The sequence below is a fragment of the Nocardia sp. CC227C genome, from assembly GCF_030767025.1.
Taxonomy (GTDB): domain Bacteria; phylum Actinomycetota; class Actinomycetes; order Mycobacteriales; family Mycobacteriaceae; genus Nocardia.
On record NZ_JASITE010000018.1, the window covers coordinates 57,672 to 114,823 of the forward strand.

Consider the following 57,152-nt stretch of genomic DNA (forward strand, 5'->3'; position numbering starts at 1 on the left):
CACCGACAGTGCGTCGGGCGCGTCGGCGGTGAGCTTCTGGAAGGTCTCCCACACCTGCTCGGTGCGCTCACCCGGGAACAGCACCCGGCCGCCGTACACGGCAGGCACCGGGAACAGCTCGAATTCGATCCCCGTCACCACCGCGAAATCGCCGCCGCCCCCGCGCAGCGCCCAGAACAGTTCCGAATCGCTGTCCGCGGTGATCCGCGCCGGGCGACCGTCGGCCGCCACGATCTCGAAGGCGCGCACCGCGTCCGAGGCCCAGCCGTACCTGCGGGCGAACCAGCCCGCGCCGCCGCCCAGGGTGTAACCGGTCACGCCCACCACCGGATTGCTGCCCGCCAGCCCCGTGAGCCCGTGCGCGGCAGCGGCTTTCTGGATCGCACCCCACCGTGCCCCGGAGCCGACCCGGGCGACCCGCGCCTCGGCGTCGATCTCGATGCCGTCGAATCGGCCGGTGCGCACCAGGATGGCCCCGTCGACATCGCCGGTCGCGCCGTGCCCGGTCGGCTGCGTCACCACCGGCACCCCCGCGGCCCGGGCCGCGGCCAGCACCGCGGCGATGTCGTCGGCGTCCGCGACGGTGACCACCGCGCCCACCCGCTGGGTGACGGCGACATTCCACGGCTGCGCCGCCGAGTCGAAGCCGGCGTCCCCGGGAAGCAGCACATCGCCCCGGACGGACCGCCGCAGCTGCTCGAAAGTCCGCAGGTTCTCGAAGGTCATTGCAACTACCTACTTTCCACCGCAAGGTGACTACCGCCGCGTTGTCGCGTTCACAGAGATGACGGAACCGGCGCGCGGAGTGTGACCGCGAGTGGCGTCGATCACGATCAGGGCCGTGTCCCGATGCGGACACGGCCCGTCGATATCGATCCGTTGGCTACTTCCGCCCGAACGGATAGGTGACCTTGGTGAGCTGTTCGGACAGCTCCCAGAGGCGACGGGCGGTCATCTCGTCGCGGGAGGCGGAGGAGGATCCGGAGCGCACCGGGTGTCCGCGCATGCCGCGCAGGCCGCCGGGGCCGTAGAACGCGCCCGGCTCCACCTGCGCGGTGGCGGCGTACAGCGTCGGCAGCGCACCCATTTCGGCGCTCTGCGCGAACAGCCGGTTGCCGATGGACATCATGAAGTCCTGGAAGGATTCGGTGTGCGACTGGAGTTCGGTCGCGGCGTAACCGGGATGGGCGGCCAGCGACAGCTTCGGGGATCCGGCGGCGGCCAGCCGGCGTTGCAGTTCGTAGGCGAACATGAGATTGGCCAGCTTGGACTGCCCATAGGCGGCCCAGCGCTGATAGCGGCGGCGCTCCCAGTTCGGATCCGCCAGGTCGATGCGCCCGATGGCGTGCGCGCCGCTGGACACGGTGACCACCCGCTCGCGAATCTTGTCCAGCAGCAGCCCGGTGAGCGCGAAATGGCCGAGATGATTGGTGCCGAGCTGCATTTCGAAGCCGTCGGCGGTGCGTCGCATCGGCACCGCCATGATCCCGGCATTGTTGATCAGCACATCGGCGGATTCGATGCCGTCGGCGAAATCGCGAATCGAGGCCAGGTCGGCGAGATCGAGACGGCGCACCTGCGCGCGCTCCCCCATCTCGGCGGCCACGGCATGCGCCTTGACCTCATTGCGGCAGGCCATGATCACCCGTGCGCCCGCACCCGTCAGCGCCCGCGTGGTCGCGGCGCCCAGGCCGCTGTTCGCGCCGGTGACGATGTAGGTACGCCCGGTCAGATCGGGGATGTCGCCGATGTCCCAACCACTCACCCGCACGAGTCTAGGTGCGGGGGCGTGTCGGCGCGGGGTGTCGGCGAACGCGCTCGGATGCCAGCCGTTCGCCGGACCACGCCGGCGACGGGACCGAGCGGCGTGTCAGAGCCGCGGTTGACCGGCCACCACCAGGTCACGCAGTAGCGTCCGCCACATGGACACGATCATTTGGGCCGGTTTGCTGGTCGTATTGGTCATGATCTATCAACAGCGATCCCGCCGCCTGGTGCTGGCGGCCTGGTGGATCGCGTTCCTGGCGACCGGTCTGCTGCTGAAGCACCACATCACCAGCGGACTCGGCTTGGGGCTGACATGGTGACGCCCACGACGCTCGGCAGCCGCACCGTCGACAGCGGGCGGCTCGGTCTGGTGCAGTACTGGCTCGCCGTCATCTTCGTGGTCGGCTGGACCGGTGTGGTCTGCGGCGGACTGGCCGTGCAGTTCGGCACCTGGGACTATCCGTGCCCGCTGTGCATGGTGCAGCGCGATTTCATGACCCTCGCCGCACTGGGCGGGGCCTACATCGTGGCGAAGGGGCTGCGCGGCACCATCACCCGGCGCGACTACATGACCGGCTGGGGGCTGGCGGTGGTCGGCTGCTTCGGCGGCGGCTTCGCCGCGTGGCGGCAGACCATGCTGCACATCCTGCCGGGCGACCCGGGATACGGCGGCACGGTGCTCGGACTGCACCTCTACGTGTGGGCGCTGATCCTGTTCGTCGCCGCCATCGCCACCATCGGCGTGGTGCTGACCTTCGCCCACGCGACCGCGGGCACGTCCGTGCCGACCGGCGGTGCGGCCGCGCGCATCGGCAGGCTCGCGCTGTGGTTCTGCGGGCTGGTGATCGTGGTCAACCTGGTGGCGGTCTTCCTGTTGGAGGGCCTGCACTGGTACCTGCCCGACAATCCGTCGTGCTACCGGTTCTTCCACGACATCGGGGTCATAGACGGAGCCTGCCCGGTCATCGAGTAGTCCGCCTCGGTTCACGAATGCCGCTGGCCCGCACCGATTTCGGTGCGGGCCAGCGTTCGTTCCAGGAACTCAGCGCTGCGCCAGCACCTCCTCCTCGGACATGGCGGCGACCTCCAGGTACATCGCCGCCACCGCGGCCAGTCGGCCGGGTGCGCCGGTGCGCTGCTCGCGGTCCAGCAGCCGCTGCGCCAGTCCGGCGACGGTGCGGGCGGCGAAGAAGTCGGCGACCACGGTGTCGGGGGAATCCAGCCACTCCCGCACCCGTGCGACCACCGCGGTGGCCAGCACCGAATCACCGCCGAGGGCGAAGAAGTCGTCGGTCGCGCCGACCCGCTCGCGGCCGAGCACGGCGGCGACGATATCCGCCAGCGCGCGCTCCAGATCCGTTCGCGGGGCGACGAATTCGCTCGCCTGCTCACCGGCCGCCAGCAGTGCGGCGATGGCCTTGCGATCCGGTTTGCCGTTGGCGGTGAACGGCAGCTCCGCCAGCAGTTCGACGCGCGTGGGAATCATGTAGGCGGGCAGCAGGTCCGCCGCCTCCGCCAGCAGCGTCTCCACCCGCAGCCGCGCGCCCTCGACCCCGACCACCACGGCGGCCAGTTTGGGTGCGGCCGAACCGATCACCGCGGCGATGGCGTGGCGCACACCGGGCAGGGCGCGCAGCGCGCTCTCCACCTCGCCCAATTCCACCCGGTAGCCCCGGATCTTGACCTGATGGTCGGCGCGGCCCAGGAATTCCAGGGTGCCGTCGGGCAGGTAGCGCGCCAGATCGCCGGTGCGGTACCAGCGCAGACCCTCGTGGGTGACGAAGCGGTCGGCGGTGCGCTCGGGGTCATTGCGGTATCCGGCCGCCACGCCGTCGCCGCCGATCCACAGTTCCCCGGTCACCCAGTCCGGGCAGTCGTGCCCGGCCGGGCCGACCACGCGGCACCGCACGTTCCGCAGCGGCGTGCCGTACGGCACCGCCGACCACTCCGCGGGGACGCGGGCGTCGACCACCTCGCAGACGGTGGAGTGGATGGCGGTCTCGGTCGCGCCGCCCAGACCGGCGAAGCGGCAGCCCGGCGCGATCTGCTTCAGGCGGCCCGGCAGGGCCACATCCACCCAGTCACCGCCCAGGATGACCATGCGCAGGCTGTCCAGCCGCCGCCCGGACGCCGCGGACAGCAGCATGTCGAGCAGGCTGGGCACGCAGTTGAGCACCGAAACCCGGTGCCGCTCGATGAGTTCCAGCCAGCGGGCCGGTTCGGCGCGCTGGGTCTCGTCCACGGCCAGCACCGCGCCGCCGACGGCGAACAGACCGAAGATGTCGTACACCGACAGGTCGAACTCCAAGGCGGACAAGGCCAGTGCGCGATCGGCGGGGCCGATCTCGAAGCGGTCGTCGAGATCGTCGATGGTGTTCATGGCGGCGCGGTGCGGCACCTCGACACCCTTGGGCGTGCCGGTGGAGCCGGAGGTGAACAGCACGTAGGCGATGGCCTCCGGATCCGGGAACACCGGCTCGGCAAGGGGTTCGGCGAAGACCCGGGCACCGGCCAGCGCCAGCGTGCGCACCTCCGGCACCTCGGCCCCGGCGGTCAGCGCGGCCACCACGTCACCGGTGCGGATGATCTCCGCGCGGCGCGCGGCGGGCTGATCGAAGCCGATCGGCACGTACACGCCCCCGGCCGCCAGCACGCCGACCGTGGCGACGATCTGATCCGGGCCCTTCGGTAGCTGCACGGCCACCGCGTCCCCCGGCCGCACCCCGGCCGCCCGCAGCGCACCCGCCACCGCGAGCGCCTGCGCGGCCAGCTCGCCGTAGGAGAGGGTGTGCGCCCGCGATATGCGCTCGCCATCGGCGCGATCATCACCCGGTACCGCGTCGCTCTCCCAGATCACCGCGGGCGCGTCGGGTTTCGCTGCCGCGTGCTCGAACAGTCCGGCATGCAGCGTCCGACCGGTCACCGGCCCCGAGGTGGCGTTCACCCGCGAGCGGACGACGGCCTGCTCCAGCGGGATTCGGACCGTGGCCTCGGCATCCCACCCGGTCTCGGAGTTGTCCACCGGCCGCGTCGCCGAGAGGGCGGCGGCCACGGCTTCCTCCATGGCGCCGACCTGGGCCGCGAGATTCGCGACACCGGCCACCTCATCGGCGGCGGTCTCGGGAGCGGCATGCTCGGTGACCCCGGTGGCCGAGTTGGCGGCTGCCCGGTCCGCCGCCTCGGCGGCCGCCGCGCCCGCGCCGCCGATGGTTTCGCTGGTCTCGGTGCTGTCGGTGCTGCCCGCCAGGCGCAGGATGGCGTCGATGTAGCGGGCGAACATGGCCTCGACCATGCCCGCGGGGAAGGCGGAGGCGCGCACGTCCCAGTTCAGCAGGAGGCCGCCGCGAACCTCGGTGACCTGGGCGTCCAGCAGCACCTGCGGGCCCTGGGAGATGATCCAGGCCGGGTCGCCGAAGGTGTCGGTGACGTGGTCGGCGAAGAGTTCGCCGAGGTTGATGGCGCTGGTGTAGACGATCGGGGCCAGCACCGGCTCGCCGCGCCGGCGGCCGAGATCACGCAGCACCTCCAGCCCCGAGTAGCCCGAATGCGCACCGGCGGCATGCAATTCGCGCTGCAATGCCTTGGCGCGCTCGGTGACGGTGGCCGGTTCGGTCACGTCGACCGCCAGCAGCACCGAGGAGGTGAAGTCGCCCACCACGCCATCGACCTGCGGATGCACCGGTTCCCGGTGGAACAGCGGCAGATTCAGCAGAAACCGCCGCTGCGCCGACCAGCCGCCGATGGTCTCGGCGAACACCGACGCCAACGCCATGGCGGGGGTGATGCCCCGGGCGTGCGCGGCGGCGAACATGCGCGCCTTCGCCGCCGGGGACAGCCAGCGGTGGAAGCGCACGGTCCGCATCTCGGCCGCGTGACTCCCCACGGCTGGCACGGGCTGGGGTGCCGCGGCGCTGGCGGATGCCGCGGCGCTCACAGGTGCCGGGCTTACTGGTGCCGGGCTCGCGGATGCCGCAGTGCTCTCGGGTGCCGTCGCATGCGCCAGTTCCGAGGCGCGCGGGAGTTCCGGTGCGCCGGGCAGTTCCGGCAGGCGGCGCTGCCACCAGTCGCGGTCGCGCGCGTGGTCCGGTCCCGGCGCGGCCTGGCCCGCCAGGTATTCGCGGAAGGTGTAGGTCTGCGGCGGCAGCTGCTCGCCGTGGTAGAGCCGCGCCAGATCGCTGATGAGGATGCGGTAGCTCATGGCGTCGGCGGCGAGCATGTCCACATCCAGGTGCAGGCGGGTGCGGCCGCCCGGCAGCAGGGTCAGGGCGATATCGATGACCTGCCCGTCCTCCACCGCCATGAGCTGATGGGTCTTGCCGTCCCGCAGCGACTCCAGCACCCGCTCGACCTCGGCGGCGTCCCGATCCCGCAGATCGGTCACACTCCACACCGGCCGCCCCGGACGCTCCAGGGTCTGCTGGGTGCCGTCGGGCAGGAACCGCGTGCGCAGCATGGGATGTCGTGCCACCAGCTGCTCGGCCGCCCGCTCCAGACGTTCGGGGTCGACGTCCCCGCCGTCGAACTCGACGTACAGATGCGCCGCGACCGCACCCAACCGCTGCCCCTCGGACCGCCCGATCCAGTAGGCGTGCTGCATCGGCGCGAGCGGGAACGGGGAACCGTCGTCGGCCGTCTCCGTCGCGGGCGAGGAACCCGCGGCCGCGGGCACCGCACGCGCCGCGTCGGCATCGCCGACCGCCAGCGCCCCCGAAGACTCGCCGTCCGCGACGTCCGCCGCACCGACCGTGCCGTCCGCACCACCGGCAATGACGCCCGCGCCGCCGATCACGACGTCCGCTGACCCGTGTCGGCGCGGAGCATCATGTGACGGGTCGTCGGCACCACCCACGCCACCGACCGGGGCGTCCGCCACAGCGCGCCCGTTCACGGCATCACCTGGCCGGGCGTCGGCATCGCCCGCGCCACCATCGACACCATGGGCGGCGGCAACGCGTCCACCCGCTGCGGCATTGCCATGGTTCGACGCGGGTGCGGCACCATTGGCCGTCGCGGGGACGATTTCGGTGGCGGCGCGGTGCTCACCCGCGCCGCCATCCGGTTCCGACGCGGTCGTATCTCCACCGAGCAGGCGGTGCCAGTCGGCGACGGTCGGTGCGGCGGCGAGCTGGGCGAAGTTCACGGCGATGCCGCGTTTGCGCCAGCCGCCCGCGAGCTTCATGGTGCGGATGGAGTCGAGGCCGTGTTGGATGAGGTCGTCGCCGTCGGCGATATCGGCGGGGTCGAGGCCGAGGTGGGTGGCTATGGCGGAGCGGATCTCGTCCTTGCCGATCGCCGCGCCGGTCGCGTCGCTGCCGCTCTGCGCTGACTCCATGCCGTTGTCACTCCTCGTGCCGTGCCGCCGGGGTTCGCCCGTACTCCTACCCGAGCAGACTAACCCATTGAGATAGGGTTGCCTAACCTATGTAGCGACATTCGATAGCGTGACCAAGACATCCCATAGCGTGAGTAAGAGGCACGACGTGACAATCCCAGCCCCAGCCGCCCAGGACCACCGCGACGGCTTCGTTCCCTTCCCCGCCGACCTGGCCGACGAATACCGCCGCGCGGGCTACTGGACCGGCCGCCCGCTCGACCGGCTGCTGCGCGAGACGGCTCGCACCCGGCCCGACCGCCCGGCCCTGCTGTCGGACGACGCCACCCTGACCTACGCCGAACTCGACGCCGCCGCCGACCGCACCGCCCACGGCTTCCTGAAGCTCGGCCTGCGCCCCGGCGACCGCGTGGTGGTGCAGCTGCCCAACGTCCCCGACTTCCCGCGCATCCTGTTCGGTCTGCTGCGCGCCGGGATCATTCCGGTGCTCACCCTGCCCGCGCACCGCCGCGCCGAGATCGAGCACCTCACCCGGCTCTCCGGCGCGGTCGCCTACCTGATCGCCGACCGGCTGGGCGATTTCGACTACCGCGTCCTCGCCACCGAGGTCGCCGCCGCCGTGCCGACGCTGCGCCACGTGCTGGTGCTCGGCGACCCGGGCACCTTCACCGACCTGAATTCCATTTCCGGCGAGGGTGATTCGTTGCCCGAGATCGATGCCGCCGACATCGCCCTGATGCTGGTCTCCGGCGGCACCACCGGGCTGCCCAAGCTCATCGCGCGCACCCACGACGACTACGCCTACAACGCCACGGCCAGCGCGGCGGTGTGCGCGCTCGGACCGGAGGACGTGTATCTCGCGACGCTGCCCGCCGCGCACAACTTCCCGCTGGCCTGCCCCGGCATCCTGGGCACCGTGGCGACCGGCGGCGCGCTCGCCTTCGTCACCGACCCCAGCCCGGAGAGCGCCTTCGCCGCCATCGAACGGCATCGGGTCACCGTGACCGCCGTGGTGCCGCCGCTGGCGCAGCTGTGGTGCGCCGCCACCGAGTGGGAGGAGGCCGACCTGTCCTCGCTGCGTCTGCTCCAGGTCGGCGGCGCACGCCTGGCGGAGGTCAATGCCCGCGAGGTCGCCCCCGCGCTCGGCGCGAAACTCCAGCAGGTGTTCGGCATGGCCGAGGGCCTGCTCAACTACACCCGCCTGGACGACTCCGAGGAGATCGTCTGCACCACCCAGGGCCGCCCGCTGTCGCCGCACGACGAACTGCGCATCGTGGACGGGGAGGGCAACGAGGTGCCCGACGGCGAGGAGGGCGAGCTGCTCACCCGCGGCCCCTACACGCTGCGCGGCTATTATCGTGCGCCGGAACACAATGCGCGCTCGTTCACCCCGGACGGCTTCTACCGCAGCGGTGATCTGGTGCGCCGCCTGCCCAGCGGGCACCTGATCGTCTCCGGCCGCAGCAAGGACGTGATCAACCGCGGCGGGGAGAACGTCTCCTGCGACGAACTCGAGGAGCATCTGCTCGCGCATCCCGCCGTGCGGCACGCCGCGGCCGTCGGCCTGCCCGACGCCGCCCTCGGCGAGAAGGTGTGCGCCGTCCTGGTGGTCGAGGGCGAGATGCCCAGCCTCGCCGAGATCAAGCGCTTCCTCACCGACCGCGGCCTGGCCACCTACAAGCTGCCGGACGTGCTGCGCCAGGCCGACACCCTGCCCGTCACCGCCGTCGGCAAGATCGACAAGAAGGCGCTGCGCGCGGCGGATTGAGCCCACCGTGCGGCGGGCCGCCGGAGTGGCAGGCTCGCACGCTTTCCCGTTCGTGTACGACTCCGCCCTCGAATTCGTCGGCGCTCGTAGCGAAACGGTACGGGCGCGCGCACGAGAGCATCCTGGCATCCCGCCTGAAATGCGTGTGGCCCCCTGCTGATGCAGGGGGCCACACGTTCCACCGGGGCCGGAGACCGACTGCCCGCGAGGGGAAGACGCGAAGCGGTCTCCGCACGGCGGTCCGGGGGCCGCGCTGTGGTGGCCGGGATTCGGGCTCGGGTTTCGGGGCCGAGGCGTCGGGCGAGGCCGCAGTGTTGCCGGGGTTTCGGGCGAGGCCGCAGTGTTGTCGAGGCTCCGGGAGAGCCGCAGTGTTGTCGAGGCTCCGGGAGGGCCGCAGTGTTGTCGAGACTTCGGCCGGGACCTCAGTGCTGTTGCGCCCGAACCACGTACGGTGCGACGCTGCCCAATTTCTCGCAGGTCTCCTCGAATTCGCGCTCCGGCCGCGACTGGCCCACCACGCCCGCTCCGGCGCGCAGCCACGCGCCCTCGCCGGTCTGGTAGACCGCGCGCAGCACCAGGGTGGCCTCCAACGCGCCGTCCGGCGACACCGTCACCACCGCACCCGAATACAGGCCGCGCTCATCGTGATCCAGGCGGAAAACCGCGTCCACGCCGTCCGCCTTCGGAATGCCGGAGGCGGTCACCGACGGGAACAGCACCTCGAGCGCGTCCCACGGGCTGCGGTCGGCGGCCAGGGTGCCGCGCACGGTGGAGGCCAGGTGCTGCACGCTGCCGCGCTCGCGCACCGCCATGTAGTCAGAGACGACGGTGGTGCCGGGCTCGGCCACGGTCGCGATCTCGGCGAAGGAGGTCTGCACCGACAGCGCGTGCTCGACGATCTCCTTGGGATCGCTGAGCAGATCGGCGCGCGCGGCGGTATCCACGTCCGTGCCGCGGCCGAAAGCGCGTGTCCCGGCGAGCGGTTCGGTGGTGACCACGCGACGGCCGTCCACCGCGGCGACCAGTTCCGGGCTGAACCCGGCGGCCTCCAGCGCGCCCAGCCGCAGCAGGAAGGACCGGGCCGGGGTGTTGTTGGCCCGACCCAGCCGGTAGGTGGACGGAATATCCACGGCGAAGGGCAGCTCCACCTTCCGCGACAGGATGACCTTCTGGTAGCGGCCCGCGTTGATCTCCTCGACGGCCTTGGCCACTCGCTCCCGGTACCCGGTCGGATCGCCGGTCACGTCTACCGGATGCCCGACCGGCAGCGCCGTTCCCTGCGCCGCGCCGATGAGCGCCAGGATGTCGGCGGCCTCGTCGGTGGTCGCGCCCGATACCTGGATACCGGCGGCGCTGAGCCGCACCTCGATCCGCGGGATCATCAGGTGGGCGAGGGTGGCGCGGGGGTGGACGTAATCGGTCGAGCCGAGCGCCCAGGCGCAGAACTCGAACCCGATCCAGCCGTAGGCGTTGCGCCCGGCGAGCGGCAGGCCCGCCAGCGCGCGGTCGACGACCCGTGCCGGGCTGCCGGTCCACGGTGTGGCGGTGGTGTCGCCCGCCCAGGTGACCCGCAACTCGTCGGCGTCGAGTTCGATGCCGCCGAGCGGGTCGGCGGCGAACACCCATTCGCCGGGCTTCTCGTAGACGACGTATTCGCCGAATCGGTCGGCGGCGGCCAGGCCGGTCAGCGCGGCGACCGGATCGATTCCGCCCTTCGGGTTCGCTGGCGCCGGACTGTGCGAAAAGTCCAGTCGTACTCGTTCGTCCGTCGCCGACACCCGTCCTCCAAGGTAATGCTGACCTAACTCAGGAAAGTAAGGTTAGCATTACCTGCTTCAGAGTGACGTGTTGCGCCAGCCACTCCCCGCCCGCCCGCGAATCGCCACGCCATCGCCGATGTTTCCCACGACCGGCCATCCACCGACCCCGATATCGGCTTGAATGGAAGACGTCAGCACGCGCGGAGGGATCACAGATGATCGACCACGACAGCCGGATACCCACGGCCACCACCGCCCCGCGCTCGGTGGTGGCGCTGGTCGACTCCACCACCCGCGTCGAACGTGAACTCGTCGGCAGCTGGCTCGCCGAGGGCGGCATCAACCAGGAATTCGGCACCGAGGCGCCCGTCACCCAGATCGACCTCGACCCCACCGCCATCGCCACCCGCCTGGTCGACCGCAACGACGACCCGCTCGTGGTGCCCGTGCGGGTGCTGTGGCTGCCGCCGGAACGAGATGGCGTGCGGCGCACCACCTTCACCGATCTGATCACCTTCAGCAATCCGCGCAAACCCAACCGCCTCATGCAGCGGCGACTCATCGGCAAAGCGCCCGACCGGCACCTGGTGCTTACCGGGCAGCCCGCGCGGCTGAGCGAGCTGCGCGCCAACAATCCCGGAGCCGTCGGTGCGGCCGCCGCGTTCGCCCGCGCCATCGTGCGCGCGGGCATCGTCGCACTGGAACGCGCGGAGCGCGCCGTCATCGGCGACCGCTACAAGGTGCCGCGCCTGGTAGCCGAGGAGATCCTCGACTCCCCCGAATTCCTGCGCCGCCTCGACGATATCGCCGCGCGGACCGGCACCTCACCGCGTGAGATGCACCACCGCGCGGAGAAGGCGCTGCGCGAACTCGTGGCCGCGCAGAGCCGCCTCGTCTCCGATCTGTTCACCCAGGCCATGCGACCCGTGCACGCCTCCACCTGGAAGGTCGACGACGACCCCGTCGGCTTCGAACGGCTGCGCAGCCTCAACCGGCGCTACCCGCTGGTCTTCCTGCCCTCGCACCGCTCCTACGTGGACGCCTTCGTGCTCGGGGATGTGCTCGCCCGCAACGACTTCCCGCCCAATCACGTGATCGGCGGAGCCAATCTCGGCTTCTGGCCCATGGGGCCGATCGCGCGCCGCACCGGCACCGTGTTCATCCGCCGCAGCTTCGGTGACGACGAGGTGTACAAGGCCGTCGTCGAGGAGTACTTCGCGTACCTGCTCGCCAAACGATTCAACCTGGAGTGGTACTTCGAGGGCGGGCGCACCCGCACCGGGAAGCTGCGACCGCCGCGATACGGACTGCTCAACTATCTGGCGGCGGCGCTGCGCTCCGGCCGGGTGGACGACGTGATGCTGGTGCCGGTGTCCATCACCTACGAGCGGCTCAACGAGATCGGGGCCATCGCCGACGAACAGACCGGCGGCAAGAAGCAGCCCGAGGGGCTGGCCTGGCTGGCGCGGTACGTGCGCAATCAGCAGCATTCGGCGGGGCACGTGTACGTGCGCTTCGGGGAACCACTCTCGGCGCGGGAACGGCTGATCGCACACGGCGACCCGCTCGTCGAACCCACCGATCCGGGCGCGGCGGCGGGACCGGCGATCTCGAATCCGGGACCGGCGGTGTCGGACCCGACATCGAATCCGCGTACGACGACCGCGGGCGAGGCTCAGACAGCATCGGCCCCCGCTTGGGCGGACTCCTATCCGAGCACATCGGCTGCGGCTGCGACGGCGGCGAACACCGCTCCGGCAACGTCGAATCCGCGTGCGTCGAATCCGGCAGTGTCGAACCCGGCGACGTCGACGGCGAACCCGGCAGCGGGCGGTGACGGCGTCGTCCCGGAAGCGGAAAGCGTTGTGGAGGAACAGGAGCGGCGGGCCGTGCAGCGACTCGCCTTCGATGTCGCGGTGGGCATCAATGCCGTCACCCCGATCACCGTCAACGCGCTCACCACGCTCGTGCTGCTGGGCGTGCACGAACGCGCCCTCACCCGGGACGAACTGCGCGCCGCCATCGCGCCCGTGCTCGGCTACCTCGAGCACCGCGATCTGCCCCGCGGCGAACTCGACACGCTCCGTGACGATCACGGCCTGGCGGTGGTGCTCGAACAGCTCGCCATCGCCAAGGTGGTGACCGTGTACCGGGGCGGACTGGAGCCGGTCTACTCCATCGGCGCGGGCGCGCATCTGGAGGCGGCGTTCTACCGCAACAGCGCGGTGCACTGGTTCGTCAACCGCGCCATTCTGGAGCTGGCCGTGCTCACCGCCGTGGAAGCGCCGGAGGGGGATCAGCTGCGGGTCGGCTGGGAGGCCGCCTACCGGCTGCGTGATCTGCTCAAATTCGAGTTCTTCTTCCCCGAGCGGGCCGAGTTCACCTCACAGCTCACCGCGGAGATGCTGCACGTGGACCCGCAGTGGCACCGCCGCACCGCCGCCGGGACCGTCGGCACCGAAATCCTGGCCCAGCTCGCCGGATCCGGCTTCATGATGGCGCACCGGGTACTGCGGTCCTTCTTCGACGCGCAGCTGGTGGTCGCCGAACGGCTGGCCGCCCACGACCCCGCCGCCGACGTCGATCGCAAGGCGATCATCGACGAATGCCTCAATGTCGGGCGGCAGATGCTGTTGCAGCAGCGGTTGCAAAGCCCCGAATCGGTGTCCTCCGAACTGTTCAGCAGCGCACTCAAACTCGCCGACAACCACGGACTGCTCACCCCCGGCCCGTCCGACCCCGCCGACTCGGCCGCGCGCCGGACCAGATTCGCCGGGGAGCTGCGCGCCATCGGCGGACGCATCACCCGCGCCGCCACCCTGGACCCGTCGAACCGGCGGGAAACGCTATGAGCGCCCGCAGGATTCCCGGCGGTACGGCCCTGACACGCTCCCGGACCACGCGAAAGGCCGACTCCGCCCGGACCGGCGGGCCCGTGTATCTGCGGCGACGACGGCCCGGCGCGGGCATTACCGAGCAGCCAGCGCGGGCCATCACCCTCGACGAGGCGGTCGCGGACATCCGTTGCGGGCCGCGAGGTCCGGAGGTCGCCGCCATCTTCGATTTCGGTGGGACGGTCGTACACGGATTCGACCCGCCCTCGCTCACCCGGCGACTGCTGCGCCGCGACCGCGACCCCGTCGCGGCCGGACTGCTCGGCAGTATCCGCGGCGCCCGCAGCGAGGGCGAATACGAGCGATTCCTCCAGCACACCATGCACGCCTGGGCCGGGCTGCCGGAGCAGCGGCTCGAGGAACTGGGCGCGACGCTGTTCCAGCGCACCGTCTACGGACACCTGTACCCGGAAGCCTGGCGGCTGATCCGCGAGCACGAGGCCGCCGGGCACACCCTGGTGCTGGTGAGCTCGCTGACCCGCTTCCAGGTGCGGCCGGCCGCCGATGAACTCGGTATCCCCACCGTGCTGTGCACCGCCATGGCCACCCAGGACGGCGTCCTCACCGGCCACGTGGACGGAAAGCCGCTGTGGCGCAACGGCAAAGCCGACGCGGCGCGGCGCTTCGCCCTCGCCGAGGGCATCGACCTGGAGCGCAGCTGGGTGTACGCCGACAGCGCCGCCGATCTGCCGCTGCTCGGGGTGGCGGGGCGGCCGGTGGCCGTCAACCCCGATCCCCGCACGGTACTGGAGGCCACCGAGAAGGATTGGCCCATCCTGCATTTCCGGCCCCGCACCACCCCCCGCCCCACCGACTACGCCCGCACCGCCGCCGGATTCGCGGCGCTGCTCGGGGGCGCGCTGTTCGGGGTGGCGGCCAAGGCGCACACCAAACAGCGCCGGGAGATGGCGGATTCGCTGCTGAACCACGCCGCCGATTCCACGCTGCGCGGCACCGGGGTGCGGGTGCGTGTGACGGGGCGGGAGCACACCCGCGCACCGCGGCCCGCGGTGTTCATCTTCAACCACCAGAGCCAGTTCGACATGGTGGTGGTGGCCGAGGTGCTCGGCGGCGGCATCACCGGCATCGCCAAGAAGGAGATCACCCGCAATCCGATCTTCGGACCGCTCATGCGCTTCGTCGAGGTGACCTTCATCGACCGCGCCGATCCGACGGCGGCCAAGGCCGCGCTGGCTCCGGTGGTGCGGACGCTGCGGGGCGGGCTGTCCATCGTCATCTCGCCCGAGGGCACGCGCTCGCGCACGCCGCGGGTGGGTGCCTTCAAGAAGGGCGCGTTCCACATCGCCATCCAGTCCGGGGTGCCGATCATTCCCGTGGTCATCCGGAACGCGGGCGAGATCGCCTGGCGCGATTCGGCGGTGGTCCGCAAGGGTGTGGTGGACGTGGCCGTGCTGCCGCCCATCGACGTGAGCGGGTGGAATCCGGCCGATATGGACGCCGACATCGAACGGGTGCGCCAGCTGTTCGTGGACACCCTGCTGGAGTGGCCGACGGGCGACTGAACTCGCTACCTCAGAGCCGGCGGCCGAGCAGCAGCTTCCAGGGCATGGCGGCGGATTCCAGCTGCACCTTGAGGCTCATCTTGGACGCGCCCTTGGTGCGCTCCTCGAAGCGGATCGGCACCTCGGCGATCCGGATGCCCTTCTTGACCGTGCGGTAGTTCATCTCCACCTGGAACGAGTAGCCGTTCGACTTGATCGACGACACGTCGATGGCGCGCAGCGTATCGGCCTTCCACGCCTTGAACCCAGCGGTCGCGTCCTTGACGCCCAAGCGCAGAATCAGATTCACGTAGAAGTTGGCCCAGGCCGAGAGCGCCTTGCGGTACCACTTCCACTCCTCGGCGGTGGAACCGCCGGGCACGTACCGGGATCCGAGCACCACGCCCGCGTCGGTGGTCTCCAGCTTCTCCAGCATGGCCGGGATCACCTCGGCCGGGTGTGAGAGGTCGGCGTCCATCTGGATCACCACATCCGCGCCCTCGGCGAGCGCCCGGGTGATGCCCGCGATGTAGGCGCGGCCCAGACCGTCCTTCTCCGTGCGGTGCAGCACGCCCACGACGCTGGGCAGTTCCGCGGCGAGCTTGTCGGCGACCTCGCCGGTACCGTCGGGTGAGTTGTCGTCCACGACCAGCACGTGCAGGTCGGACACGGGTAGCGCGGTCAGCCGCTCCACCGCCACCGGCAGGTTCTCCCGCTCGTTGTAGGTCGGCACCACCACGGTTACCTTCAAGGCTCGCCCTCCCGCTCGATTCCGGCCCGTACGCGCGCGCGGCACGGGCGGGCATTCGTCGTTTCTGCTCCCGAAACGGTACTTGATTCACCTGAGGGATGAGTGAGCGCACCGGCAACCGTGGGAAATGGGCTCAATCCTCGGCTTCGTCGGCCGCTTTGTTCCGCGCCCTGGCGATCTCCAAAGCCCGCTCCGCCGTTGCCTTATCGGGGTAGGGACCCATCCGTTCGCCCACCCAGTGCTGCTTGCCCTGTTCCGCCCGGTGGTGTTTCAGGCAGTAGTACCACTGATCATCGGAGTTGTCGGCCATGCCTCCAGCATCCCACCGCGATCACGGCGGCGGATGTGAAACACGCGGCAGTACGGCGCGCCCGTCAATTCGAAATCTCGAAATGAAAAACTCGCCGTGACAGCTACGGCCTGGATAACCCGGAAACGAACAATGGGTGTTGCACACCGTGTGTGCAACACCCATCCGAACTGTGGCCAAGGCCGGGATCGAACCGGCGACCTTCCGCTTTTCAGGCGGACGCTCGTACCAACTGAGCTACCTGGCCGGAGGCACCCGTACCGAATGCCAAGCTGTAGTCTTGCGACCCTGACGGGACTCGAACCCGCGACCTCCGCCGTGACAGGGCGGCGCGCTAACCAACTGCGCCACAGGGCCTTGCTTGCTCCTCCAGCGGTGTTTCCACCACTGGTACCCCCTACGGGATTCGAACCCGCGCTACCGCCTTGAAAGGGCGGCGTCCTAGGCCGCTAGACGAAGGGGGCCCGCCGGATGTCTCCGGACCGTTTGCTCAACGGCTTCCGTTGGGAGCGGAGATAGCTTATGACAGCTCGCCGCTTATTCCCAAATCTGCTGGTCAGGGTGTCAAATTAAGATCCTCCAGCCGGGCGTTGACCCGCCAGCCCACGCGACGGAACTCCTCGGACCACTCCGGGGTGGCCGTCGCCTCGATGATCACCTCGAGCGCCTCACGGAACCGGGAACGCAGATCCCCCGGGCCGCCGAGCACATCCGCGATGTAGCGCTGGCCCGCCAGGGCGGCGGCCAGCGTGCGGGTGAAGCGGTCCGGATCGGCGTCCGGCCGCAGCTGCTTGTGCTCGATCGCCCGCACCGCGAGCAGCCGGATGGCGCGGCCGAGAATGCGACCGCCGCCCGCCTGGATGTCCCGGTAGAACTCCGGTTCGATGATGAGCCGGAACTCAGCCTGGATGATGATGTCGTTCTCCAGGCGCAACGCGATCTCGTCGACCATCCCGTGCAGGATGTCGAGCGGACCGAGATCGCCTCGGGTGAGCCATCTTTCGGTGGACGCGCGGTAGCGGTCCACAGCCGCTTCCAAGACCGCGCGCGCGAGATCCTCCTTGGAGTCGAAGTGGAAGTACATGGCGCCCTTGGTGGCGCGGGAACCTTCCAATATGCGGTTGAGCGATGCAGCGGCATAGCCGCTCTTCCCGAACTCAACGGCGGCGGACCTGATGATCGCCGCACGTGTCCGGCGGGCCCGCTCTTGCTGCCGTGCCATGCTCGAAACGCCTCCGAAGCTAGCTAACCGCCGTTGCGCCATTCTCCACGGTGAGAACAGCCATCCGGCGCAAAGTTACGTGTCTTTCAAATACTTCAGAACGGGCTTGCGCCCGAATTACCAAACTTGTGGTACGAAAAAGCGCGAAAAACTTGAAACACACCAACTGGTATAGTTTTTCCCGCCCGGGTGCGCCGCAGGGGGTGCGCACCCGGGCGTTCACGTCGTCTGGTCGCCTCCCGCTGCCTCTCTTCTGGAGCCGCGATCGGCCAGACCGGTCGCGACACGTTCGGGCACATCAACGATAAGCCGAATCCCGTGCCGCCGGGGCAATCCCGGTTCTTCGGGAATTCACCAGTCGGTCACCGTACCCGGAAAGCGCACTCCGCGTGGTGTGTACCGGAAAGTCAGTTAGCCAGAACGTCCCCTATCTCGTTCCGCAATTCCGCAGCAACCGGTTGGGCGATTGGTCCGGAAGGACGAATTCACCCTTATCTCACGGAGGTTCGACCCGCCCGCCGACCCCGCCGCGACCGCCCGCGCACGGACCCTGTCGCCGCCACCGCGCCGCCGCCCGCCCGGCGCCGCCCCCGCCCGGTTACCACACCCCCCACCAATTACATTGCCACACATCACGATTGGATGATATTCGGAGGACTGCCAGCTGAATCAATCTGGGTGTCAATACGATTGCCAGTCCCTCCGACCGGCCCCCACCCAACCACCGCGCGCCCCGGCGCAACCCGCCACGACAGCACGGCGCCCACCCGCGGCGATCATCCGGAACGGGGATCGAGCCGGATAGCCGCGACACAGCCCCGTCCACACTGGTTCACCGCCGAGGGTATCCCCGATCGCTCCCCCATTCACCCCGAAGCACCCACCCTGCCCCACGCACCTCTTCCCCCCTGCCCCACGCCAGCCGGAACCCCCGACCGCGCGAACCGGCCGATCAGACCCCCGACGGGGCCACCCGGGTACGCCGGACTCCGACGCCCACTGCCCCACGCCGCCGGCTCCGCCCCACGCAACCCACCGCCCCGCACCCCCGCAGACCACCCGCTCAACTGCCATGACCTGCACAAACATCCGGAGCTAACCACCAACCGGATACTCGGTTAACACTTCCCTGGCGCGCACATTAAACTGGCCTCCCGCGCCCCTATAGCTCAGTTGGTAGAGCTACGGACTTTTAATCCGCGAGTATCAACGCTCCCACCTGCGAAAACGCTAGAATAATGGGGCAGTCATGGGGCAGAGACGACGAAGGGGCACCCGTAGGTGCCCCTTGACAAGCGTGGTGCCCCCTGTAGGACTCGAACCTACGACCTAGTGATTAAAAGTCACCAGCTCTACCAACTGAGCTAAAGGGGCTTAGCGGGGACAAGACTACAACATGCCCCACGCATGCCCCACATCGTTATCGATGGAGGCACGACCGAGATGGCATGGGCCGAGAAGCTTCCCAACGGCCGGTACAGAGGCGTCTACCGCGGCGCCAGGGGCGAGAAGCGGCGCGTGCCGGGCACATACGCCAGGAAGGCGGATGCGGCTCGAGATGCGTCCGCAGAGGAGCGCAAGCAGCGGCGGTCACCCTCCCCCGCCGACGCCGGGAAGCTCACGTGGGGCGAGTGGGAACCGCAGTGGCAAGCCAGCAGGATTGTGGCGAAGAGCACAGATCGTTCCGACCAAGGGCGGCTGCGCGACCACGTCCGCCCGCAGTGGGAGTCGGTTGCGATGCGCAACATAACGACCGACACGATCCAACGATGGGTGACTGATCTCACACGGGACGGCATGGCGCCGTCGACGGTCGCCAAGTGCTACTACCTGCTCAGCTCATCGATGAAGGCAGCGCACAAGGCGAAGGTGATCGACGCGAATCCGTGCAAAGGGGTCGTTCTGCCCAAACCAGGCCCGATGCCCGAGCGCTACCTGGATGACAGCGAAATTTCAGCAATCAAGGCGTCACTGACCGAGTTCGATCAGTTGATCGTCGACGTCCTACTCGGCACCGGGATGCGGCTCGGGGAAGCGATGGGCTTGCACTGGGAAAACGTGGACCTCAAGCGGAAAACGATCTCTGTCGAATGGGCGTTCGATCCCGTAGAGCAGGAGATGAAGGCGCCCAAGGATCATGAGCGACGGGTGATCCCTATCGGCGCGAGCCTGAGCCAGCAGTTGCACAGGCACCTTTCGCATGCCGGCGTAGGCAAACCTGCGCCTCGACCGGTGAGATACCCGCGCAGTGCTCGCGTCCGCTCCGGCCTCGTCCTCGCTCACGTCCAAGGGCGGCCGTTCGACCCGTCGAACCTCCGGAACCGATTCGACGCGTCGGTCCGGATCGCACACGTAGGCAAGGGCAAGCACAGACACTCGATCGGCCATGTTCGGCTCCACGACCTTCGCCACACCTACGCCAGCCGACTGCTTGAGAGCGGCATCCAGATCGAAGAAGTATCCCGGCTACTCGGCCACGCGAGCATCACCACGACCATGCGGTACGCCCATCGCTCAAGATCCCAGTGGGACGACGTACGCACAGCGTTGGGCTGAGGTGACCGAATCTGCCAACCTTATGACCGTCGCTGCCAACCGATCTGGACCTGGTCTCTGGCCGTATTGGGTCTGCTGTGGGTCGTGGTATGGATTGCGGGCGCCCACGAAGAAGATCGGAAAGGGGGGCGCGGTTGATTCCCGCGTTCGACCAAACGACCGGCCAAATCCCACCGGGCCGGTATACCTGCACGCTCGGGGAGGTTGAGGAGCGATTGGTCGCGGCGGAAGAGTTCGAGACATCGACCACGCGGCGGGACTTGTTCGTGGGGCTGCTCAAGTACCTCGCAGACTGGGAGGAAGCGGCCGAGAGGCTCCGATTCTCGTCGTCGTTGCTACGTTCGTTCTGGATCGCGGGCAGCTTCGCATCCCGCAAGCTCGACCCCCGCGATATCGATATCACACCCGTGGTCGACGGCGTTCTCGCAGATGAGGCATGCGGCAAACCAGGATCGAAAAGAATTCGAGATCTCACCCAACACCGGGACGGAATCAAGAGGTTGTACGGTCTGGAGGTGTTTCCTCTCCGCTGGTTCCCCGTGGTGCAGCCGCATCGTGCGGATGCTGTGCTCAGCGGTGACCAGCAGGCATACCTTCACGACCGCGGCCGTCTTGACGATTGGTGGGAACGCTGCCGGATTGACGGATCTGACATACCCTCGGTAGAAAGCTGTAGCAGCCGCCGAGGCTATCTGGAGGTTCGGCTGTGAGCGTCCGTGAACAGTATGCGCATCTCTTACAAGGCCGTGAACCTGCTCGCAATCTGGACGAGGTGGACGACGAGCCTGCCTCGTCATACCTGCGCGCAGCAATGTTCGCAGGTCTACGCCAGTTCGAGCCTGCCGCGTCCCTTCCCGGGTTTGCCAGCATTCGCTTGCTCGGCGAGCGCTTCCACGACGGGTTGTTCGACTCGTATGCAGCGGAGATCTTCACTCAGCTCGATCGCGAGGTTCGGGCAGCTGCTCCAGCCGACGTCGCCAACCAGCTCACGTTCGGGTTCCGTCAGGTGGAGCAAGGCAGCGTGGTACTTCCGCTCGCCTCATTTGCTGCTGACTCTCCATCAGAGGGCGAGCTGGATGTCGCCGTGCCCTCACCACTTGAGCTCGCGCTGGTTCGTGTTCTGAATTTGCATGATCTACTGGAACACCCCACTATCCCTGACGCGTGGGCCGCTCCCGTACTCAGTGGCGTTCCGACAGACCTCGCTCATCGGCTGAGGCTGCTGGTTGAGTCGCTCGACAAGGCAGATGCTGGGATCGAGATCGATTTGTCTCAACACGACGGTCGACGGCGGCAATCGAGACTCACCACCCGCGGACGCAGCCGCGCAAACCGCCTATTCGAACCCCGGAGTACCAGCGACGAGGTCGAAGTAAAAGCTGGGTCCCTCGCAGGCGTTACGCTCGGCGACGAGTTCGCGCAGGTGCAACTGCGCCAGAACAAGCGAAAGACCGAGATCGTTCGGGTACCCACCAACGAAGCAAAGATGCTTCCCTGGGATGTGTACTTGCGGATCGAAGTACGGACTGTCAAGAGTTCTGACAGCTTCGGTGAACGGAAGCGGACCGAGCATCAGTTCATACGCGTGCTGTCTCATGGAGATCCGTTACCCGATACGGGCGGTGCATAGCCCTTTCGGGGGTCGCCGCGACAACTGCGATCGCAGCAGTTGAAGTTAGTTACGGTACCGAGTGACGTCAACCGGCTCGAATGCCTCGGTCATCCTGTGTGGGACGGTCGGCCTGTGCGCCTCGACCAGAACGATATCGGTCAGGGCCGGACACACCGCACGGCGGCCCCGGTGACGCCCGAAATCAGGCACACGAGTAGATCCCAGCTAGACCGAGACATGAACGACCGCGTCCGCATCGAACTCACCCGGATTGTATGAGCTCGAAATCCCCTACGAGGCGCGGCATTACGTAGAATCGGCTCCGTCGGCGGTAACCGCTTCCCCGCGGCTGTCGCGGCTCCTGTGCTGATTTCGGCGGTCCTCTCCACAGGGGAGGGGACTTCGACCGAGGTCGCCACGGGAGGTGCGAATACCAATGGGCGGCAAGCATCGTCGGCCCGCGGGAAGACGTGAAAGATGCCTTGAACGGCTGAAGGTCGCTGCTATCGCAGCGACCTTCACCGGAAACCTGCTGGTCACAGGTCATCGTGTTCTTCTTCTTGCCCACGAGAGTGGATGGCTCTAGCCATCCACTGGCCCCGAACTCCGCGCACCGGAGGGAGGGGCCTTCTCGCGTTCAACGGGCAGTTTCACTACCCGGTAGTGATTCTACAGAATTCTGTACTTTTGACAGCCTGACAGTCTGTACTGCCGAACCCTGTAATCCCTGCCCTACCAGCCATCTCACCTGCAAGATGGCCCGCCTAGCGAGATCGCCGCCGGTCGCGATCCGAGTCGCGGGGCTTCTGCGGTCCGGTGACGGGGGGATGCTTCAGGACGTAGCGTTGCAGTTCCAGCACGTGGGCGGCCTCCCAGCTTGCCCGGTTCAGCCGGTCACGTCGCTCGGGCGTCACTTCGGCGCGGCTCAGCCGGTAGTCGAGGGTTTTGATCTCGTGTCGGATCATGCAAATCTCCGCGCGCGGAGTATGGGCGCCGACTCGCTTCGCCCGGGCTAGGAGGGCCGCGTACTGCTCTTCGAAGCTGCGCATATCGCTGATGTCTCCGTGCTCAGCCGGTAGGCGTCCGGCGGCGCCGCCGCACGCTGCTCGACCTGGTTCCTTCCACCAGAGTGACATAGCGGTCGGACATTGCGACCGAAATGGGCGGATCTGCATCGGTCGGCTAGTACGTTCGAATCTGTCTGTCTACCAGGACATTTGACGGTTCTGCGTTGCTAGTTCTTCGCCGCGAATTCGCGGCGAATCGGCGGCATTCCTCGCGACAGTCAGGCTGGATACGGCCAGTACCGTCCGGGATTCGTTGTGCGGTAGACCCGCCAACGGCCACTTGACAGCCCGTGTCCCTCTGGGCGGCCTGGCCCGCCGCCGAGGCGACGCTTTTCCGCGCCCCTCCGGGGCGCGATGCACTTCGGTCGGACCGCGAGAGCCTGGCTTGTGCTGTGTCCCTCCGGTATGGCCTGGGGCGTCTCCGATCACAGCCGCGGTTCTGGCCCGCGCCCTCCGGACCGACCGCGAGATACCGATGCCAAGCGCGCGGGACAGGTTCCGGCTGTGATAGCCCCGGAAAGGCCATACCGGAGGGACACAGCACCCCGCGCGCCGACCGCGCGGCCGTCAGGTCGCCGACCCTGGCACGGGACCGGTCCGAGTCACGACACTGAGCACCATGCATAGCCACGTGCCTAGACCGCAGCAGAGGCAGACGACTTCACCACACCTCCGTACTCCTCCGTACGCCAAGGCAACTCGCTCGCAAACGTTCCGATACCCGCCTTACGCAACCCGATTCGTTGTTCTTCTCTTCACCACCACACCAACCCTCACCTACTTGATTCTTTTGATTTCTGATTGCTCCCCACCCCCACCCAGTTCGACATCTCATCGTCCGTTCACGAAGTGGGCGATGAGATGTCGAACTGGGTGGGGGTGGGGAGTGAGCAGGAATCATGCCTTTCGCCCCAGCTCAGCGAGTGTTGGTGTGGTGGTGAAGAGACGCGAAAACCCCGCACCCTCTTGTATGCCTATTTCGCGCGACTTTTGCGCGTTTTTCGCGCCCTCGGCAGCCATCGTGATCGACTGCCGAGAGCCGATGCCGTGACACGGGACGGCCCTTCCTCGGCGGGACAGTGTGTGCCCGGCCCTCGGGTCGTTCAAGGGCGCTCCTGCGTCGCGTCGCCTGACGGCGATGGCCTGGCGGCCACCCTTGAGCAACCCGCTGTCCGGGCACGACAAGCCTTCGGAGGAAGGGGCCGGGGAACAGTCGGGGGATCAACCCGGATGCCGCGGACACGAGCAGCCGGAAGCCGCGGACACGACAGAGCCTCCGCCGAGTGCGGGGCGGAGGCTCTGTCGTTCGTGGTTATGCGGCGGGGGGTTGGTTGTCTGTGGGGTGTTCGGCGAGCAGGTTCGCGATGATGTGATCGGCAACTGCGCGGCTGGCCGGTTCGGTATCGACTCCCCATTTCCGGCGTAAGGATTGGTGATCGCACGAGCGAAACCACCAGCGCCGAAAGTGAATTCGTTGTCAAGCATCGTGATCCCCCGCGCGGCCTATGATGGCCTCGTGAAAATGAGAAAGATCGTCGCCACAGCTGCGCTCACCATCGGCGCCATGGCTATCACGGGGGGCACATCGTATGCGGCGCCGGAATCGAACGCACAGGATGTGCAGGCTGTTTCGCAGCTGTCCGGAGACCAGGGCGGCATCCACTACGACGTGGTTCGCTCCGATACGGACCAGACCGTCACCACCACCCTGACCGGGGGCACGTTCCAGCTCACCGACGCCGCGGTGAACATCCTCGACGGAAACGGCATCGTCACTTCCACGATGCCGCTCTCGGTGACCATCGACGGCACCGATCAGGTGCTCTCGTTGAACCCCAGCATCGCTGACGACGGCGCCGCACTGGTCGCACACCCGACCGCCACCGCCGTCGCGGAGGGCACCGCCCAAACCGGCAGCGCCAACGCGGCGGCCGGCGCGCTCATCGGGGGCATCCTCGGTCTCGTGGTCACCGTCATCAGCCTCGGTTTCGGGTTCATGGCGATACCCGCCGGGATCCTGGGCGGTGCGGTGATCGGCGGCCTCAGCGGCTCCGGCGCGCCGAACAGCACCCGGCCGTGCTACGTCCCCCCGAACACCAACCTGGCGTACTGCTACTGACCGCTGAGAGCCGTAAACCGCACCTCACCATCGCTTTCGAGCCGGTGCCAGCTTCCGCTGGCACCGGCTCGAGACGCTTTTCATACCCTGATCTGTGACGATCTGAGAGACCGCCGGTCGTATCCCGTTGCCGTGAGCCGAAATTCACGTCCCGGAAGCCTAAGAGGGCGGTGCGATGTAGGCACCGAGGTTGTAGACGCGGCCGTAGCCGCTCTCGGCCGGGCCGACGTAGAGCAGGCCCTCGATCCGGCCGCCGATGGCCAGGCCGCCCGCGCGTGCCCGACGCACACCCGCGCTGATGGCGCGGGCGATGTCACGGTCCAGGGTGATCGTGCGCAGCCCGTCGTCCTGGTCGTCGTCGCGGGAGTCGGTCTCGACGATGAGCTGCGAGTCGATCACCGGGTCACCAGCCGCGGCGGGTGTCGGTTTGCGGTTGACCCAGTACAGGGGCTGTCCCTGGCTGTTGTGGCGGTGGCGGCGCACGACCGAGACGATCTCGCCGCTCACGCCGTGGCCGGGCTGCACGTCCTTGCCGAACGGGTTGCGGGCACCGGTGCCCATCAGCTCGGCGTTGATCAGGTCCAGGTCGGTCAGAGCGTTGGTCATGATGGTGTCCTCCAAGAGGTTTCGGAGATGGAAAGGGAATCGAGCGGGGCAGGCTGCCTGCCTGTCCCGGCAGAGCGGCGACGCTGTGCGCCCCGGGCGCGGGAGGGACCGCCGCGAACCCTCCCGCACCCTCGGGGTGATCGGTCAGCGAACCAGGCTCAGCACCTCCCCACCGTCTTGTGGGTCGTCGTCGGCGGCGGCGATGATCTGCCCGACGCGGGAGCTGGACAGCCCGACCGCGGCGGCGATGGCGCGCATCGATTCCCCGGCCGCGTACCGTCGCCGGATCTCCGCGTCCCGCTCGGCGACCGGATCGGTGTCCACCGTCTCGGCCGTGACCGGCTGGCCGCTGTCCAGCGCTGGACGCTCGCTGTCCAGGCCCGTCCAGTCGCTGTCCAGCCCTGTCCAGTCGGTGTCCAGTCCGGTCGGGTCGCTGTCCAGTCGGGTGGCCTCGGCGTGCACCGGGCTCGGGTCCGTTTCCGGCTCCGGCTGCGGGGCGCGGGGGACCTCGATCAGTGCGGTCAGGCCGTGGGTGGCGGCCAACCCGAACAACGGGGCGGCACCGGCGACGAACGCCGCGATCGTCGCAGGCAGCACGCGCTGACCGGATTCCGCAGCGTGGAGGCCATTTCCGACCACGCTGATCAGCTCGGCGGCGAACAACTCACCCCAAAAGAACCACAGGGTTGTTTTCGGGATCGTGACGCCCTGGCGGGCGCGGCGCTGCAACGACACCAGCGCCACAGCGGACTGGACAATGGCGCCGTCGACGAAAATCGGTCCGGCCCACGCCAACCGCGGACTGATCCCTGCCATGACCGCCAGCTCGGTCAAGGCCGCGAACGACCACGCGAACGCTCCGGCACCGATGACGATCGTCATTGCCAGCGCGGTCAGCTCCGCGAGATCGAACCGGCCACTGGACAGCCGCTGGACAGACTGGACACCCGTGGTGGACGCGGTCATCGGTCGTACCCTCCTCGGTCGGCGGACGCGGTCCACGGGCTCCACGCCGGAGGGCGGATCAGCCGCTCCTGCTCGGCGTGCAGGGCGTGCCCGGCCAACTGATCCAGCGCGTCGTCCAGGTCGCTGGCCAACTCCCGGTTACGGTCTGCCAGGTCCGCAGCCCGATGCTCGGCCGCGTCCAGCGCGGCGGTCACCTGCGCCAGCTGTTCCTCCAGCTCCGCGGCCCGCTGATTCGCTGCGGTCAACCGCGCCTGAAGATCACCACCACCGCCCGGCGTCTCGGGCGCCATCCGGGCCGCCGCCACGGGCGTAGCCGTGGCCGTGGACGTGGTGCAGACCGGGGTCCGTGGTGCGGTCCGGGTGAGCGTCTGGCCGGGCTCGGCGACCGCCTGGGCGGGCATGGTCGCCGCGATGGGCGGGGCGCTCACCGGTCGATCCCGTCTCGCTCGCTGGCCTCCGTGTGCGCGGAGAGCGCGTTACCGGGCCGGTAGTCGGCCAGCGCCGACGGCGTACCCGCCGCCGATGCTTCACGCTCCCGCACCCGGGTCACATAGTGAGAGGTCAGCAGCCTTGCCTCGTCGCGTTCGATGCCGTGCTCGGCGATGTAGCGGGCCTGCTCCTCGCTGCGCTGCTCGATTCGAGACAGCAGACCGCAGTCCTGGAGCAGGGCCAGTCGGCGCTCCGACTCCGCGCGGTCGTCGGTCCACCGCAGCGTCGCGTCCGACAGGTAGTCCCATTCCATGGCCCAGCGCTCCTCGGCAAGCCACGGGTCCGCGTACTCGGCATACTCGACGCTGTTGGCGGGGTCGTACTCCTCGGGGTTGTCCGGGTAGGCACCCCACGCGTGCATGAAGTCGGAGCGCATCTGCTGCTCGATCTTCGATTCGATCCTGTGGGTGGGGTCGGTAATGTCGTTCATTGGTTCGGTGTCCTCTCGATGCGATGTTGTGGTGATGTCGGGCCATCGGCCGGGGCCGGTCAGGTCGCGGGCCTGCGACTGACCGCGCCGCGTCGCCGGGTCCATGCCGGGCGGGGCCTCGCCCGGCATGGTCGACGCCGTCTCGCTGTCGACACCTCGGGTGAACCAGTAGCCGTGATCGTCGATCTCCTCGATCACGCGGATTGACGCAGCGGCGTCGTGGTGGTCGACAGGGTGTGCCTCGTGCGCCCACCATCCGCCGGTTGGGCACTCGATCCAGTTGATAGCGCCGTCACAGGTCGTGCAGGTGGCGGTGATCTGTTCGCCGCTCACCGCTCCATCCCGTCCCGGTCGTGCCCGTTGGTGCGGGTGACAGCGTCGGCCAGCGCGCTGCCGGGCTGGTAGTCGGCCAGTGCCGAACGCCCGGACTCACGCGCTGCGGTCTTGGCCTGCTCGGCTTGGCGTTCGGGGCTGCCGTACCGCTCATGTGCCGGGGTGCGCGCGACGAGCTTGCGCACCGCCTCATCCCGCTCGCCGCGCAGTTGATCCCGCTCCGCGGTGAGCTGTTCAGCGATCTGAGTGAGCTGCTGAGTCTGCGCGAGCAGAGCGTCCCGCTGCTCGGCCAACTCGTTGGTCTGCCCCGCGATCCCCTGCGCCTGCTCCGACTCCGACCGGGTCACCGTGGACACCGACTGCGGCGTCTCCCGCTGCGCGGTGCCGATCCGCACGGCCTCATCGCGTCGTCGCTCCTGTTGCACGCCTTCGGTTTCCCGCTCGGGTGCGGTGCGGTGCTGTTCGGTGCTGTCCCACCACTCGGTCACTTCGTCGGTGACGAATTGCTGGGCACCTTCGGCCCGGAACACCGGTTCGGCGTTGCCTTGGCCGTCGGTGTCGTAGGCGGTGACCAGCACGGTGGAATCGGGCGCCGGCCGAATCGTGGTGACCTGATCGTGGGTCCACACCGCCGACTCGATCTCGCTGCCGTGACGGGCGTGGGCGTAGACCACCCGATCCGCGCCCTCGGGCAGATAGGACACCGTGCTGGCGAATCGACCGGTTTCGCGCCCACTCATGCGGGCCTGCGGCGGGTCGCGGTGCACCTGCCCGGCCAGGGTCCGCTCCCGCAGCATCGCCTCCCGCGCGGCCAGCTGCTCGCCCACGACCTCGGGGCGGCCCCGCTCGGTGTATCTCGTCGCGCCGTGGTGCCGGTCGTAGGTCTGGACCTGCACCGTGGCGCCCTCGATCCACAGGCTGTGATCGATGCTGCGGCACATCCATTCGGTGGCGCCCTGCTCGGTCGGGAACGACCGGGCCTCGGTCATCGTGCCGCCGCGGCTGTCGGTCCAGGTCATCTGCCCGCGGTAGCGGCGCTGATCGGGCTGCGCCTTCTCGATCCGAGCCAACTCGGCCTGTTCGCGGTTCGCGCGCCGCGCGGCATCCAACCCGGATTCCCACGACACCCGTTCGGCAGCGGCACGCTGCTGCATGCCCACCGTTTCACGGGCCACCAGCGCCCGATACCGCAGCGCTTCCACGCCTTTGACCTTGTGGGCGTGGCTGAACAGGTTCCCGGTCTCGTACTCGGGAAACACGGTGGCCGCGTCCAAACCGTCCAGGGCAATGCCCTGCTCGGTGCGGGTCAGATGGTTGTTGGTGATGAACTGGGCGGCCAGGTCGGCGCGGTGCTGGGCCAGAGCCTGGGCGTCACGGGCTCGGCGGTCGTAATCGACTCGCGGGTCGTGGGTGCGGGCGGCGACGGCGAGACTGTGGGCGCGGTAGCGGTCCACGGCCTGGCTGGTCCAGGTCAGCTGGTCGGCGCGGGCCTGGACCTGTTCGCGCTGCTCGGTCCGCAGCACTCGCGAGATCCCCTTGCGGGCTCGGCGGCGTTCCAGCCATCCGCTGGCCTGGGAGTACCGGCGCATCGCCGACAGCATCGCGGCACTGAATTTGCGTGCCTCACCAGCGATTTCGTCGACAGCATTGGGGTCAGACATGGGTCGGACTTCCTTTCAATGGGTGTTACTGAAGGACCGGATCTACTGCGATCCGGGGTCTGTGGAGGTGCGGCGGGCCTCGTAGGTGTGGCGCCGTTCGTCCAGGCGGGTCACCCGCTGCCGGAATGCGGCGTAGGTGTCGGTGACGACGGCGGTGAGCATGCGGACCGTGTCGGCGGGTCCGGGGCGTCCGGCGCAGTGCCACCAGGCGAAAGCAGCCAGCGCGACCACGTACAGCGCGAGCGGGCCGGGCAGCGGCAGCACCGCGACCGCGACGGCCGCGGCGCCCGTGGCCGCTACGGCTGGTCCCCAGATCCGCAGCCCGTCTCGGGTTTTGGTGATCCTGTCGGTGTGGGGGGTGACGGTGCGGCCCACGGTGCCGCCGTCGGGGATGACGGGTACCAGCTGGGTGGCCAGTTGGGCGGCGGTGGTTCCGGCCATGTCGGCGGTGAGCGCGTCGAGTACCTGCTGTTCGTGGGTTTGCTCGGCGGTGCTGCGCCCGTCCAGGTCTTCGCCGTGGTTCTCGGGGCGGTCTTCGGGGTCGATCGGGTTCGGGGTGGACATCGTCGTATCTCCTTGTGGTCGTGGTGGTGTCAGGCCGGGCGGCGCTTGTTCAGGTCGATGACCGGCGCCAACTGCTCGGTGTCGGGGGGTGTGGGTTCGGTGAAGTCGGCGATGCCGGGCAGCGGGCGCAGGTTCTTCAGCTCGGTGTCATCGAGCGGGCTGACCCGGCCCCAGCGGGCACGGCCACCAGAGACCTGCACGACATCGCCTTTGGCCATGGCCCGCAGCCGGTTCGGCGGCAGCAGGTATTGGTCGGAGGCTTGGACGTTGCCCTCGTCGCCGTCGCGCGTGCCGCTGATGAGCTTGCGGCTCAGCTCGAACTTGGGTCGGGTGCCGTAGACCTTGCACAGGGTTTCCGGGTCGGTGGTGCGGCCGAGCAGGCTGCCGCCGGAGGCGGCGGCGACCAGGGCGGCCCGGTTGTCGTCGTCGTGTCCGAGCCCTTGCCAGGACTGCGCGATCCACCACGACCCGATCCCGGCCTTACGCAGCCGCTCGACCCATTTGACCGCGCGGGTCTTGCCGTCGGAGACCGCGGAGAACTCGTCCACGACCATCAGCGAGGCGCGGCCGTGCTGCTTGTCGGCCAGCTGCTCGAACATCGTGCCCAGCGCACCGAACTGCGACCGCGCCCGATCGGGGGTCTTCACGCCTTCGAGCACGATGTAGATCAGGTCGAAGTCGGTCAGGTCCTTGTCGCCGTCGAAGGCGTCCCCCAGCGAGCGGTACAGGTTCGCGAACTCCGACCGCGCGGAGTTCATCACCGGCTGCTTGCCGTCGATCGTGGACGCGATCTCCATATCCACGCCCATCACGCCCGGCCACGGCGTCACTCCGGTCTCCCCGCCCCACAGCTTCGACAGCGTGTCCACGTCGAAGCGGGACAGGAACTCCAGCCAGCTGCGGGGCGGGTTATGCCCGACCGGGGTGGGTGTGCCGTTGACCAGTTCGACCTTCGCCGGGGCGTCCACGATCAGGTGGATCAGCGTTTCGCGGATCTCGTGGAAGTACTTTTCGGTGTCGGTGGTCGGGGTGCTGCCGCCGGACACCATCGCCGACAGGATCGACCGCAGATCGTCCACGATGGCCTTCTGCTCCTTCGCAGAACGCTGGTGGAAGTCGGCGGCGGGCCACATCCGCAGCGCCACATCGTCGGGGAAGATCCCGATTCGGTCGGGGCGAACACCCAACCCCGCGAACCACGTCCGCATCCGCTTGGCGACCTTGCGGGACTCCGGGCCGCCGTTGCAGTCCACCACGATCACCAACGGCCGGCCGGGCCGGTCGCGGCGCCACCACTGCCGATGCCGCGTCCAGGTGGTCACGAACCACGAATGCAGCACCCGCAGCATCAGCGTGGTCTTACCCGAGCCACTGGAGGCCACCGTGGTCATGTGCTCGGCCACGTTGATCCACGGCAGGATCAACCGGGTCTCGTTGCGGCCCCACAATGCCCGGAACACGCTCGACGGCGGGGCCTGGTCGGTCTCCAGCGCCAGGCGGCCGATCACCAGTTGTGGGTTCAGTCCCCCGGTCGTGTACGGCAGCCGCCGCCGTGACAGCCGGGCCGCGGCCCGCTGCTCGCGCTGCGCCTGGACATACAACGCCCGCTCGGTCCGCGCCGGGCTGCCCAACCCGACCGTGAGCAGCTGCACGCGCCGCTGTGTGTAGAGCACGGTCGCGATCACCCACGCCGCGGGGATCAACACCGGGGCCATCCCGAACATGCCGCCGACGAACTGGCCCGCGAGCCATTCCTGCGCGGCCTGGCCGAAGTCGTGGGCGGGGGCGAACACATCCCATGCCCACAGCGCGGTGGCGCCGGGCATCGCCAGCACGGCCGCGAACATCCAGTTCCGCAGCCGGGCCGGTTTCCAGCCCAGCAGGGTCGCCGGGGCCACGATCGCGACCACACCGATCAGGACCGTGACCAGGCACGCCGCACCCAACAGGGCGTGGTCGGCGACGCTGTCCCACTGCCAGGCCGAGAAGTCCGGCAGCCACCCCAGCGGGTCACGATCGATGCCGATCGGCGGCATCTCCCGACCCACCTGGATACCGGGCTGCTCCACCGCAGCCGGAGCCGGGGCCGGGGCCGGGGCCGGGAGGGGTGCGGGCGTGTGGGGTCCGCAGTCGTCGGGGGTGATCATCGGGGTGCAGGTCATGACCCGACCGCCTTTCCGTTGTCCCGGTTCGTGCCCCGGGGGGTGTCGTGATCAGCGGCGCCGCCCGCGATCACCCGAAGCCCGGGACGCGCAGCGGGAGACGCGGATTCGGCCTGTTTCGCCGCCAAGAACTCGTCCAGATCCATCAGGCGCAGCTTCGGGCCGGTCGACAGGTCCAGGCCCTTGGCCGCTTCACGGATGACGTTCTTCACCGCGTCGCCGCGGCAGTAGTAGGTCAGCCCCGCACAGTCCGCCTGCTGCGCGACGTGGCGGGCCTGCCGCACCGCGGTGCGGGCCGCGGCGATGCTTTTCGCGGTCAGCTCGACCTCGACCGCCCACAGATCGCCACCACTGGTGAGGTAGCGGCCATCGTGGATATGCGGGCGCGCCTGCCCGGCCGCCACCATGCCGACTTGCGCCCGTAGGGCACGCTCGGAGATCCAGCGGTCCAGATCCATCCCGGTCAGCGCCAGCCGCAACCGGAAGACCGCGATGACGTGCGCGGCCATCTTCGGCGTCGGTACCCAGTAGCGCACCGGTCGGCCCAGCAGGGCCTCCGCTGCTGCTTTCGTGGGAAAGATCCACGACGGTCCCGGTACCGGACGCATCCGCCGGGAGCTGATCATCTGCGCCGCTTGCCATTTCGCCGTGATCCGGTACGCGCGATTGAGACTCACGCCCAGCATCTCGGCGACCACATCCATAGGCGCCCCGTACATTTCGGCGAGGATCGTCAGCCCGACCATGTCGCGCGGCGAGAATCGAATGGTCATCGGTCCATCCCTTCGCGTTCAGTGCTGCGGGCGACCGCATCGGCCAGGGCGTTGCCCGTGCCCGCGTAGCCCGCGAGTGCGCTGGTAGATGAGCCCTGGTCCAGGTCTTGCCCGGTCTCGGCGCTCCGTGTGGCCTCGTCGCGATTGCTGCTGTCGCGTGCGGTGGCATGCGGCTGGTGGTCGCGGGTCACTCCGTGTCGGGGCGTTACGCCGCACATCGGGCAGCGTCGTGACGCTCCGCCGGTCTGCTTGAGCTGCCGCTCCCGGCCGCGAGTGCCCTCCCATGTGCGCGCCAGGGAGAACCCAATCCCGGCCTCGCGGATCACCGACATCAACCGGGCACCGCGCCCGTCTCGATGCTCGGCCAGTCGTGCATTTAGATCGGTGGTCCACCCGGTGTAATGCCGCGCATGTCTGTACGGGAGATCGAAATGCAGCAGGTAGACCGTGCCGTTCGGCTTCGCGCGGGTCATCGCTCCGCCCCCTCGCGTTCAGTACCGCGGGCCACCGCATCGGCCAGGGCGTTGCCCGTGCCCGCGTAGCCCGCGAGCGCGCTGGGGGGCGCATCCCATGCCGAGTCCTGCTCGGTCTCGGCTCGAACGTGCTGCGGTCGACACCGTGGCGTTCGGCGGCGCGCAGCTGCCGCTCGCGGGTGGCCTTGCGCAGCGCCTCGCGCTGGGCGGGGCTTGCCTCGCGCTTCAATGCGGCCTGGTTGACGTCGAACAGGTGCGCCACCAACGGGTCTCGATGACGGCGCAGGATCACCACCTGCGCGGCGATGTCCTGCCCGCCCGGCCGCAACCCCACCGACCGCAGTTGCCGACGGGTCAGCAGATGCTCGGGCGCGGTCTTCCAGAAGTAGGTGGGGATGCCGTACTTCTCCCCGGTCGGGTCCGGGGTGAAGTCGCGATAGTCGCGCGGCGCCTCGCCGATGAACCCGCTCACCGCGCCACCCCCTCAGCCGGGGCCGACCGGTCCAGGTGGATGCAGTCGGTGCGGTGGACCTCGTCGGCGCGGCAGATGTTCGGCGACGGCACATAGTCCTGGTGCTCGATCCACGCACCCGCGCATCCGGCCATGCCGACCAGCAGCGCGCCCGCGAACACCAGCAGCCGGACACCGATCGGCAGCATCCCCAGACCGGTACCGATCCCCCGCATGACGGCCGCGTCGGTGCGTGCGAATGCCTCGCTCATCGCCACACCCCCCGGTTACGGTGGCGCGGGGTCGCCGTCCGCACGAACCAGCGGACACCGACCACCACCACGACAGCCGGCAGCAAGACGCCGAATACGAATCCCGGGGCGATCAGCAGCGCGAGCAGCACGAACAGCAGCGCGAGCAGGAACAGATTCAGGCGGTTCATCGCTGCCCCTCCTCGGCATCGTCGGAATCGATGTAGAGGTGGGACAGTTGGAGGCTGGCCTGGTGGAGGTCGCTGGCGAGCGACTGCATGTCGGCCCTGGCCTGCCCCAGCCACGCGGCAGCCGCGACCGCGGCATCTTTTGGCAGCTCGTTATCGATGGGGTCGCGATCATCGGTAAGACCTGGCTCACAGCTAAGACCGCGGGACCGCTCCTGGAGCTGGGCGAATACCTGTGCGGCGCTGCGCGCTCCGGTCATGAGGCTGCCGACAACGCCGTACACGTCGGCGGGGTCCGCCAACGCATCCCCCGTGCTGTTGCGCGTGGCATGCGCGAGATAGCGCCACAGCTCCGAAATCACTTCCGCGGCCGCCGTTACGCTTTCGGCGGTGTGCGGGCCGATCGTCGGCCACAACGCGTGCACCATGTCGGCGCGGTCGATCTTGCGAGGGTCGCTCATGACGCCACCTCGCCTACAGCGGCGTCGACCTCGACAACGTTGGCGGCCAACGCATCCGCGATCCCTGCATCGAGCAGACTGCGCAGCAGAGTCGCCTGCTCCAACGTCAACTGCATCGACATGTCGGCCCAGCCAGGGTGACCCGCCACCACCTCGACACAGACCCTGTCGATATGGTCGGCATACTTCACCCGGAACGAACCCCAGACCATCGTGGTCACGCTGATCCGGTCGGCGTCGACGGCGTGCCCATACTTGTCCACCTGCGACACGTGGTTGCCCATGAAGTCACGCATCACGCCACCCCCTCGCCGTTGACGGGGGTCGCGAGTCCCAGCAGTTCTGTGCGGTTGATGCGGATGATCTTCGGGCCGAACCGGTAGCCGGTCAGGAGGCCGCTGCTGATCCAATTTCGCACCGTGCGTTCCGTGACGCTGACGGTCTTGGCCGCCTCTTGAATGGTCACCAGAGCGGCGTTCTCCGGCGCTGTCTGAACCCTGACTTTCCGGGAACTTCTCGGATGGGGCATTGTCTCGACTCCTTCAGTACCAACGAACGAAAACTGTTGGTAATCAGGAAAACTCGGAGGCAATGGTCTGAATCAGTGCGCATAAGGGGCAGAAATGCGCATGGGGGGCGCATGCGCCCGTCGCCCGTGCGCCCCCTCGCGCCCCTACGTATCCGGCGACCGCTGCCGAGCGCCCGGGCGTATGTTGGTCAGGTGGAGGATCTGCTTACGTCTGCAACGTCCGAAGAGGTCCAGAACCTCGGAACACGCATCGCCGCACTGCCGGTTGGCAGCTTCGAGCAACATGGCCGGTTCCACCCGTTGATCACGGATACCGTCATTGCCTGCACGATCGCGCAGCGCATAGCGGACGACTACAGCCTCTTCCTGCTGCCGCCGGTCACCTTCTCGTGTTCACACGAGCATTCGGACTACGCCGGAACGGTGAGCATCAGCGCCTCGACGCTCATCGCAGTCATCCGGGACATTCAGAGTTCGCTCCGAGCGTCGGCGGTCGACAGGCTGGTGCTCGTGAACGGTCACGGCGGAAACTACGTCCTCCAGAACGTCGTCCAGGAGGCCAACGCCAGCGGGTCGCAGATGGCCCTATTCCCCGGGCGTGCTGATTGGGACGCGGCGCGCGCCGACGCGGGCATGCAGACGAATAGCCACGAAGACATGCACGCTGGCGAGCTGGAGACGTCCATCCTGCTCCACGCGACTCCGCATCTGCTGCGGCCCGGCTACGACTCCGCGGACTGGCGGGCCGATGACCGCCCATTCCTGCTGATGTCCGGGATGCGTGAGTACACAGAGAGCGGCGTCATCGGCTTTCCGTCACTCGGAACCGCCGAGAAGGGAGAGCGGGCTCTGGCGTCGCTCTCCGGGTCATTCAAGAGCTACATGCAGCGGCTATCGGCCTAGCAGATCCGTAGCCGCGGCCTCGAACTCACGGACCGTCTCGTTCCTCACGGGGCGCACGCGCTTGGCCAGGGCCCGAAGGACACCTAGCGAGCGCGCCGACGGTGCCGTGCGTATGAGCCTCGCAGCTCGCAGCCCTGCCTGACCAGCAGCGTCGAACTCCCCGGCATCGACGTACGCGGAGGCGAGCCTCGCCGTACAGAGTCCCTGATCACGGCGCTGTGAGTCCGGCCAGTCATTGAGTCCCATCGCGTAGGTCTCGATCGCACGCACGGGCTGACCGAGGCGTACCCAGCTGTGCGCGGCCTCCATCTCGATGTACGACGGTGTGCAGTACAACGCGAGTGGGCTGGGATCAACCACGGTGATGACCTGCTCCATGGCCTTGTCCAGCGCTTCCCTGCACTCGTCCACCTCGCGGGTCATCGCGTAGGCGTTAGCCCGCTGACGCAGTGCAACCGCCCGCAACTCGGGCGTGATCTCGTCCCAATTTCGCAGGGCGGCGTTTGCCAGTCCAAGTCCCTGGGCGGCATTGCCGCAGTCGGTGGCGATGTTGCTCTTGCGCTGGAGCACGTAGGACCTGAGATGCGCGTCTCCCAGCTCTTCGGCGTAGTCCATCGCCCGGTTCGTCCAGTACTGCGCGCATTTGAGGTCGCCAGAGTCCTGATAGAGCCATCCAGCAAACTCACAGAATCGCGTGCTGACTTCGAGCAGCGCGGGGCGCATGGCGCCTCGGGCTTTGCCGCAGAGGTCTTCGACCAGCTGTAGCTCACCCTGGAGAGTGCCGATGATGTACCGCGGGCCGGTTAGCGCATCCATCCGAGCATGGGCGTCAAGGACTGCCTTGAGGTGCTCCACAAACGCGGAATCGACGGTGTCGAACGGCAAGGCCAGTAGATCGGAGCGAAGCGTCGGCGCCTTCACCTCCGGGGCAAGGTCCAGCTTCGGTTCCTCCGGGTAGCCGATGTCCGCGGCCGTGAGCGCCTGGCCTGTCATGACGCTGAGAACGCCCACCATCACGTCGATACTTCGCTGTTTGGGGCGGTTCGTCCCGGCGATGTACCGAGTGATGTTCGTGTGCTTCGGACGTACCGGCTGGCCGCCATCCTGCTCGCTGTATTGCTGCATCCGGGCAGCCAAGCTCTTGGCACTGATCCCTCGCTCTGCCATCAGGGTCGCAAGACGCAGATTCTTCTGCCCCACCGCCGACGACCCCAGCCCACCGACCGGGTCCACTCCCCCGAGGCGAAATCCGTTGTCCTGCATTGGAATTATCCCCTTTGACCTGCGTTTCCGCATGTTTCCGTAATCGTATCGCAGAACACCGACGTACGTGGGGCAGATGACCGATGTTCATGGGGCAAAAATGGGGCAGAGGTGTTTACACGTACTCACCACAGTTACACTCACAAGGCACGTAGTTCCGACCAGGAAATGCGCGATAACCAGCATCAATGAGGGAAGAACTTGCAGCTGAGCACACATCGTGGTATGCGCGGATCTAACGGACTTTTAATCCGCAGGTCCCAGGTTCGAGCCCTGGTGGGGGCACTCGCGTGGCGGCGGACGCGGAACCGACCTTCCGGTCCGCCGCCACACCCGCGAATTCATGGCAACATCCCCTGTTTTCCCCTAGGGTTAGCCCGATAGGCCTTTTCCCGGGAACCCCAAAAACAGGCGGAACTCATGACTTCCTTCGATGACCTGCTCTCCCAAGTCCCCGTCTCGCAGATCGCCGGGAAGCTCGGCGTCGACGAGGCGACCGCGAACACCGCCATCCAGGCCGCCATCCCCGTCCTACTGGGCGGCTTGCAGGCAAAGGCCAGCAACCCCGAGGCCGCGTCTGCGATCGAAGGGGAGATCGCCAACCAGCGCAGCGACCTACTCGACGGCGGCGTCGATATCGACCAGGTCGATGTGGCGGGCGGCGACAAGATCGTCGAACAGACCTTCGGCACCGAGAAGAACACCGTCATGAGCGCCCTCGGCGATGTCGGCGGCGCGGGCGGCCAGGATCTGATGGCCAAGCTGATGCCCATGCTCGCCCCCATCGTCCTCGCGTACCTTGGGAAGAAGGTGCTCGGTGGTGCGGGTGGCGGCGCGGCCACCCAGGCCGGCGGCGGCGGGCTCGGCGACATCCTCGGCAGCCTGCTCGGCGGGGCCACCGGCGGCGGCTCGGGCGGCAACGCGGGCGGACTCGGCGGATCGCTGGGCGAAGCACTCGGCAAGAACGCGGGCAATGTGCTCGGCAACGTTCTGGGTGGTCTGCTCGGCGGCAAGAAGTGAAAATCGCCGGACGCTAACGAAATACGGCTCACGGCGATGGAGAACACGTCGCGGGCTGTCATCCATATGACATCGATCACCGCCGCCGCAATGCTGGTCGTATGCGTTTCGCATCACACCTACGGTGCCGTAAGGTATGGGACCGCGGCGGCATGGCCTGCGAGGGAACCACTGGAAGTTCGCACGACACGAAGGGCGTATACATGGCAAGGGATCTGACTCAACTCGAGTTGCTGATGGAGTTGGAGCCGGTTGCCGAGGAGAACGTCAACCGCCACCTCTCCCTGGCCAAGGACTGGCATCCGCACGACTACGTGCCGTGGGACGAGGGCCGCAACTTCGCCGCCATGGGCGGCGAGGACTGGGACCCGTCACAGTCGAAGCTGAACGAGGTCGCCAAGGCGGCGATGATCACCAACCTCCTCACCGAGGACAACCTGCCCTCCTATCACCGCGAGATCGCCGAGAACTTCTCCCAGGACGGCGCCTGGGGCACCTGGGTCGGTCGCTGGACCGCCGAGGAGAACCGGCACGGCATCGTCATGCGTGACTACCTGGTCGTCACCCGCGGCGTGGATCCGGTGGCGCTCGAGGAAGCGCGCATGATCCACATGACCAACGGCTTCGCCTCCCCCACCGAGGAGGACGCCGGATTCCTGCATTCGGTCGCGTACGTGACCTTCCAGGAGCTGGCCACCCGCGTCTCCCACCGCAACACCGGCAAGGTGTGCGACGACCCGATCGCCGACCGGATGCTGCAGCGCATCGCGGCCGACGAGAACCTGCACATGATCTTCTACCGGAACATGTGCGGCGCGGCGCTGGATCTGTCGCCCGATCAGGCGCTCGACGCCATCACCCTGATTCTGGAGAACTTCCAGATGCCGGGCGCGGGCATGCCCAACTTCCGGCGCAACGGCGTGCTGATGGCCAAGCACGGCATCTACGACCTGCGCCAGCACCTCGAAGAGGTGGTCAACCCGGTGCTCAAGAAGTGGAAGATCTTCGAGCGCACCGACTTCACCGCGCGCGGCGAGCAGACCCGCGAACGGCTGGGCCTGTTCCTGGAGAAGCTGTCCAAGGACGTGGACAAGTTCGAGGAGCAGCGTGACCGCATGCTGGCCCGTGAGGCCGCCAAGCGCGAGAAGGCGCTGGCGGGCGCGGGGATCAGCTGATCCGCTCACCCACTCATCGGCCCGGCCGCACAGCACGTGCGGCCGGGCCGTACCCGTGTTGCGCCCGGACGGTGGAGCCGCCGCACACCGCACCCGGCGGCCGTGGCCCGGCGGGCGGCGAAACGATCACGGCCGAGCCGGTCGGCGGGTGTGTGGCCGAGGCCACCCCGCGACTGATGCGACAATCGATCTCGTGACGACGTCCCTGGAAACCGCTGCGAGCAGTCTGCGGATCGGCCCATACCCGGTCGACCCGCCCGTCGTGCTCGCCCCGATGGCCGGAATCACCAACGTCGCCTTCCGCACCCTGTGCCGGGAATTCGGCAGCGCCACCTCCATCTACGTCTGCGAGATGATCACCGCCCGCGCCGTGGTGGAGCGCAATGAGAAGACGCTGCACATGATGTCGTTCGGGCCCGACGAGAGCCCGCGCTCCATGCAGCTCTACGGCGTCGACCCGAAAACCCTCGGCGAGGCCGTGCGCATCGTCGTCGGCGAGGGCTGGGCCGACCACATCGACCTCAACCTCGGCTGCCCGGTGCCCAAGGTGACCCGGCTCGGCGGCGGCGCGGCATTGCCCTACAAGCGGGAGCTGTTCCGGGCCATCGTGCGGGAGATGGTGGCGGCGGCCGCACCGGCCGGGGTGCCGATCTCGGTGAAATTCCGCATCGGCATCGACGACGACCACATCACCTATCTCGACACCGGGCGCATCGCCGAGGCCGAGGGCGCGGCGGCGGTCGCGCTGCACGCGCGCACCGCGGCGCAGCGCTACTCCGGGGAGGCCGACTGGACCGCCATCGCGCGGCTCAAGGAGGCCGTCACCACCATCCCGGTACTCGGCAACGGCGATATCTTCAGCGCCGACGACGCGGTGACCATGATGGCGCAGACCGGATGCGACGGTGTCGTCGTCGGGCGCGGCTGCCTCGGACGCCCCTGGCTGTTCGCCGAACTCGAGGCCGCGCTGCGGGGCGAACCCGTCCCGACGCCACCGAATCTCGGCAAGGTCGGCGAGATCCTGTACCGGCACGCATCCCTGCTCGCCGATCACGACGGCGAGGACAAGGGCATGCGCGATCTGCGCAAGCACATGGCCTGGTACCTCATGGGCTTCCCGGTCGGCTCCGAACTGCGGCGCGCGTTCGCCACCGTCGGCAGCCTCGCCGAACTCTCCGACCTCATCGGACAGCTCGATCCCACCGCGCCGTTCCCCAAGGACGCGGAGGGTCCGCGCGGCAGACAGGGCTCACCGGGCAAGGTGGCGCTGCCGCACGGCTGGCTCGACGATCCCGACGACTGCGCGGTCCCGACCGCGGCGGATGTCATGCACAGCGGCGGCTGATACGGGCTCCGGCGGCGGTTGAGACCGCGCGGTTCTCGAGTTCGACTGGTCCGTTGTGGCGGAATCGTTATCATGGCCTCTGCATCGAAGAGCAAAGTGAGGTTCGTTGGTGGGTGACGATCGGTACGGGCGTACGCCACGGCCCGGAGGTCGCGCCCCGTGGGAGCGCTACCCCGCGGACGAGGCGGAGCAGCCGCGCGGCCGCCGGAATCGGCACGCCGACGACGCCACCAACGGCTCCGCGCCCATCTCGGTGCAGGACCTCGTCGAGAAGGTCGACAGCGAGCGCAAGGGCCGGCGCCGACGCCGCGCCGAGCCCGATGCACCGGAGATCGGCGCGTGGGACGCCGAGTCCGCCAACGGATCTCGCGGCACGCACGCGGCCGAGCCCAACGGCGTCCGGCGCGCGGCCGACCAGACCGGGACCCGCCGCGCCGTCCCGCCCGATATGGGCCGCGGCGCGGATTCCGCCCCGACCCGACGGCCCGCTCCCGGGGAGTCCGGCGCGATACGCCGTCCGGCCCCGGTGGATTCGGCCCCGACCCGACGTCCCGCGCCCGTGGACTCCACGCCGGTCCGCCGCCCGGGCCCGGCCGACTCGGGCGTCATCCGCCGCCCCGCCCCGGGCGAATCCGGCGCGATCGGCCGCCAGGGTCCCGCGGACTCGGGCGCTGTACGCCGCCCGCCCCCGGGCGAATCCGGAGCCATCGCCCGCCAAGCCGCCGCGGACTCCGGCGTCATCCGCCGCCCGCCTCCCGGCGAATCCGGCGCCATCGGCCGCCAGGCCCCCGCGGACTCCGCCCCCGTGCGGCGCGCGCCGTGGGGTAAGGGCAAGGGGGCCGCGAATGCCGGTGCGGCGGGGCCGGTTCGGGCCGCCGCCGTCGATCCGGTCACCGAGGAACTGCCGCCCGTGACGGGTCCGGCACTGGAGCCGGAGGAGCCGCGGCCCATCCGGGGCGTCACCTCACCGGCCGACTACCCCACCACCGCACTGCCCACATCGGTCGGCTCCAAGCCGCTGTCCCGCCTGGCCGGGAACCGCCAACGCCGCAGCAAGCGACTGCGGCTGGCCGGACGCAGCACCGCCGCCGTCGTCGCGGTCATCGCGCTGCTCGTCACCGGTGGCGGCTGGAGCTATCTGAAGGCCAAGGACAATGGCTTCAATCAGGTTTCGGCGCTGGACGAGAACTCCGCCGACATCATCGACGCCAATGCGCAGTACGGCGACGAGACCTTCCTCATCGTCGGCACCGATACCCGTGCGGGCGTGAACTCCGACCTGGGTGCGGGCACCACCGAGGACGCCGAGGGCGCGCGCGCCGACACCGTCATGCTGGTCAACATTCCGGCCAAGCGGGATCGCGTTGTGGCCGTGTCCTTCCCGCGCGACCTCGATGTCACTCGGCCGGTGTGCGAGGGCTGGGACAACGAGACTGCCGAGTACAGCTCGGAGACCTTCTCCTCGGCTATCGGCGACAAACTCAACGCGACGTACGCGCTGGGCGGGCCCAAATGCCTGACCAAGGTCATCCAGAAGATGACCGGCCTCAAGATCAACCACTTCGTCGGCATCGACTTCGCGGGCTTCGAAGCCATGGTCGACACCATCGGCGGCGTCGAGGTGTGCACCGCCGAGCCGCTGGTCGACGACATGCTCGGCACCATCCTCGCCGAGCCCGGAAAACAGATCGTCAACGGCGCGACCGCGCTCGACTACGTACGCGCCCGGCACGTGTACGGCGAGCAGCGCAGCGACTACGACCGCATCAACCGTCAGCAGCGCTTCCTGGCCTCGCTGCTGCGGGGCGCGTTGTCCGGCAAGGTGCTGTTCGATCTGGGCAAGCTCAACGGCTTCATCAACGGCTTCGCACAGCACTCGTTCATGGACAATGTGAACACCAAGGATCTGCTCACCCTGGGCCGGTCACTACAGAAGGTGGATGCCGGGGCGATCACCTTTCTCACCATCCCGACGGCGGGTACCACGTCGTACGGCAACGAGATTCCACGCGAGTCGGATATCAAGGCCATCTTCCGGGCCATCATCGACGACCAGCCGCTGCCCGGGGAGAAGAAGCCCGAACCCGAGGAGACCTCCACCACGCAGGCCCCGCCGACCAAGCCGACGCTGACGGCGGTCGACCCCAGCATGGTGTCGCTGCAGGTGTCCAACGGCTCCGGGCTGGCCGGCATCGCCTCGACCACGGCCACCAAACTCGCCAACCAGGGCTTCCAGATCTACAGCACCGGCAACTACGCCGAGGGCTCCTCGGCCACCACCAAGGTCCGCTACTCCGGCAGTGACCAAGAGGCCGCGGCCGCCACGGTGGCCAGCGCGATCCCGGGTGCGTCCCTGGAGTCCACCACCGGGCTCGGCAGCATCGTGGAGGTGGTGCTCGGCTCCGACTTCACCGGCACCGTGCGGTCGCCGACCACCTTCGGCGAAACGCTGCCGGATACGCCGATCTCCGCCGCCGAGGAGACGCCGATCACACTGCCGTCCGACCTGGAGCATGTGAACGCGGCCGACGACACCTGCAAGTAGCGGCCGCACCGCCGGTGGTGACGGCCGACATGCCGGCCCGGCACCGATGATTCACCGACCGTTGGTGACTTGGTCAGCGATGGCTACTAGTGTCTTGACTCATGCGTGTCATCTACAACGAACAAATGGCCGAGCTCGCCGATCTGCTCGGCGGCATGGCCGGCCTCGCGGGCGACGCGATGGAGCGGGCGACCAAGTCGCTGCTCGACGCCGACCTCGAAATGGCCGAGCAGGTGATCACCGAGTACGACCGGATCGCCGAGATGATCACGCTGGCCGAGGAGAAGGCGTTCGCACTGCTCGCCCTCCAGGCGCCGGTGGCCGGCGACCTCCGGCAGGTGGTGAGCGCCATCCAGATCGTCTCCGACGTGAACCGGATGGGCGTGCTCGCCCTGCACGTGGCCAAGATGACGCGCCGTCGCTTCCCGAACCACACGGTGCCGGAGGCGGTCAACTCCTACTTCGCGGAGATGGGACGCGTCGCCGTCAAGATGGGCGCGGCGGCCAAGGACGTCCTGGAGACCCGCGACCCCGAGCGCGCCGCCAAGCTCAATGACGACGACGAGGCGATGGACGATCTGCGCAAGCACCTGTTCACGCTCCTCATGGACCGCGACTGGGAGCACGGTGTGGCCGCCGCCGTCGACGTGGCGCTGCTGGGCCGCTACTACGAGCGCTTCGCCGACCATGCCGTGGAGATCGGCCGCCGCGTGGTGTTCCTGGTGACCGGTGTGCTGCCGCCCGACCCGGATCAGGAGAAGGAATCTCTCTGACCGTCCGACAATGACGCGCGATTCGGCCGCCCGGTACACCGGGCGGCCGAAAACTTTTCAGCGCTGCGGAGTCGGAGGCTCAGGCGTCTCGCCCCCGAGCGGGTTCGGTCCCGGCGGCGTTTGTCCCGTTGACATTTCCTCCGCACTCTCGGCGTCGCGCCAGCCGAGCAGCAGCGACCGGTTGCGTTCCGGCTTCCAGGGCAGCGTGACGGCCACGATGACCGCGCACACCACCAGCGTGCCCACCGCGACCATGGAGGCCGCGTGCGAGCCTTCCAGGGCCGCGACCTTCATGGCGTGCACCAGATCCGCGCGCGGCTGCTCCAGCAGCGGGTTGATCGGCGCTTTCATGATCTCCAGCACGCTGATCGGGGTATTGGCGGCCAGTTCCTTCTGCCGGGCGTTCATGATCGCCTCCGGCACCGCGGCAATGCGTCCGGCCACCCGGTCGGCGTAGATGGAGCTCATGATGGAGCCGAGCAGCGCCACCCCGAGCGCACCGCCGACCTCGCGGGTGGTGTCGTTGACCGCGGAACCGGCCCCGGCCTCCTCCAGCGGGACCGACCCCATGATGGACTCGGTGGCGGGACCCTGCACCACCGCGAAGCCGATGCCCATGAGCACCATGGCGACCAGCACCGGCCCCAGGTACGGCGTGTCGACCGTGGTCTGCCCGGCGATGTACATGGCGACCGCCAGGGTGAGCACACCGGCCACGATGACCGCGGTCGCGCCCAACCGCTGTGCGATGAGGGTCGCGGCCGGGGCGCCGATACCCACCGCCAGCGCGAAAGGCAGTGAGTGGATGCCGAATTCGAGCGGGGACAGCTCCTTGACGCCCTGAAAGTACTGGGTGATGAGGAACAGGAAGCCGAAGGCACAGAAGTAGGACACCGTGATCGCCAGGGCGGGCACCGCGAACCGGCGGATCCGGAACAGCCGCATATTCAGCACCGGGGTCCGCACCCGCAGCTCCCAGGCCACGAACGCGGCCAGCGCCGCCGCCGAGATCGCGTATCCCAGCAGGCTTTCCACGGACAGCCAGCCGTGCTTGGGCGCCTCGATGATCGACCACACCAGCAGGGTCACACCCGCGAGCGACAGCACGATGCCGATGCGGTCCAGCCGATCCACATGCGAGGCACGGGATTCCGGCGTGGTGATCCAGACGGCCGCGATGGCGATCACGGCCACCGGCACATTGATCCAGAACACCGAATGCCAGCTGAAGTGCTCGAGCAGCCAACCGCCCACGGTCGGGCCGATGGCGATCGCTATGCCCGCCATGGCCGTCCACACGGCAATGGCGGCGGCGCGCTCCTTCGCGGTGGTGAAGATATTGGTGAGCAGGGCCAGGGTGGCCGGGAAGACCATGGCCGCGAAGATGCCCATGCCCGCGCGCGCCGCGATCACCTGCCCGAGTCCCGAGGACATCGCACCCGCCGCCGACATGACGGCCACACCGGCCAGGCCCCAGACCAGGAACCGCTTCCGCCCGTACCGGTCGCCCAGATGGCCCATGGCGAGCAGGAGGCCGGAGAACGCCAGCGTGAACGCGTCCACGATCCACTGCAGTCCGGCCATATCGGCCTGCAACTGCACAGCCATCGACGGCAGCGCCACATTCACGAGCGTGTTGTCGAGTACCACGAGCAGTTCGGCGAGGCAGATGGCGATCAATGCCGCCACTCTGCCCCGCCCGGACAAGGCGATCCGCGCTTCGGACTGCTGGATCGACGCTGATATAGCCATCCTCCGCCTCCTAGGTATAACGATCGGTTTAGTCACCTAGGACACTAACTGTTACCGACAGTTGCATACAATGATCCGCGTGCCATATGACGCAGCTAACAGTCGGCACAGGAACAGACGGGCGAGCGGCGTGCGTCGGCCCCCGACCGCACAACGGAGCGACCCCGAGCCGACAGGCTCGGGGTCGTGGTGTGGAATTCGGTAGCGAAGCCGCGGAGAGGCGGACTGTCAGCCGAAGCGGCCGGAGATGTAGTCCTCGGTGGCCTTCTGCGACGGGTTGGAGAAGATCTTCTCCGTCTCGTCGATCTCGACCAGCTTGCCGGGCTTGCCCTGCGCCTCCAGGTTGAAGAACGCCGTCTGGTCACTCACGCGCGCGGCCTGCTGCATGTTGTGGGTGACGATGACGATGGTGAACTCCTTCTTCAGCTCGGCGATGAGATCCTCGATCGCGAGCGTGGAGATGGGGTCCAGGGCCGAACACGGCTCGTCCATCAGCAGTACGTCGGGCGAGACCGCGATGGCGCGGGCGATGCAGAGACGCTGCTGCTGACCGCCGGAGAGACCGCCGCCGGGCTTGTCCAGGCGGTCCTTGACCTCGTTCCAGAGGTTCGCGCCGCGCAGCGAGCGCTCGGCGACCTCATCGAGCTCCTTCTTGCCGCGCATCCCCTGCAACTTGAGCCCGGCCACCACATTGTCGCGAATCGACATGGTGGGGAACGGGTTCGGACGCTGGAACACCATGCCGATGGTGCGACGCACCCCCACCGGGTCGATGGCCGCCCCGTAGATGTCCTCGCCGTCCAGCAGCACCGCGCCCTCGACGCGCGCACCCGGGGTCACCTCGTGCATGCGGTTGAGCGAACGCAGCACCGTGGACTTGCCGCAGCCGGACGGACCGATGAACGCGGTCACGCTGCGCGGCAGCACGGTGAGCGAAACGTCCTTCACGGCGTGGAAGGCGCTGTAGTAGATATTCAGATCTTTGACGTCGATCCGCTTGGCCATCTCGTCTTTATCCGTTCCGCTCTATCGGTTCCGCGTCAGGAACTTGTTGACCGCCGCGGCGGCAAGGTACAGCAGGGCGATCATCAGGATCAGCGTCAGCGCCGCACCCCAGACCCGCAGTCGGCCCGCGGGTTCGGGGTTGGCCAGCTCCTGGTAGATCAGCAGCGGCAGCGACGCCATATTGCCGTCGAAGACATTCGAGTTGATCGACTTGCTGTAGCCGACCAGCACCAGCACCGGCGCGGTCTCGCCCATGACGCGGGCCAGCGACAGCAGGATGCCGCTGATCATGCCGGGCAGCGCCGTCGGCACCACGATCCGCACGATGGTCTTCCACTTCGGCACGCCCAGCGCGTAGGACGCCTCGCGCAGCTCATCGGGGACGAGCTTGAGCATCTCCTCGGTGGAGCGCACCACCACCGGCAGCATGAGCAGCACCAGCGCCAGCGACACCGCCAGCGCGCTCTTCGGGAACCCCAACGTCGATATCCACAGCGCGAAGACGAACAGCGCGGCAACGATCGATGGCACACCGGCCAGAATGTCGACGGTGAAGGTGGTGACCTTGGCCAGCCAACCGCGGCCGTACTCGACCAGGAAGATGGCGGCCATGACACCCAGCGGCACCGCGATGATCGCCGCCACGGCGGACTGCACGATGGTGCCGTAGATGGCGTGGTACACACCGCCCGCTGTCTGGTCGGGCAGCACGCCCCGCTGCGAGTTCATCCACCAGTTCGGCGCGACGATCGCCTCGAGGCCCTTGCTGACCACCATGAACAGCACCCAGCCCAGTGGGATGAGGGCGAGCACGAAGCAGGTCCACACCACACCGGTGGCGATATTGTTGCGAATCCGCCGGTTGAGACTCGTCTCGCGGAAGGTCGGTGCCTTGACCGGCTTGTCGAGCAGTACGGTACTCATCCGTTCACCTTCCCGCCGGCCGCCAGCCGTGCCAGGGCGTTCACCACGAAGGTCAGCGCGAACAGCACGAAGCCGGCCGCGATGTAGGCGCCCGTAGGCAGGGCGTCATTGAATTCCGCCGCCGCCGAAGCGATCTTGGACGCGAAGGTGTAGCCGCCGTCGAACAGCGACCAGGTGCCCGCCTCCGCCGCGGTGCGCAACACCACCAGCACGGCGATGGTCTCACCGAGCGCGCGGCCCAGGCCGAGCATGGATCCGGCGATCACACCGCTGCGGCCGTAGGGCAGCACGGTCATCCGGACGACCTCCCACTTGGTGGCGCCCAATGCCTGCGCGGCCTCGATGTGCGCGTACGGGGTCAGACCGAACACCTCGCGGCTGACCGAGGTGATGATCGGCAGGATCATGACCGCGAGCACCACGCCCGCGGTGAAGATGGTGCCGCCGCCCGAGATGCTGACATTGCCGTCGGAGAACAGGAAGAACCAGCCGAGGTTGTCATTGAGGAAGCGCTGTACGGGCTCCAGCTCCGGCGCGAGCACCAGGAAGCCCCAGAGGCCGAAAACGATGGAGGGCACCGCGGCCAGCAGGTCGACCAGCACCGCGAACGGCCGCGCCAGCGCCTTGGGCGCGTACTGGGTGAGGAACAGCGCGATCCCGACCCCGATCGGCACCGCGATCACCAGCGCCATGAGCGAACTCAGCACCGTGACCATGAACAGGTCCCTGATGCCGAAACGCAGATGCTCGGCGTTGGAGGTGTTGAACTCCGTGCTGGAGAAGAAGTTGGCCTCGTTGGCCTGGATCGACGGCACCGCCCGCACCAGCAGGAAAAGCGCGATCAAGGCGATCGCCGCCACGATGACGCCACCCGCCGTGGTGGCGGCCGAACGGAACAGCCATTCGGCGTTCAGCCCCGATCCACGGGATGCGGCGGCCTTCGGTTTCGTGCTGGGGTCGGTCGGCATGAGCGAAGTATCCCCCGACGGGTGAGCTGAGCCCGGCCGCGGGCCCGCCGGTTTCGACGGGCCCGCGGCCGAGACGTCATCGTGAACGGTCATCGGCGGGCGATCAGGAGATGGCGTCGATCGCCGTGGTCAGCTTGGTCTTGAACTTGTCGGGGATCGGGATGTAGCCGGTCTCCTCCAGGCCGGTCTGGCCGTTGGTGATCGCCGAGGTCAGGAACGCCTTCACCGCGGTGGCGGTGTCCGCGTCGCCGTACTTGGAGCACACGATCTCGTAGGTCGGGAGGATGATCGGGTAGGCGCCCGCCTCGGTGGGCTTGTAGAACGAGGAAACATCCAGCACCAGGTCGTTGCCCTCGCCGGCGATCTTCGCGCTGTCGATGGCCTTGCCCGCGGACTCGACGCTCAGCTCGACCGGCTCGGGACCGGCCGAGGTGACGATCTGGGCGATCGAGAGGTTCTGCGCCTTGGCGAACGACCACTCGTTGTAGGTGATCGAGTTCTTGGTGCTCTTGATCGCCGCCGAGGTGCCCTCGTTGCCCTTGGCGCCTTCACCGACGCCGCCATGGAAGGTCTTGCCCGCGCCCTTGCCCCACGCGCCGTCGGAGGCGGCGTCGAGGTACAGCTGGAAGTTGTCGGTGGTGCCCGACTCATCGCTGCGGAAGATCACCGCGATCGGCTCGGCCGGCAGGCTGGCGTCCGGGTTCAGCGCCTGGACCTCGGGAGCGTCCCAGGTCTTCACGGTGCCGTTGAAGATCTTGCCCAGGGTCGGGCCGTCCAGCACGAGGTCGGTGACGCCGTCGATGTTGTAGGTGACCGCGATGGGGCCGAAGACGGCCGGCAGGTTCCACGCCGGGCTGTCGCAGCGGTCGGCGGCCTGCGCGGGCTCGTCCTTCTTGGCGTTCAGCGGGGAGTCGGAGCCGCCGATGTCGGTCTGGCCGCCGAGGAATTCCTTCACACCGGCGCCGGAACCGCTGGAGGTGTAGTCGAGGGTGTAGCCCTCGCAGTTGGCCTCGTAGGCGGCGATGAAGCGCTCCATGGCGTTCTTCTGCGCGGACGAGCCACTGGCCTTCAGCGAGGTCTTGCCGCCACAGGCGACATCGGTGTTCGCGGACACCTGGCTGGTTTCGGTGTTGTCGTCGCTGCCACACGCGGCGAGCGTCATGGCACCTGCGGCGAGCACGCCGATCAGGGCGCTACTACGCTTGAGATTCACCTAAGTTCCTCCGGGAATCATCGTTCTGCACGCCCGACCCCTCAACGGCCGGACGGGCGCATATTGGTGGCTGTTCGCTGCGAACTCGCGCACCGGGCAGCCTGGTACCGCCCACATAGCAACGTAGGGGCGGTACGTAGACAGTTGGACCTGGGCGGGTGAACGGAAGGTGAACAACCTCGTGCGATCTCGGCCGATATGCGTGATATTAGCCGCTAATTTGCGGGTCGTGTCGATAGCCACGCAGTTGCGACCCGGATGGACGGTTGCCCGACCGTGACCGAAAGCACTGGGATGGAAGTCACCCGACGTCGGCGGCGTGCGCCGGTCGCTCCGGGCATCGCGCCCGCCACCCGAGCCAGCTCCGGGAGCCGGGCACGGGGCGTGCAGAGTATCGGGCACGGGGGCGGGGTTGGCGGGACGAGAGTGCGGGTGTGCACAGGGGCGGGTAGTGGGGCGAGAGTGCGGGGGCGGGTGCGCGGAATGCGTCGCCGCAGGCAGGTCAGCGCGCGTAGGCGGCGTCCACGTGAGCGGGTGCGAAACCGAGGCGGGTGTAGGTGTGCACGGCGGCGGTGTTGTCGGCCTCGGTGTAGAGGAGAACTTCGGGCAAGGCGCGTTCACGCAGATGGTGGAGTCCGGCGAGGGTCAGCAGGCGACCGAGGCCCCGCCCCTGGGCGGCCGGGTCGACGGCCACCACGTAGACCTCGCCGACCTGGGGGTTCTCATCGAGATGCACCTTGGTCCAATGGAATCCGAGGATGCGGTCCGGGTCGGCGGCGTCGATGGCGAGGAACAGCCCCTTCGGGTCGAACCAGGGTTCGTCGCGGCGCGCGGCGAGCTCGCGTTCGGTCCAGCCGCCCTGTTCCGGATGCCAGGCGAACGCGGCATTGTTGACGCGCAGGATCTCGGCGTCGTCGGACGGACCGGCGTAGGTCCGCACCAGCAGGTCCTCCGGCACCGTCAGCTCCGGTAGCTCCGAATTAGCAAGCGGGCGACGCATTTGCCAGAGTTCGCGGGCCACGGTCAGCCCCAGCCGGGACGCGACCGATCGCGCCGCGGCCAGATTCCCGTGCGCCCACACCCGCGCGCCGTCGCCGCCCGCATCGAGGGCGGCGGCCACCAGCGCCGCTCCGATTCCCCGCCCGCGGTGCGCCGGATCGACGGCCACCTCCGCCATGGCGGGATGCTCCCCGTGCGCGGCAACCAGATTCGCGTAGCCGGTCATCGCGTCACCGTCGCGGGCGACCAGATGCCAGGCCTCGGCGTCCCGGGCGAGGGACAGCACGGCTTGTTCGGATACGGGGGCCACACCATCGGCGGTGGCGGCGCGGTCCAGGATCTCGCGCACCCGCGCGGAGCTTTCGGCGGGCAACCGGTCGGCCCACCCCAGTTCGCGCATGCGCCGCGCTTCGACCTCCACCGCATCCTCCCATCGCGGGACGCCGCCGAATTCGGCTCCCAGTCCATGCCGCCGGTAGCGGGACCGGCGGCGAGTTCCGTTCCGACCCGTGTCGGTCGACTCGAACGCGTCCCACCCGCTGTGCGGTCGGCGCGCTCGGATCGGCCCACGCTATCGGCCCTGCCGGACCAGTCCAACACGGCGAGGTCGCACGATCATCCCGGCCCGCGCATCCGGACCGCTTCGTGAGTGGTCCGGCACCCGCGCGCCGCGCGCACCGCGATCGACATCGCGTCACCGTGTCTCGGCGCGGGATGTGCGGCTACTGGGCCGTGCCGTTCACCGGGGCGTATTCGTCGTCGCTGCTCTCGGATTCCGGGAAGGTCACCGCATCGCCCTTGGTCGCGCTGCGCGCCGGGCGCACGGCCTTGTAGCCGACATTGCGGACGGTGCCGATGAGCGATTCGTATTCGCTGCCGAGCTTGGCGCGTAGTCGTCGCACGTGCACGTCCACGGTGCGGGTGCCGCCGAAGAAGTCGTAGCCCCATACCTCCTGGAGCAGCTGGGCGCGGGTGAACACGCGGCCCGCGTGCTGGGCGAGGTATTTGAGGAGTTCGAATTCCTTGTAGGTCAGGTCGAGCGGGCGGCCGCGCAGGCGCGCGGTGTAGGTGCCCTCGTCGATGACCAGCTCACCGAGGGTGATCTTGCCGGTGTTCTCCGGGCTGGCCGCGCCGCCGTTGCGGGCCACCAGCAGCCGCAGCCGCGCATCCAGTTCGGCGGGGCCGGTGCCGGGCAACAGAATGTCGTCGAGCCCCCAGTCGGCGTTCACCGCGACCAGTCCGCCCTCGGTCAGCACCGCCACCACCGGCACCGAGGAGCCGGTGCTGCCCAGCAGCCGACACAGTCCGCGCGCGGCGGCCAGATCGGTGCGGGCATCGACGAGCGCGACATCGGCCGACCCCGCCTCCAGCAACGAGGCGACCTCCGTCGGCGCGGGTCGCACGTGGTGGGGCAGCAGCGCCAGCGACGGCAGTACCGACTCCGGATTGGGATCGGAGGTCAGCAGGAGCAGCTCCATGGGGGCTCTCCTCCCATCTGGCATGTGCGCGGCAACCTCATCGTCCGCCACGACGCCATGCGCGTCATCACAGGTAAGTCGGGTCATACCTTAGCGTGTATGTCTCCGTGACCACGTATAGCAGCCGCCCAGGTCACTCCGGCTACCCCGAGATCACGACGCATCCGCTGCCCACTCGCCCCCGAACGCCGCGACCGACGACACCCGAACACCCCCGTTCGGTTCGCGGCGCGTCCCGGTTCTGGACCGAGTGGAGCGGAGGAGCGACGCGGAGGCGATCAGACACAGCACCCGCCCGGAGCGAAGCGGAGGGCAAATCGAGCACAGTAGGGTGCTCGTCATGAGTTTCCGCAGGGTGATCATTGGGCTGCTCTGCCTGGCGGGGCTGGCGGTCGTCCTCGATTTCGGGACGGCGGCCTACTCCGAGTACCGGGTGTCGCGGCTGCTGCGCGAGGGCTCGGACCTGAGCGCGGATCCGGAGGTGACCTTTCGCGGCTTCCCGTTCGTGGCGCAGGCGGTGGACGGGACCTACGACGACATCTATATCCGGGCGCGGGCCCGGCGTCCGGATATTCCGGGTGAGATCCAGATCGAATCGAATCTGTACGGGGTGCGGCTGCCGCTGAGCGACCTGGCCGACGGCCGGGTGCGCATGGTTCCGGTGGACGAGGTGCAGGCCAGCATGCACATCGAGCCCATCGAGCTGGGGCGGCTGTTCCGCATTCCGGATCTGCAGGTGTTCGGCCCGCCCGCCGACAAGTCGGACGGCTCCGGCGGCTCCGGCGGCACCGGCATGACCACGTCCGGGGCGATCATCCTGACCGGCACCGTGCCGCCGCGCGCCGACACCCCGCCCGGCTCGGCGGCCACCGACAAGGGTCAGCTGGTGAGTGTGCTCGCCGATCTGCGGCTGGATGCCGACGGTCAGATCCAGATCGTGGCGACCGAGATCTACCACGGCGAGGAGGCCACCGCGACACCCGTGGCGGTGCTGCCCTCGGTGCCCACCGAGACGATTCTGGGCTGGTTCACCCGCACCATCGACACCCGCGATCTGCCCTTCGGCATCCGCCCGACCAAGGTCGAGGCCGTCGGCGGGCAGATCGTGGTCGAGGGCCGCGGCCGCGATGTCACCGTCGACCTGGACCAGCTCCAGCGGCAGCGATGATCGAGCTCGCCGTCCTCGCCGTCGCCGTGGCCGCCGCCGTGGCGGTGGGAATCCTGCTGCGGCGCAACGAGGGTCGCGTTCGAGCCACCGACTCGGCGCACCCGGACGCCGCGTCGCCGCGCGGCGAGCTGCTGGCCGCCGCCGGGCTGGTCGCGAATCGGCCTGCGGTGCTGCACTTCTCGGCCGACTGGTGCGGCCCGTGCGCGGCGGTGCGGCGGGTGGTGGCCGGCACCGTCGCCGAGTTCGCCGACGCACCGGCCCCGCCGCTGGACCTGGAGGTCGACATCGAGGCCGATCCGGCGCTGGCGAAGGAGCTGTCGGTGCTGTCGCTGCCGACCACGTTCGTCTTCGATGCCGACGGTCGTGAGCGCTTCCGGATCTCGGGCGTACCCGAAGCCGCCGATCTGCGCACCGCCCTGGCCCCGCTGACCAGGGCCAATACCGAAGAGTGACCAGCATTACGGACCCCGGGTCCAATTTCCCCCGAAAACCGGGTAAACTCCGAAACGTGCAATCCAACCGCGAGCTGATGCTCACCCGACGCCGCACGGTAGACCTGTGCCGCCTCGGTGGTTGTTGCTGCCTGTGCCGCTAGCCGGTCGGCCTTTCGAATCCTTCTGTCGCCGACCGGGATTGACCCGCCGTACGAGTGATGTCCGCATCCTCCGGCGCTCTGGCCAACCGAATCCTCTTCCTGCGCAGGAGCACGAATATGTCGCACACTACTTCCCCCAACCTCCAACCGGTCGGTACTCGACTTCCTTCCGGCCAGGTCGATGTCCGCGGCCCCCGTTTCGCCGCCTGGATCACCACCGCCGTCCTGGCGCTGACGCTGATCCTCTCCGTCTTCTCCCCTCTGGCGGCCGGAATCCTGCTGGCCGCCCAGGCCGTGGTCTTCGCTCTCGGCGCCCTGCGCGGCCCCGGCGGCAGCCCCTACGGCCTGCTCTACCAGAACCTGGTGCTGCCCCGCATCGGCCCGGCCCCCGCCCTGGAACCCGTTGCGCCACTGCGGTTCGCCCAACTGGTTGGCCTGATCTTCGCCGTCCTCGGCGTCATCGGGTTCGCCGCCTCGACCCCCGTCGCCGGTGCGGTTTTCACCGGTTTCGCGCTGTTCGCAGCGTTCCTCAACGCGGCGTTCGGCGTCTGCCTGGGCTGCAAGCTCTACCCCCTCGTCTCCCGGCTGCTCCCCAAGGCCGCGGCGACCACCCCCCATCCCACCGCCTGACCCCGGCAAACATCTGAAAGGAACAACATGGCTCGCTCCGATGCCCTGGTCTCCGCTGACTGGGTCGAAGAGAACCTCAACGCCCCGGGCGTTGTCATCGTCGAGGTCGACGAGGACACCTCCGCCTACGACACGGGCCACATCGAGGGCGCCGTCAAGCTGGACTGGAAGACCGACCTGCAGGACCAGGTCCGTCGCGACTTCGTGAACCGGGAGCAGTTCTCCGATCTGCTGTCGGCGCGCGGCATCGCCAACGAGGACACCGTGGTGCTCTACGGCGGCAACAACAACTGGTTCGCCGCCTACGCCTACTGGTACTTCAAGCTCTACGGCCACCAGGACGTGAAGCTGCTCGACGGCGGCCGCAAGAAGTGGGAGCTGGACGGCCGCCCGCTGTCCCGCGACGCCGTGAACCGCCCGGCCACCTCCTACAAGGCCGGTGAGCAGGACCTGTCCATCCGCGCCTTCCGCGACGAAGTCATCAACGCCATCGGCACCAAGAACCTGGTCGACGTGCGCTCGCCCGACGAGTTCTCCGGCAAGATCCTGGCCCCCGCGCACCTGCCGCAGGAGCAGTCGCAGCGTCCGGGCCACGTCCCGACCGCCATCAACGTCCCGTGGTCCAAGGCCGCGAACGAGGACGGCACCTTCAAGAGCGACGCCGAGCTGGCCGAGCTCTACTCCGAGGCCGGGCTGGACGGCGAGAAGGAGACCATCGCCTACTGCCGCATCGGTGAGCGTTCCTCGCACACCTGGTTCGTGCTGCAGGAGCTGCTGGGCCACAAGAACGTCAAGAACTACGACGGGAGCTGGACCGAGTACGGCTCCCTCGTCGGTGCACCGATCGAGTTGGGAGCGTAATCAGCATGTGTGCAGCACCTACCCAGGGTCAGGCCATCCCCGCGGGCGTCGACGTGGAGAAGGAGACGGTCATCACCGGCCGTGTCCTGACCGACGACGGCCAGACCGTCGGCGGCGCGTTCGTCCGCCTGCTGGACGGCAATGGTGACTTCACCGCCGAGGTCGTGGCCTCCGGCACCGGTGACTTCCGCTTCTTCGCCGCCCCCGGCGCGTGGACCGTGCGGGCGCTGTCGTCGTCCGGCAACGGTTCGGCCGAGGTGAAGCCGGAGGGTGCCGGCATCCACGAACTGGATGTCGTCGTCGCCAAATAACTCACCGATCGCCCTGTTCAGGGGTGAGGGATCGTGGAAACGGCCCCGGGAATCGTTTTCCCGGGGCCGTTCTCGCGTCCGGAATACAGTGCCACTAGACTCCGGAATCGTGGTGCTTGCCTTCGAGATTTTGCTGGTTCTCGTCTCCGTGCTGATCGCGTGGTTCGGTCTGTACGTCCTCTACCGGCTGTTCACCGAGTCGTGACAGAGCCGGCGAGCGAGAATACCGACAACGGCGCGTTCAACGGTTCCGCGCCGGACTCCGCCACTGCCCGGCGCAGTGGTGATCAAGCCGTGGCCGACGCAGCCGAGAAGGCCCGGTCCACCGGCGGTCTGAACATCCCCTCGCTCTCCGGTCTCCCACTGCCGGAGGACACGGCCAATCTGCGCCAGGGTCCCGACCTGAGTTCCTCCATGCTCGCGCTGCTGCCGCTGGTCGGCGTCTGGCGCGGTGAGGGCGAAGGCAACGACCCCGATACCGGCGACTACCGCTTCGGCCAGCAGATCGTGGTCTCCCACGACGGCGGCGACTACCTCAACTGGGAGGCCCGCTCCTGGGTCATCGCCGAGGACGGCTCCTACGGCGGCCCCGACCTGCGCGAGAGCGGTTTCTGGCGGGTCGGCATCGACGGCGACGACGAGGTGCTGGAGCTGCTGCTCACCCACTCGTCCGGCATCGTGGAACTGTTCTACGGCCAGGCTCTCACCCAGTCCTCCTGGGAACTCGCCACCGATGTGGTGATCCGCAGCCAGTCCGGCATCGTGGTCGGCGGGGCCAAGCGCCTCTACGGCATCGTCGAAGGCGGCGACCTGGGCTACGTCGAGGAGCGCATCTCCGCCGACGGCGCGCTGGAACCGCGACTGTCGGCGCGCTTGCAGCGCTACGTCGGCTGATTCGGAACTGGTCCGGACTGCCGCGTCACGGGCGCCGACGTCCGAGCACTGCGGTCAGATCGATCTCCACCGGATACGGCACCGCGAGCCGCAGCCTCTCGCTGAATATGCCGGTGGGCACATAGCAGCTGGTCATCGGATCGATTTCATAGGTGTAGACGACAGTTTCGTCGGCACGACGCTCGATGCGCCAGTAGTACGGGATCTTGGCCTTCGCGTACTTTCCCGGCTTCGTATCCCTGTCTCGCTCCACCGAATCCGGTGAAACCGCCTCCACTGCCAGAACCACGTCCTCGGCGAAGTAGTACGTCGAAGGTTCCTCGCGGTCGTAGG

Annotated in this window: 51 protein-coding genes, 4 tRNA genes and 4 pseudogenes (2 of these 59 cut by a window edge); 21 read left to right on the plus strand and 38 right to left on the minus strand. The window is 68.4% G+C overall.

Going from position 1 to position 57,152, the window contains the following annotated elements:
• Positions 1–726, minus strand: the 5' portion of a protein-coding gene (locus tag QMO76_RS29385; protein ID WP_306364603.1) for an FAD-binding oxidoreductase. The gene continues 603 nt to the left of window position 1, outside the view; only the first 726 of its 1,329 coding nucleotides appear in the window; its start codon is at positions 724–726; the stop codon falls past the left edge of the window.
• A 157-nt stretch (positions 727–883) separates the two neighbouring features.
• Positions 884–1,765 (minus strand): oxidoreductase, encoded by an 882-nt coding sequence (locus tag QMO76_RS29390; protein WP_306364604.1) that lies wholly within the window; start codon positions 1,763–1,765, stop codon positions 884–886.
• Between the two features lie 157 nt (positions 1,766–1,922).
• On the opposite strand from QMO76_RS29390, the gene QMO76_RS29395 reads away from it, so the two are divergent.
• Together QMO76_RS29395 and QMO76_RS29400 are read left to right on the plus strand one after the other, a co-directional pair.
• Entirely contained in the window at positions 1,923–2,087 is a 165-nt protein-coding gene (locus tag QMO76_RS29395; protein WP_306364605.1) for a DUF5993 family protein, read from the plus strand.
• Positions 2,081–2,740, plus strand: a complete 660-nt coding sequence (locus QMO76_RS29400) for a disulfide bond formation protein B (RefSeq protein WP_306364606.1) — start codon at positions 2,081–2,083, stop codon at positions 2,738–2,740. The genes QMO76_RS29395 and QMO76_RS29400 overlap by 7 nt, the downstream gene beginning before the upstream one ends.
• Before the next feature lie 69 nt (positions 2,741–2,809).
• Here the strand turns inward: QMO76_RS29400 and QMO76_RS35450 are convergent.
• From QMO76_RS35450 to QMO76_RS35460, 3 pseudogenes are all read right to left on the minus strand, one after another.
• Positions 2,810–4,771: pseudogene (locus tag QMO76_RS35450) on the minus strand (amino acid adenylation domain-containing protein); the annotation flags it as partial.
• A gap of 225 nt (positions 4,772–4,996) precedes the next feature.
• Positions 4,997–6,385: pseudogene (locus tag QMO76_RS35455) on the minus strand (condensation domain-containing protein); the annotation flags it as partial.
• Between the two features lie 489 nt (positions 6,386–6,874).
• Positions 6,875–7,099: pseudogene (locus QMO76_RS35460) on the minus strand (phosphopantetheine-binding protein); the annotation flags it as partial.
• A gap of 148 nt (positions 7,100–7,247) precedes the next feature.
• On the opposite strand from QMO76_RS35460, the gene QMO76_RS29410 reads away from it, so the two are divergent.
• Positions 7,248–8,867 (plus strand): (2,3-dihydroxybenzoyl)adenylate synthase, encoded by a 1,620-nt coding sequence (locus QMO76_RS29410; RefSeq protein WP_306364608.1) that lies wholly within the window; start codon positions 7,248–7,250, stop codon positions 8,865–8,867.
• Positions 8,868–9,289: 422 nt separating this feature from the next.
• On the opposite strand, the gene QMO76_RS29415 is transcribed toward QMO76_RS29410, so the two are convergent.
• Positions 9,290–10,645 (minus strand): salicylate synthase, encoded by a 1,356-nt coding sequence (locus QMO76_RS29415; protein WP_306364609.1) that lies wholly within the window; start codon positions 10,643–10,645, stop codon positions 9,290–9,292.
• Positions 10,646–10,842: 197 nt separating this feature from the next.
• Between QMO76_RS29415 and QMO76_RS29420 the strand changes: the two genes are divergently transcribed.
• The gene (locus QMO76_RS29420; protein ID WP_306364610.1) at positions 10,843–13,479 is read left to right on the plus strand and encodes a glycerol-3-phosphate 1-O-acyltransferase; all 2,637 of its coding nucleotides are present in this window, start codon (positions 10,843–10,845) and stop codon (positions 13,477–13,479) included.
• Positions 13,476–15,044, plus strand: coding sequence for an HAD-IB family hydrolase (locus QMO76_RS29425; RefSeq protein ID WP_306364611.1), 1,569 nt, complete (start codon positions 13,476–13,478; stop codon positions 15,042–15,044). Before QMO76_RS29420 ends, QMO76_RS29425 begins: the two co-directional genes overlap by 4 nt.
• 10 nt (positions 15,045–15,054) lie before the next feature.
• Here the strand turns inward: QMO76_RS29425 and QMO76_RS29430 are convergent, their stop codons facing one another.
• The 7 genes from QMO76_RS29430 to QMO76_RS29460 form a co-directional block, all read right to left on the minus strand.
• On the minus strand, positions 15,055–15,756 hold the full coding sequence (locus QMO76_RS29430) for a polyprenol monophosphomannose synthase (RefSeq protein WP_306364672.1): 702 nt from the start codon (positions 15,754–15,756) through the stop codon (positions 15,055–15,057).
• A gap of 151 nt (positions 15,757–15,907) precedes the next feature.
• Positions 15,908–16,084 carry a hypothetical protein gene (locus tag QMO76_RS29435; RefSeq protein ID WP_162836493.1) on the minus strand — a complete coding sequence of 59 codons (177 nt, stop codon included), beginning with the start codon at positions 16,082–16,084 and terminating at the stop codon, positions 15,908–15,910.
• A 173-nt stretch (positions 16,085–16,257) separates the two neighbouring features.
• Positions 16,258–16,331 (minus strand) — tRNA-Phe (locus QMO76_RS29440).
• A 36-nt stretch (positions 16,332–16,367) separates the two neighbouring features.
• Positions 16,368–16,441: transfer RNA gene (locus QMO76_RS29445), tRNA-Asp, on the minus strand.
• Positions 16,442–16,472: 31 nt separating this feature from the next.
• Positions 16,473–16,548 (minus strand) — tRNA-Glu (locus QMO76_RS29450).
• A gap of 92 nt (positions 16,549–16,640) precedes the next feature.
• Complete coding sequence (locus QMO76_RS29455) at positions 16,641–17,306, minus strand: TetR/AcrR family transcriptional regulator (RefSeq protein WP_306364612.1); 666 nt, start codon at positions 17,304–17,306, stop codon at positions 16,641–16,643.
• A 1,298-nt stretch (positions 17,307–18,604) separates the two neighbouring features.
• Positions 18,605–18,680 (minus strand) — tRNA-Lys (locus tag QMO76_RS29460).
• Positions 18,681–18,713: 33 nt separating this feature from the next.
• Between QMO76_RS29460 and QMO76_RS29465 the strand changes: the two genes are divergently transcribed.
• From QMO76_RS29465 to QMO76_RS29475, 3 genes are all read left to right on the plus strand, one after another.
• Positions 18,714–19,862, plus strand: coding sequence for a site-specific integrase (locus tag QMO76_RS29465; protein WP_306364613.1), 1,149 nt, complete (start codon positions 18,714–18,716; stop codon positions 19,860–19,862).
• 134 nt (positions 19,863–19,996) lie between these two features.
• Positions 19,997–20,572, plus strand: a complete 576-nt coding sequence (locus tag QMO76_RS29470; RefSeq protein WP_306364614.1) for a hypothetical protein — start codon at positions 19,997–19,999, stop codon at positions 20,570–20,572.
• Positions 20,569–21,492, plus strand: a complete 924-nt coding sequence (locus tag QMO76_RS29475) for a hypothetical protein (protein WP_306364615.1) — start codon at positions 20,569–20,571, stop codon at positions 21,490–21,492. Before QMO76_RS29470 ends, QMO76_RS29475 begins: the two co-directional genes overlap by 4 nt.
• 746 nt (positions 21,493–22,238) lie before the next feature.
• Here QMO76_RS29475 and QMO76_RS29480 read toward each other — a convergent pair.
• A complete protein-coding gene (locus QMO76_RS29480) occupies positions 22,239–22,439 on the minus strand; it encodes a hypothetical protein (protein WP_306364616.1) in 201 nt (66 codons plus the stop codon).
• Between the two features lie 1,534 nt (positions 22,440–23,973).
• On the opposite strand from QMO76_RS29480, the gene QMO76_RS29485 reads away from it, so the two are divergent.
• Positions 23,974–24,660: a hypothetical protein gene (locus tag QMO76_RS29485; RefSeq protein ID WP_306364617.1), complete on the plus strand. Its 687-nt coding sequence runs from the start codon at positions 23,974–23,976 to the stop codon at positions 24,658–24,660.
• A 159-nt stretch (positions 24,661–24,819) separates the two neighbouring features.
• Here QMO76_RS29485 and QMO76_RS29490 read toward each other — a convergent pair whose 3' ends face one another.
• The 15 genes and pseudogenes from QMO76_RS29490 to QMO76_RS29560 form a co-directional block, all read right to left on the minus strand.
• On the minus strand, positions 24,820–25,266 hold the full coding sequence (locus QMO76_RS29490) for a hypothetical protein (protein WP_306364618.1): 447 nt from the start codon (positions 25,264–25,266) through the stop codon (positions 24,820–24,822).
• Between the two features lie 144 nt (positions 25,267–25,410).
• Positions 25,411–26,232, minus strand: coding sequence for a DUF2637 domain-containing protein (locus QMO76_RS29495; protein WP_306364619.1), 822 nt, complete (start codon positions 26,230–26,232; stop codon positions 25,411–25,413).
• Positions 26,229–26,660 carry a hypothetical protein gene (locus QMO76_RS29500; RefSeq protein ID WP_306364620.1) on the minus strand — a complete coding sequence of 144 codons (432 nt, stop codon included), beginning with the start codon at positions 26,658–26,660 and terminating at the stop codon, positions 26,229–26,231. Before QMO76_RS29500 ends, QMO76_RS29495 begins: the two co-directional genes overlap by 4 nt.
• Positions 26,657–27,484: a hypothetical protein gene (locus QMO76_RS29505; protein ID WP_306364621.1), complete on the minus strand. Its 828-nt coding sequence runs from the start codon at positions 27,482–27,484 to the stop codon at positions 26,657–26,659. The genes QMO76_RS29500 and QMO76_RS29505 overlap by 4 nt, the downstream gene beginning before the upstream one ends.
• Positions 27,481–29,145, minus strand: a complete 1,665-nt coding sequence (locus QMO76_RS29510; protein ID WP_306364622.1) for a hypothetical protein — start codon at positions 29,143–29,145, stop codon at positions 27,481–27,483. The genes QMO76_RS29505 and QMO76_RS29510 overlap by 4 nt, the downstream gene beginning before the upstream one ends.
• 42 nt (positions 29,146–29,187) lie before the next feature.
• On the minus strand, positions 29,188–29,709 hold the full coding sequence (locus QMO76_RS29515; protein ID WP_306364623.1) for a hypothetical protein: 522 nt from the start codon (positions 29,707–29,709) through the stop codon (positions 29,188–29,190).
• Between the two features lie 29 nt (positions 29,710–29,738).
• Complete coding sequence (locus QMO76_RS29520) at positions 29,739–31,871, minus strand: hypothetical protein (protein ID WP_306364624.1); 2,133 nt, start codon at positions 31,869–31,871, stop codon at positions 29,739–29,741.
• A complete protein-coding gene (locus tag QMO76_RS29525) occupies positions 31,868–32,644 on the minus strand; it encodes a hypothetical protein (RefSeq protein WP_306364625.1) in 777 nt (258 codons plus the stop codon). The genes QMO76_RS29520 and QMO76_RS29525 overlap by 4 nt, the downstream gene beginning before the upstream one ends.
• Positions 32,641–33,117 (minus strand): hypothetical protein, encoded by a 477-nt coding sequence (locus QMO76_RS29530; RefSeq protein ID WP_306364674.1) that lies wholly within the window; start codon positions 33,115–33,117, stop codon positions 32,641–32,643. The genes QMO76_RS29525 and QMO76_RS29530 overlap by 4 nt, the downstream gene beginning before the upstream one ends.
• A gap of 175 nt (positions 33,118–33,292) precedes the next feature.
• Positions 33,293–33,589, minus strand: a pseudogene (locus QMO76_RS29535) (RRQRL motif-containing zinc-binding protein); the annotation flags it as partial.
• A complete protein-coding gene (locus QMO76_RS29540; protein ID WP_306364626.1) occupies positions 33,586–33,840 on the minus strand; it encodes a hypothetical protein in 255 nt (84 codons plus the stop codon). The gene QMO76_RS29540 and the pseudogene QMO76_RS29535, both read right to left, overlap by 4 nt.
• A complete protein-coding gene (locus QMO76_RS29545; protein WP_306364627.1) occupies positions 33,837–34,010 on the minus strand; it encodes a hypothetical protein in 174 nt (57 codons plus the stop codon). The genes QMO76_RS29540 and QMO76_RS29545 overlap by 4 nt, the downstream gene beginning before the upstream one ends.
• The gene (locus tag QMO76_RS29550; protein WP_306364628.1) at positions 34,007–34,468 is read right to left on the minus strand and encodes a hypothetical protein; all 462 of its coding nucleotides are present in this window, start codon (positions 34,466–34,468) and stop codon (positions 34,007–34,009) included. Before QMO76_RS29550 ends, QMO76_RS29545 begins: the two co-directional genes overlap by 4 nt.
• A complete protein-coding gene (locus QMO76_RS29555) occupies positions 34,465–34,764 on the minus strand; it encodes a hypothetical protein (protein ID WP_306364629.1) in 300 nt (99 codons plus the stop codon). The genes QMO76_RS29550 and QMO76_RS29555 overlap by 4 nt, the downstream gene beginning before the upstream one ends.
• On the minus strand, positions 34,764–34,934 hold the full coding sequence (locus QMO76_RS29560; protein ID WP_306364630.1) for a helix-turn-helix domain-containing protein: 171 nt from the start codon (positions 34,932–34,934) through the stop codon (positions 34,764–34,766). The genes QMO76_RS29555 and QMO76_RS29560 overlap by 1 nt, the downstream gene beginning before the upstream one ends.
• A gap of 255 nt (positions 34,935–35,189) precedes the next feature.
• Here QMO76_RS29560 and QMO76_RS29565 point away from each other — a divergent pair, with 255 nt between their 5' ends.
• Positions 35,190–35,900, plus strand: a complete 711-nt coding sequence (locus QMO76_RS29565) for a creatininase family protein (protein WP_306364631.1) — start codon at positions 35,190–35,192, stop codon at positions 35,898–35,900.
• Here the strand turns inward: QMO76_RS29565 and QMO76_RS29570 are convergent.
• On the minus strand, positions 35,889–37,163 hold the full coding sequence (locus QMO76_RS29570; protein WP_306364632.1) for a hypothetical protein: 1,275 nt from the start codon (positions 37,161–37,163) through the stop codon (positions 35,889–35,891). The two genes, QMO76_RS29565 and QMO76_RS29570, sit on opposite strands and share 12 nt — an antisense overlap.
• Before the next feature lie 420 nt (positions 37,164–37,583).
• Between QMO76_RS29570 and QMO76_RS29575 the strand changes: the two genes are divergently transcribed.
• The 5 genes from QMO76_RS29575 to phoU all read left to right on the plus strand — a co-directional run bounded on the left by QMO76_RS29575 (position 37,584) and on the right by phoU (position 44,021).
• A complete protein-coding gene (locus tag QMO76_RS29575; RefSeq protein ID WP_306364633.1) occupies positions 37,584–38,183 on the plus strand; it encodes a DUF937 domain-containing protein in 600 nt (199 codons plus the stop codon).
• 203 nt (positions 38,184–38,386) lie between these two features.
• Positions 38,387–39,358: an acyl-ACP desaturase gene (locus tag QMO76_RS29580; RefSeq protein WP_306364634.1), complete on the plus strand. Its 972-nt coding sequence runs from the start codon at positions 38,387–38,389 to the stop codon at positions 39,356–39,358.
• Positions 39,359–39,551: 193 nt separating this feature from the next.
• Positions 39,552–40,703 (plus strand): tRNA dihydrouridine synthase DusB, encoded by a 1,152-nt coding sequence (dusB, locus tag QMO76_RS29585; protein WP_306364635.1) that lies wholly within the window; start codon positions 39,552–39,554, stop codon positions 40,701–40,703.
• Positions 40,704–40,812: 109 nt separating this feature from the next.
• On the plus strand, positions 40,813–43,248 hold the full coding sequence (locus tag QMO76_RS29590; RefSeq protein WP_306364636.1) for an LCP family protein: 2,436 nt from the start codon (positions 40,813–40,815) through the stop codon (positions 43,246–43,248).
• A 101-nt stretch (positions 43,249–43,349) separates the two neighbouring features.
• Positions 43,350–44,021: a phosphate signaling complex protein PhoU gene (gene phoU / locus QMO76_RS29595; protein WP_306364637.1), complete on the plus strand. Its 672-nt coding sequence runs from the start codon at positions 43,350–43,352 to the stop codon at positions 44,019–44,021.
• A 57-nt stretch (positions 44,022–44,078) separates the two neighbouring features.
• Here phoU and QMO76_RS29600 read toward each other — a convergent pair whose 3' ends face one another.
• The 7 genes from QMO76_RS29600 to QMO76_RS29630 all read right to left on the minus strand — a co-directional run bounded on the left by QMO76_RS29600 (position 44,079) and on the right by QMO76_RS29630 (position 52,360).
• Positions 44,079–45,773 (minus strand): MFS transporter, encoded by a 1,695-nt coding sequence (locus tag QMO76_RS29600; RefSeq protein ID WP_306364638.1) that lies wholly within the window; start codon positions 45,771–45,773, stop codon positions 44,079–44,081.
• A gap of 228 nt (positions 45,774–46,001) precedes the next feature.
• Positions 46,002–46,778 carry a phosphate ABC transporter ATP-binding protein PstB gene (pstB, locus tag QMO76_RS29605; protein WP_282784511.1) on the minus strand — a complete coding sequence of 259 codons (777 nt, stop codon included), beginning with the start codon at positions 46,776–46,778 and terminating at the stop codon, positions 46,002–46,004.
• Positions 46,779–46,799: 21 nt separating this feature from the next.
• A complete protein-coding gene (gene pstA, locus QMO76_RS29610) occupies positions 46,800–47,702 on the minus strand; it encodes a phosphate ABC transporter permease PstA (RefSeq protein ID WP_306364639.1) in 903 nt (300 codons plus the stop codon).
• Complete coding sequence (pstC, locus tag QMO76_RS29615) at positions 47,699–48,670, minus strand: phosphate ABC transporter permease subunit PstC (protein WP_306356839.1); 972 nt, start codon at positions 48,668–48,670, stop codon at positions 47,699–47,701. Before pstC ends, pstA begins: the two co-directional genes overlap by 4 nt.
• Positions 48,671–48,773: 103 nt before the next feature.
• Positions 48,774–49,883, minus strand: a complete 1,110-nt coding sequence (gene pstS, locus QMO76_RS29620; protein ID WP_306364640.1) for a phosphate ABC transporter substrate-binding protein PstS — start codon at positions 49,881–49,883, stop codon at positions 48,774–48,776.
• A gap of 502 nt (positions 49,884–50,385) precedes the next feature.
• Positions 50,386–51,282: a mycothiol synthase gene (gene mshD, locus QMO76_RS29625; RefSeq protein ID WP_306364673.1), complete on the minus strand. Its 897-nt coding sequence runs from the start codon at positions 51,280–51,282 to the stop codon at positions 50,386–50,388.
• Positions 51,283–51,604: 322 nt separating this feature from the next.
• Complete coding sequence (locus QMO76_RS29630; protein ID WP_306364641.1) at positions 51,605–52,360, minus strand: response regulator transcription factor; 756 nt, start codon at positions 52,358–52,360, stop codon at positions 51,605–51,607.
• Positions 52,361–52,700: 340 nt separating this feature from the next.
• Here QMO76_RS29630 and QMO76_RS29635 point away from each other — a divergent pair, with 340 nt between their 5' ends.
• From QMO76_RS29635 to QMO76_RS29660, 6 genes are all read left to right on the plus strand, one after another.
• The gene (locus tag QMO76_RS29635) at positions 52,701–53,528 is read left to right on the plus strand and encodes an LmeA family phospholipid-binding protein (protein ID WP_306364642.1); all 828 of its coding nucleotides are present in this window, start codon (positions 52,701–52,703) and stop codon (positions 53,526–53,528) included.
• Entirely contained in the window at positions 53,525–53,980 is a 456-nt protein-coding gene (locus tag QMO76_RS29640; RefSeq protein ID WP_306364643.1) for a thioredoxin family protein, read from the plus strand. Before QMO76_RS29635 ends, QMO76_RS29640 begins: the two co-directional genes overlap by 4 nt.
• Before the next feature lie 260 nt (positions 53,981–54,240).
• Complete coding sequence (locus QMO76_RS29645; protein WP_306364644.1) at positions 54,241–54,753, plus strand: DUF4395 domain-containing protein; 513 nt, start codon at positions 54,241–54,243, stop codon at positions 54,751–54,753.
• A 27-nt stretch (positions 54,754–54,780) separates the two neighbouring features.
• Positions 54,781–55,614, plus strand: a complete 834-nt coding sequence (locus QMO76_RS29650) for a sulfurtransferase (RefSeq protein WP_306364645.1) — start codon at positions 54,781–54,783, stop codon at positions 55,612–55,614.
• 5 nt (positions 55,615–55,619) lie between these two features.
• Complete coding sequence (locus tag QMO76_RS29655; protein ID WP_306364646.1) at positions 55,620–55,925, plus strand: DUF1416 domain-containing protein; 306 nt, start codon at positions 55,620–55,622, stop codon at positions 55,923–55,925.
• A 201-nt stretch (positions 55,926–56,126) separates the two neighbouring features.
• Complete coding sequence (locus QMO76_RS29660; RefSeq protein WP_372342116.1) at positions 56,127–56,819, plus strand: FABP family protein; 693 nt, start codon at positions 56,127–56,129, stop codon at positions 56,817–56,819.
• 25 nt (positions 56,820–56,844) lie between these two features.
• Here QMO76_RS29660 and QMO76_RS29665 read toward each other — a convergent pair whose 3' ends face one another.
• On the minus strand, positions 56,845–57,152 hold the 3' portion of the coding sequence (locus QMO76_RS29665) for a Uma2 family endonuclease (protein WP_306364648.1). 217 nt of this gene lie beyond the right edge of the window; 308 of the gene's 525 nt are visible here — the last part of the coding sequence; its start codon lies off the right edge, out of view; the stop codon is at positions 56,845–56,847.

What these genes read in the sequence shown, in the direction of transcription:
- QMO76_RS29395 (WP_306364605.1), top strand. Translation starts at nt 1,923, where the DNA reads ATGGACACGATCATTTGGGCCGGTTTGCTGGTCGTATTGGTCATGATC.
- QMO76_RS29400 (WP_306364606.1), top strand. Translation starts at nt 2,081, where the DNA reads ATGGTGACGCCCACGACGCTCGGCAGCCGCACCGTCGACAGCGGGCGG.
- QMO76_RS29420 (WP_306364610.1), top strand. Translation starts at nt 10,843, where the DNA reads ATGATCGACCACGACAGCCGGATACCCACGGCCACCACCGCCCCGCGC.
- QMO76_RS29425 (WP_306364611.1), top strand. Translation starts at nt 13,476, where the DNA reads ATGAGCGCCCGCAGGATTCCCGGCGGTACGGCCCTGACACGCTCCCGG.
- QMO76_RS29435 (WP_162836493.1), bottom strand. Translation starts at nt 16,084, where the DNA reads ATGGCCGACAACTCCGATGATCAGTGGTACTACTGCCTGAAACACCAC.
- QMO76_RS29455 (WP_306364612.1), bottom strand. Translation starts at nt 17,306, where the DNA reads ATGGCACGGCAGCAAGAGCGGGCCCGCCGGACACGTGCGGCGATCATC.
- QMO76_RS29465 (WP_306364613.1), top strand. Translation starts at nt 18,714, where the DNA reads ATGCCCCACATCGTTATCGATGGAGGCACGACCGAGATGGCATGGGCC.
- QMO76_RS29480 (WP_306364616.1), bottom strand. Translation starts at nt 22,439, where the DNA reads ATGATCCGACACGAGATCAAAACCCTCGACTACCGGCTGAGCCGCGCC.
- QMO76_RS29490 (WP_306364618.1), bottom strand. Translation starts at nt 25,266, where the DNA reads ATGACCAACGCTCTGACCGACCTGGACCTGATCAACGCCGAGCTGATG.
- QMO76_RS29495 (WP_306364619.1), bottom strand. Translation starts at nt 26,232, where the DNA reads ATGACCGCGTCCACCACGGGTGTCCAGTCTGTCCAGCGGCTGTCCAGT.
- QMO76_RS29510 (WP_306364622.1), bottom strand. Translation starts at nt 29,145, where the DNA reads ATGTCTGACCCCAATGCTGTCGACGAAATCGCTGGTGAGGCACGCAAA.
- QMO76_RS29515 (WP_306364623.1), bottom strand. Translation starts at nt 29,709, where the DNA reads ATGTCCACCCCGAACCCGATCGACCCCGAAGACCGCCCCGAGAACCAC.
- QMO76_RS29520 (WP_306364624.1), bottom strand. Translation starts at nt 31,871, where the DNA reads ATGACCTGCACCCCGATGATCACCCCCGACGACTGCGGACCCCACACG.
- QMO76_RS29525 (WP_306364625.1), bottom strand. Translation starts at nt 32,644, where the DNA reads ATGACCATTCGATTCTCGCCGCGCGACATGGTCGGGCTGACGATCCTC.
- QMO76_RS29530 (WP_306364674.1), bottom strand. Translation starts at nt 33,117, where the DNA reads ATGACCCGCGCGAAGCCGAACGGCACGGTCTACCTGCTGCATTTCGAT.
- QMO76_RS29540 (WP_306364626.1), bottom strand. Translation starts at nt 33,840, where the DNA reads ATGAGCGAGGCATTCGCACGCACCGACGCGGCCGTCATGCGGGGGATC.
- QMO76_RS29545 (WP_306364627.1), bottom strand. Translation starts at nt 34,010, where the DNA reads ATGAACCGCCTGAATCTGTTCCTGCTCGCGCTGCTGTTCGTGCTGCTC.
- QMO76_RS29550 (WP_306364628.1), bottom strand. Translation starts at nt 34,468, where the DNA reads ATGAGCGACCCTCGCAAGATCGACCGCGCCGACATGGTGCACGCGTTG.
- QMO76_RS29555 (WP_306364629.1), bottom strand. Translation starts at nt 34,764, where the DNA reads ATGCGTGACTTCATGGGCAACCACGTGTCGCAGGTGGACAAGTATGGG.
- QMO76_RS29570 (WP_306364632.1), bottom strand. Translation starts at nt 37,163, where the DNA reads ATGCAGGACAACGGATTTCGCCTCGGGGGAGTGGACCCGGTCGGTGGG.
- QMO76_RS29575 (WP_306364633.1), top strand. Translation starts at nt 37,584, where the DNA reads ATGACTTCCTTCGATGACCTGCTCTCCCAAGTCCCCGTCTCGCAGATC.
- QMO76_RS29580 (WP_306364634.1), top strand. Translation starts at nt 38,387, where the DNA reads ATGGCAAGGGATCTGACTCAACTCGAGTTGCTGATGGAGTTGGAGCCG.
- phoU (WP_306364637.1), top strand. Translation starts at nt 43,350, where the DNA reads ATGCGTGTCATCTACAACGAACAAATGGCCGAGCTCGCCGATCTGCTC.
- QMO76_RS29600 (WP_306364638.1), bottom strand. Translation starts at nt 45,773, where the DNA reads ATGGCTATATCAGCGTCGATCCAGCAGTCCGAAGCGCGGATCGCCTTG.
- pstB (WP_282784511.1), bottom strand. Translation starts at nt 46,778, where the DNA reads ATGGCCAAGCGGATCGACGTCAAAGATCTGAATATCTACTACAGCGCC.
- pstA (WP_306364639.1), bottom strand. Translation starts at nt 47,702, where the DNA reads ATGAGTACCGTACTGCTCGACAAGCCGGTCAAGGCACCGACCTTCCGC.
- pstC (WP_306356839.1), bottom strand. Translation starts at nt 48,670, where the DNA reads ATGCCGACCGACCCCAGCACGAAACCGAAGGCCGCCGCATCCCGTGGA.
- mshD (WP_306364673.1), bottom strand. Translation starts at nt 51,282, where the DNA reads ATGCGCGAACTGGGGTGGGCCGACCGGTTGCCCGCCGAAAGCTCCGCG.
- QMO76_RS29630 (WP_306364641.1), bottom strand. Translation starts at nt 52,360, where the DNA reads ATGGAGCTGCTCCTGCTGACCTCCGATCCCAATCCGGAGTCGGTACTG.
- QMO76_RS29635 (WP_306364642.1), top strand. Translation starts at nt 52,701, where the DNA reads ATGAGTTTCCGCAGGGTGATCATTGGGCTGCTCTGCCTGGCGGGGCTG.
- QMO76_RS29640 (WP_306364643.1), top strand. Translation starts at nt 53,525, where the DNA reads ATGATCGAGCTCGCCGTCCTCGCCGTCGCCGTGGCCGCCGCCGTGGCG.
- QMO76_RS29645 (WP_306364644.1), top strand. Translation starts at nt 54,241, where the DNA reads ATGTCGCACACTACTTCCCCCAACCTCCAACCGGTCGGTACTCGACTT.
- QMO76_RS29650 (WP_306364645.1), top strand. Translation starts at nt 54,781, where the DNA reads ATGGCTCGCTCCGATGCCCTGGTCTCCGCTGACTGGGTCGAAGAGAAC.
- QMO76_RS29655 (WP_306364646.1), top strand. Translation starts at nt 55,620, where the DNA reads ATGTGTGCAGCACCTACCCAGGGTCAGGCCATCCCCGCGGGCGTCGAC.